The sequence below is a fragment of the Duganella sp. AC917 genome (assembly GCF_979258245.1).
In genome coordinates this window covers 3,835,183-3,892,853 of the sequence record NZ_OZ409848.1, presented here as the reverse complement: position 1 = coordinate 3,892,853, position 57,671 = coordinate 3,835,183, and the positions used below count along the sequence as shown (strand labels likewise).

Genomic DNA, 57,671 nt, shown 5'->3' with positions numbered 1-57,671 from the left:
CCACCGCGCCCAGCGAATCGATCACGTGGGCTTTGATTTCCAGCAGGCCCAGCTCGAAGACCTGGAACAGGCCGACCGGGCCGGCGCCAATGATGACGGCATCGGCTTCGATGACGCCTGGAGGGGTGACAGTGCTATTCATTCGTATATTCCTGTGATTTCAATGGTGGTTGGGCGAACACAAGGCTGTGCGGCGCTCGACGTTGGCGCCTGCGGATGACCTGCCCGGTGCTGCCCGGCCAGACAAACTCGTCTTAGCGTACCAGCAGGTGCAGTTTTTCTTTAACGTCCTTGAACTCGTCGGCTTCGGCCAGCGGCGCGATGGTCTTGGTGATCGAAGGCCAGTGGCGCGCGAGATCGACGTTAAGCTTGATGAATTGTTGTTGGTCGCCGGGGACGTCTTCCTCGGCGAAAATGGCGTTGACCGGGCATTCGGCCACGCACACGGCGCAGTCGATGCACTCGTCCGGATCGATGGCGAGGAAGTTCGGGCCTTGGCGGAAACAATCTACCGGGCAAACATCGACGCAGTCCGTATAACGGCAGCTGATGCAAGATTCGGTGACAACGTGGGTCATAACAGTCCTATCAATGTTGGTGTGCAGCGGCGTCGGCGGCGGTGGGATGGCCCGGCTAACCTCAGCAAAGCACTGTATTTTAAGGTAATTCGCTATTTCTCACAAATTGCGCTTATATACAATACATATAAGCAAATGCGTGACCGCCTTGCGCACTAGCGTGCGGCCGGGCCAACTGGCATCATGTCGGCTTTGTGGATTTATTGAGGAAGCCGCATGGCGGACATTAACATCGTTCAGGAACACAACCTTGCGCCGGAGCAGGCCCGCGCGGCGGCGCAGCAGGTGGCCGACAAATTGGCCGAACAATTCGATCTGGAATGCCGTTGGGACGGCAACGTGTTGCGTTTCGAGCGCAGCGGCGTCGACGGTACCTTGACCCTGGAGCCGACGCAGGCGCGCCTGCAGATCGCCCTCGGTTTCCTGTACAGCGCGTTTTCGTCGCAGATCGAAAGCAAGGTGGCGGACAAGATGCGCGCGGTGTTCGCGCCGGTTTGAACGCAAAAAAGCCCCGTCCGGGGCTTTTTTTGACGCTGAAGGGAATCGGCGCTTATTTCAGGTCTTCGATCAGGTCGATGTACTGCTGCTTGGCCTCGTCGGCGCTGGTGCCCTTGAGCGCGTCCCAGGCGTCGAACTTGGCGCGGCCGACCATGTCGGTGAAGCCCGGACGCTCGCCGGTGGCGTCGCCCACGGACGCCTGCTTGAACAGCGCGTAGATCTTCAGCAAGGTCATGTTGTCGGGACGTTCGGGCAGGTTCTTCGAATCCGCCTGGGCTTGTTCAAATTGCTCTTGTAAGCTCATTTACATCTCCTTGGTATGGTGGCTGGTCCCTGATGGGCAGGCGCCATCATAACCGTAGCGACACCGAAAGCGGCTAGAGGGCATCCTCAAAAACGCATCCCCAAAAATGCATCCCCGAAAACCGCCGCCCCAAAACAGAACGGCGGCCATGGCAGGTCGGGGACCTGGCCATGCGCCGCCGTTTCCGGTGCCCTCGCGGGCACGAACACAGCCTGCTATACGACGATTACTTCTTCTTGGTCGGGTTGACAGCCGACTTCAGGGTGGCGCCAGCCGAGAATTTCGGGGTCTTCGACGCGGCGATCTTGATCGCTTCGCCGGTGGCAGGGTTGCGGCCTTTGCGTGCGGCGCGTTTGGCGACGGAGAAGGTGCCGAAGCCGGTGATGCCGACCGTGTCGCCTTTTTTCAGACGCTCAGTCACGATGGCGATCAGCGTGTTCACCGCACCGTTGGCGGCAGCAGTAGACATCTCCGTGCGTTTCGCAAATTCTGCAATCAATTCGCCTTTTTTCATTACTACCTCCTTGGTTATTAGAGCGCGCAGATTAGCATAAATATTGTCAAATGTAATGGTTTCTCTACGAAGTAGGCCTTACAGTAGTTGCCGTGCCACGGCAGAGCCTAATAAAACCCTTATGTATAAAGGGCTTACGCGATCCTGACAGAACCGCATCCCATGAAAAAAAGGTTTATGATGGTGCGACCAAGGACGGGAACATGAGCTTTTCGGACGAGACATTAATAGCCTACACAGTCGGCGAACTGGACGACGCGACCCGTCACGCCGTCGAAGATGCGATGCGGCGCGACAGCAGCATCGCCCGCCGCGTGGCACGGCTGCGCGCCGCGCGCGGCGGCGTGTTCGCCGAGCAGTCGCCGTCGACCGGGGCCGTGCGCTCGCAAGCGAAGGTGGTGCAGCTGGCGGCGGTGCGGGCGCAGCGCGTGGCCACGCAGCAGGCCGCGCGCAAGGCGGTCAGGCGGCATCTGGGCTGGCGCGAGTGGAGCGCGCTGGGCGCGGTACTGGTGGCGGGACTGGCGTTCGGCAAGTTTGGCCTGGCGCAATGGCAGCCTGCCTGGCTGGCCGATCCGGACAAGGCGCCGACCACGGTCGTCAGCCGCAACGGCATGCTGGTGGCGCAGGGCCGGCTCGACGCCGTCTTGAGCCAGCAGATGGGCGGCGCGGCGCCGTCCGAGGGCGACGTGCGCGTCGGACTGAGTTTTCTGTCGAACGAGGGCGGCTATTGCCGCACCTTCACGGTGGTGGGACTGAGCCAGGATCTGGTGGGGGTGGCCTGCCGCGCCAGCGCGGAGTGGCGGATACCGGTGATGGTGCAGAACGTGCGGCCGTCGGCGCGCATGGGCGCGAACCGGATGGCCGGCACGGAGATGCCGACGGCGGTGCTGGAGGCGATCGACCAGCGCATCGTCGGCGGCATGCTCGATACGCGCGCGGAGCTCGAGGCCCTGCGGCGTAATTGGCAGCGTTGAACGCTTGGACTGGCTTAAACGCCCAGCAGTTCGACGTCGAAAATCAGGGTCGCGTTTGGCGGGATCACGCCGCCGGCGCCGCGCGAGCCGTAGCCCAGTTCCGCTGGAATGATCAACTGGCGCGCGCCGCCGATCTTCATGCCTTGCACGCCTTCATCCCAACCGCGGATGACCATGCCGGCGCCCAGTGCGAATTCGAACGGGTCGTTGCGGTCTTTGCTCGAGTCGAATTTAGCACCCTTGGTGCCGTCGTCGTTGCGCAGCCAGCCGGTGTAATGGACGGTGACGTTCTGGCCGGCTTTGGCTTCTTCGCCTTCGCCAACGGTCAGTTCGATGTACTGCAGGCCCGATTCGGTCGTGATGGTGGTCATGGTGATTCCTTCTATATTGGTTGAACGCAGCCGGCAATTGTAGCAGCCCGCTGTGGTTCAGCCGCCGCGCTTCATTACGGATAGGAATAATTGTCCGCTTTTATCTTGTCGCCGCTCAGTTTGCACGTAAAATAAACGTTTAGTCCTTCTAAGCGATTTCTTCATGCTCCGCAGTGTCCGCCGTCTGGTTTTCTCCTGTGTTTGCGCCGCGATTGCCGTCGGCAGCGCGCAGGCCAATGTTGTCGTTGTGCTCAACTCGCGTGATGCTACCGTGCAGTTGCTGGACCAGGACAGCTACAAGGATTTGTCCACCTTCCCGGTCGGGAAGGAGCCGCACCACCTGATGGCGACGCCGGACAACAAGTCGCTGATCGTCGCCAGCTCGGTCGGCAACGAACTGATCTTCCTCGATCCGAAAAGCGGCCAGATCCAGCGCACCGTCAAGGACATCCTCGATCCGTACCAGATCGGCTTTTCGCCGGACCAGAAATGGTTCATCTCGGCCTCGCTGCGACTGGACCGCGTCGACCTGTACCGCTACGACGGGGCTAACATGACGCTGGCCAAGCGCATCCCGCTGGCCAAGCTGCCCAGCCACATGGCCTTCAACGCGGCCAGCACCATGGCCTTCATCACGCAGCAGGGCAGCGACCAGGTCAGCGCCATCGACCTGACCACGCAGACCGTCAAGTGGACGCTGCCGGTCGGTAAGCTGCCGGCCGGTATCGCGATGACGCCGGACGACAAGTATCTGCTGGTGGGCATCATGGGCAGCGACTACGTCGAAGTGATCGACTGGAAGGCGCAGAAAACCGTCAAGCGCATCAAGACCGGGCAGGGCGCGCACAACTTCCGTTCGGCCGGCGACGGCCGTTACACCTATGTGTCGAACCGTGTTTCCAATTCGATCAACATCATTGATCAGAAGACATTGGAAAACGTCGGCCAGATCAACGTGCCCGGCGGCCCGGACTGCATGGAAGTGACAGCCGACGGCAAGACCATGTGGGTCACGCTGCGCTGGATTAAAAAAGTCGCGGTGATCGACCTGGCCACGCGCAAGCTGGTCAAGACGATACCGGTGGGGCGCTCGCCGCACGGCGTGTTCTTCATCAACTCCGCCCAGCGCTGATGAAACGACCCGCCGTCCTGGCCATGCTGGCGGCGTTGGTGGCGGTGCCGGCGTTCGCTGCCGCGCCCGCCGCCGCTACCGCCGCTTGCAAGGGCACCATCTACCTGACCTTCGACACCGGCAGCCAGTCGCAAGCCGAGCTGATCGCCGATACCCTCAAGCGCCACAACATCAAGGCCACCTTCTTCCTCGCCAACGAGAAAACCGTGCGCGGCGACTATTCGCTCGATCCGTCATGGTCGGCGTACTGGAAGGCGCGCGTGGCCGAGGGCCATGCGATCGGCTCGCATACCTTCGATCACGACGTGCTGGTCAAGGATGACGGCGCCGGCTTCCGCGTCAAGCCCGGCTTCGGCGCTTCCGCCGGTAAAATCCGCACGCTGACGCCGGCTCAATATTGCGAGGAAATCAAGCGCGTCGACCAGCGCTTCGTCGAGCTGACCGGCACCCATCTCGATCCGATCTGGCGCGCGCCGGCCGGGCGCACCTCGCCCGGCACCCTGGCGGCGGCCAAGGCCTGCGGCTACGCGCACGTCGGCTGGGCGCCGGCCGGCTTCTCCGGCGATGAGCTGTCAAGCGCGGCTTACCCGAATGCGGTATTGTTGCGGAAGTCGCTCAGCGCATTGCGCGACGGCGATATCTTTGTCGCGCACATGGGCATCTGGTCGCGCAAGGAGCCGTGGGCGCCGGCCAACCTGGAGCCGTTGATCGGCGGCCTGGAGCAAAAAGGCTTTTGCTTCGCCACGTTGCGCGAGCACCCTGAATACAAATCGTCTTTCAAGCCGCATCTTTCAAGTCGCACCATTAAATGATCCAACTATTTTCAGACTGGCTGGGCCTGGCCCAGGGCTGGTTGTTCGAGACGGTGATACAGCCGTTGGTGTTCCAGCTCGGGTTTGGCGAATTCATCGAGGAAGCCTTCGAGGGCACCGAGTGGCTGCTGATCGGCGTGCTGGAGCTGACCTTGCTGTTCCTGGTGCTGCGCCCGCTCGAGGCGATGATCCCGGTGCACAAGTTCAACGATCCGCGCGCCCGCTGGAACGACTTCATCTACACGGTGCTGCACCGGATCGGCCTGTTCCCGATACTGATCTTCTTCACGCTCGACCCGCTGCTCGATAGCGTGGCCGGCGTGCTGCGCTTCGATAACTTCCAGCCTTTCAATCTGGAGTCGCTGTTGCCGGGCATTAGTCCGCTGGGCGCCTTCCTGGTGTATTTCGTCGTGCTCGATTTCTTCGACTACTGGTATCACCGCGCTTCGCACCACTTCAACTGGTGGTGGGCGCTGCACGGCCTGCACCACAGCCAGCAGAACATGAATTTGTGGAGCGACAACCGCAACCACCTGCTCGACGACCTGCTGCGCGATATTTATATGGGCGTGCTGGCGCTGGGCATCGGCGTCGAACCGTCGCAATACGTGATGCTGGTGTCGGTGTCGCGCATCCTGCAAAGCCTGCAGCACGCCAACGTGCGCATCCACTTCGGCAAGGTCGGCGAGTGGCTGCTGGTGTCGCCGCGCTATCACCGCATGCACCACGCGATCGGCGTCGGCCACGAGTCGCACGGCCAGGGCACCCTGGGCGGCTGCAATTTCGCCGTGCTGCTGCCGATCTGGGACATCATCTTCCGCACCGCGAACTTCACGCCGCAATTCGTCGCCACCGGCATCCGCGACCAGTTGCCGCAGGCCGAAGCAGGCGGCGCCGTCAAGCCGGGCCGCGAATACGGCCGGGGCTTCTTCTCGCAGCACTGGCTGGCGCTGAAACGCATGGTCGAATACGCACGCAAGGACACCGTCTGATGGCGGGCCGGTTTCCTGCCGTGATCCGGGCCTGGGGCCGCGCCTTCGCCTCGCAATGGCACGGCAAGTTGCTGTTGATGAGCCTGGCCCCGTTCCTGCTGGCGGTCGGCGTGTGGGCGCTGCTGCTGTATCTGGGCCTGCAGCCGCTGATCGATTTCGTCCATGCGACGTTCTCGCAATATGGCGTGTTCAGCTACAGCGGTAGCTTCCTGAGCTCGCTCGGTCTTGGCGCTTTGAAAACAGTCGTTGTGCCGTTGATAGCGATGCTGCTGTTGCTGCCGCTGATGATACTGACGGCGCTGATCTTCATCGGCGTCATCGCCATGCCGGTGATCCTGCGACACATCGGCGCGCGCAATTATCCGCAGCTGGAGCAGCGCAGCGGCGGCAGCGTGCTGGGCAGCGTCGGCGTGGCGCTGGGCGGCATGGCCGCCTTCATCGGCCTGTGGCTGCTGACGTTGCCGCTGTACGTGTTTCCGCCGCTGGCCGTGTTCGTGCAGGCGCTGCTGTGGGGCTGGCTGACCAGCCGCATGATGGTCTACGACGTGCTGGCCGACTACGCCAGCGCCGACGAGCGCCGCCAGCTGCTGGCCGAGCACCGCTGGCCGCTGATCGCCATCGGCGTGGTGTCCGGCGCGGCCGGGGCGCTGCCGGGCGCGATTTGGCTGGGCGGCGTGATGGCGGTGGTATTCTTCCCCTTCCTGGCAGCCGCGTCGATCTGGCTGTATGTGCTGGTGTTTATCTTCACCGCCTTGTGGTTCGCTTATTATTGCCTCGAAGCGCTGGCGCGCATGCGCGCCGCCGAGGCCATGAAGGCCGAGCCGCCGGCGGCGGAATTTTAAGAAAACGGAAACTCATCATGGCGATCGGACTCATCATCATCGGCGACGAAATCCTGTCCGGCAGGCGCGTCGACCAGCATTTCCCGAAAGTGGTGCAAATGCTGGCCGCGCGCGGCCTGCAGCTGGCGTGGGCGGAAATCCTGGCCGACGACCCGGACCGCATCACGGCCACGCTCAAGCGCACCTTCGCCAGCGACGACATTGTATTTTGCTGCGGCGGCATCGGCGCCACGCCGGACGACCACACCCGGCTGGCCGCCGCCAACGCGCTGGGCCTGCCGCTGGTACTGCACGAGCAGGGCAAGCTCAACATCCAGCAGCGCATCGTGCAGATGGGGCAGGAGGCAGGCCAGCCGGTCGACCTGAACTCGGCCGAGAACCTGCACCGCCTGAAGATGGCCGAGTTCGCACAAGGCGCGGCGCTGATTCCGAACCCGTACAACAACATCGCCGGCTTCTCGCTGCACAAGCATTACTTCGTACCCGGCTTCCCGGTGATGGCGTGGCCGATGATCGAGTGGGTGCTCGACCACCATTACGCCGACCTGTTCAACCGCGAGCCGCACCTGGAGCAGTCGGTGCTGGTGTACGAGACGGCCGAATCGGCGCTGACGCCGCTGATGGTGGAAATCGAGTCGCGCTACCCGCGCGTGAAAGTGTTCAGCCTGCCAAGCGTGGGCGACGCCAACACCCGCCGCCATATCGAGCTCGGCGTCAAAGGCGAGCCGGCGCAGACGCTCACCGCGTTCGAGCACCTGTGCGCGGAACTCAAGCGGCTCGACGTGGAATTCAACAATATTTAGTGCGCCCGGGTATCGGGTGATGTCGCCCCGCTATCGCTCGATAGCGCTTCGACATCGCCCGGGCAACGCGGCCTTGTCACGGAGTTGTCACTTAGCGGTCGCAGGCATTGACGGCGTTACTCCATAGGGGAGAAACGCCGTTGTTTTTTTGCGAAAAATAAACTACGGTTGCAAATTATTGTGCGTCATCATCGGTCGCTGCCGTGCCGATGTGGTGCAATGGTGGCTAGTAGGTTTTACTGAAACAGCTGACCGGTTTGAATCATATGTTAAGCAATCGTCGTTTCCGCCGGCCCCTCGTTCGCGCCGCGCGCAAGTTGCGCGCAGGCGCCGCAGCACTAGGCTATCGTCGCACCCGGCACCTTCATGTCGTGCCGCCCCTTAACTCCGAAGAAAGCGAGGCGCACTTGGCGCAAGCGCAGATGGACGCGCCGCCGCCGGGCGAGCCCACCAAGAGCAAGCGTTCGCGCAACGCCTTGATCGTGGTGATGCTGGTCGGCGTGTCGTTCGCCGTGTGGTGGGGCGCGCACGAAAGCCGCACCTCCACCATGCAGGCCCGTATCTTCACCGATCTGGCCGGCAAGATGACGTACAAGGTGGAGCCTGGGCCGAGCAATTCGATCCGCTTCCCGCACGACAGCCCGTACGACGAGCGGCTCGGCTACGCCAGCCTGCCCGACTACCTGGCCAAGCTGCGCACGCGCGAGTATCAAGTCAGCGCGCAGGCCCGCATTTCGCCGAAGATGGCGGAACTGGCCGACATGGGCATCTTCGCCACGTACCACGAGAAGACCAAGACCGGCCTGACGATCTACGACTGCCGCGCGCAGGAGCTGTTCGCGGCCAGCTATCCGGAACGCATCTACAACAAGTTCGAACAGGCGCCGATGGCGCTGATCTACAGCCTGCTGTACATCGAGAACCGCGAACTGCTCGATAACAAATACCCGAAACGCAACCCGGCCGTCGAATGGGACCGCCTGGGCAAGGCCGTCATCGAGAAAAGCGTCAACGCGGTGGCCGGCGGCCATCGCGCGGCCGGCGGCAGCACCCTGGCCACGCAGATCGAGAAATACCGCCACTCGCCCGAGGGCCGCACCGGCTCGATGAAGGACAAATTGCAGCAGATGGTCTCGGCCAGCCTGCGCTCGTATCAGGACGGGCCGGACACGACCAAGGCGCGCCGCCGCATCGTCATCGACTACCTGAACACGGTGCCGCTGTCGGCCAAGCCAGGCTATGGCGAGGTCAACGGCATCGGCGACGGCATGTGGGTGTGGTACGGCCGCGATTTCGCCGACGTCAACCGCCGCCTCAGCGGCAATCTCGACAATCCCGATGCCGAGACCGCGCTGATGTACAAGGAAGCGCTGAGCCTGATGATCGCGCAGCGCCGTCCGAGTTACTACCTGGGCGATGGCGCCGACGACCTCGAAGTGCTGGCCGACAGCCACCTGCGCGTGCTGGCGCAGGAGGGCATCATCACGGCGGCGCTGCGCGACGTCGCGCTCAAGCAGCCGCTGCATCCGTTCAAGGGCAACGGCCTGCAGGCGGCGCCGGAGATGACCTTTGTCACGCGCAAAGCGTCCAACGCGATCCGCAACCACCTGGCCAACCTGCTGGGCGACAACCGCATGTACAACCTCGACCGCCTGGACCTGAACGTGGTCAGCACGCTCGACGCGCAGGCGCAGATGGCGGTGACGCAGGTGCTGCGCGACCTGCGCGACCCCGAGCGCGCGGCCGCCGCCGGCCTGACCGGCAAGGGCATGCTGGGCAACGGCGATCCGGCCAACGTGGTGTACAGCTTCACACTGCTGGAAAAGGGCGTCGACAACAACATGCTGCGCCTGCAGACCGACAACTACGACCAGCCGCTCGACATCAACGAAGGCGCCAAGCTCGACCTTGGTTCGACCGCCAAGTTGCGCACGCTGGTGACCTACCTGGACATCATCGACCAGCTCAACAAGAAGTACAAAAGCATGAACGTCGAAACGCTGACGATGATCCCGGTCGATCCGCAGGACAAGCTGTCGCTGTGGGCGGTCGAGTACCTGAAGGCGCATCCGGTCGGCAGCGCCGAGCGCGAGCTGACGCCGATGCTGAACGCGGCCATGGAACGCAAGTACTCGGGCAATCCAGGCGAGGGCTTCTTCACCGGCGGCGGCCTGCATTACTTCGGCAACTTCTCCAAGGAAGACAACGGCAAGATCCTGACCGTGACCGAGGCGCTGCGCCATTCGACCAACCTGGTGTTCGTGCGCCTGATGCGCGACGTCGCCAAGTTCTACATGTTCCAGACGCCGGGCTCGTCGGCCTCGCTGCTGGCAGACGCCGACGATCCGCGCCGCGCCGTCTACCTGGCCCGTTTCGCCGACAAGGAAGGCAAGGAGTTCCTGAACCGCTTCTACGCCAAGTACAAGGGCAAGCCGGCGGCCGATCTGGACAAGATCCTGCTGGCCAACATCCGCAGCACGCCGACCCGTCTGGCCGTGATCCACCGCACCGTGTATCCGGCCGCCAGCATCAAGCAGTTCGGCGACTTCCTGCACGAGTACCTGCCGTCGCAGAACGAGGTGTCGGACGAGCGCGTCGAAAAGCTGTACGACCAGTACGCGATCGACAAATGGTCGCTGCCGGACCGCGGCTACCTGGCCAGCATCCACCCGCTGGAGCTGTGGATGGCCGCGTACATGCGCGTGCATCCGAAGGCGACTTTGTCGGAGATGACGGCGGCCAGCGAGAAGGAGCGCCAGGAAGTCTATTCGTGGCTGTTCAAGACGCACCGCAAGCATGCGCAGGACCGCCGCATCGCCGGCCTGATCGAGGTCGAAGGCTTCATGGAGATCCACAAGCAGTGGAAGAAGATGGGCTATCCGTTCGAATCGCTGGTGCCGTCGTATGCGACGACCTTGGGCGCGTCGGCCGACCGTCCGGCGGCGCTGGCCGAGATGATGGGGATTATCGTCAACGGCGGCGTGCGCAAGACCAGCCAGCGCATCTCGTCGCTGCACTTCGCCAAGGGCACGCCGTATGAGACCGTGGTGAGCAAGGCCAAGCCGACCACCAACGAACAGGTGCTGTCGCCGGAAGTGGCGCGCGTGGTCGCCGACGCGATCCGTGGCGTGGTGTCGGACGGTACCGCCAAGCGGGCGCGCATGGCGTTCGTGCAGTCGGACGGCACGGTGCTGCCGGTCGGCGGCAAGACCGGTACCGGCGACCAGCGCTTCGACGTGTATGGCGGCGGTGGACGGTTGATCGAATCGCGCTATGTGAACCGGTCGGCGACGTTCGTGTTCAATATCGGCGAGCGCTTCTTCGGCAGCATGACGGCGTATGTGCACGGGCCGGAATCGAAGAATTACGATTTCACCAGCGCGTTGCCGGTGCAGTTGCTGGTGGTGCTGGCGCCGAGCTTGATGCCGCTGATCGAGCCGCATCCGGTGGCCAAGCCGGGCGCGGTGCCGCCGCCGGTGGTGGTGAAAACCGGCGGGGCGCCGGCCAACGCTGCAACGGTCGCAACGGCCACAACGGCCGCGCCGCTGCGGGCCTGCGGCGGTTAGTCAATCAGGGGAACACGTGTATGCCACGTGTTTCCCTTGCATAATTGCTCATTTGTTGGCATGGTACTAGCCCATGAAACCAATGCGCCATCACATGTCCAAAATCCTCAAGTTCACGCAGTTCTCGGTGCGGGACTTGTTTGTCGCCTCGGCACCCACCATCGCGCTGATCGTCGGCGTCTGCCTGCTGGCCTACTGGCTGGTCGATCCGGCGCCGCCGCGCAGCGTGCGCCTGGCCACCGGCCAGGAAAACAGCGCCTACGAAGAGTTCGGCAAGAAGTACGCCGCCGCGCTGGCCAAGCATGGCGTCAAGGTCACGCTGGTGCCGTCGGCCGGTTCCGGCGAAAACCTGCGCCGCCTGCGCGCCGGCGAAGTCGATATCGCCTTTGTCCAAAGCGGCTCCACCAACGAGGAAGTGGCCGAGCGCGAAGGCCTGTCGTCGCTGGGCAGCCTGTTCGTCGAGCCGCTGTGGCTGTTCCTGCGCGAGACCAAGGGCCAGCCGCCGATCACCCAGCTGAGCCAATTAAAAGGCAAGAAAATCAACTTCGGCCCCAAAGGCGCCGGCGCGCCGCGCCTGTTCCGCCAGGTGCTGTCGCTGAACGGCCTGGAGAAGGAGGACGTCGAACGCTTCTCGCTGGCCAACACGCCCGCCACGGTCGAACTGCTCGAAGGCCGCATCGACGGCCTGGTGTTCACGTCGGCGCCGGAAGCGCCGCTGATCCAGATGCTGCTGCAAACGCCGGGCATCAAGCTGTTCAACTTTAGCCAGGCCGAGGCGTACGCGCGCAAGCTGCCGTTCCTCACGCACGTGGTGCTGCCCCAAGGTATCGTCGATCTGGGGCGCGACATCCCCCGGGAGAATTACAACCTCATCGCGCCGACCGCCACGCTGGTGGCGCGCGACGATCTGCATCCGGCGCTGGTCGATTTGTTTGTGCAGGCGGCCAGCGGCATCCACAACGGCGCCGGCTGGTTCCAGCAACAGGGACAGTTCCCGTCGGCAAAATACACCGAGATTCCGGTCGACGCCGAGGCGGCCAAGTTCTACAAGAACGGTCCGCCGCTGCTGCAGCGCTACATGACGTTTTGGCTGGCCAATTTCTTCGACCGCATGTGGGTGGTGGTGCTGGCGCTGAGCGCCCTGGTTATTCCGTTGTCGCGGATTATCCCGCCGCTGTACGTGTGGCGCATCCGCTCGCGCGTATATCGCTGGTATGGCCAGCTGCGCACGGTGGAGCAGCAGGTGGAAAGCGCGCCGGAGGCCTCGCGGATGCAGGTGTACGAGGCGCAGCTCAAGCGGCTCGACGAGATCGAGGAACTGGTCAACCAGATCTCGATTCCGCTGTCGTTCGCCGACGGCTTGTACGGCTTGCGCAGCCACATTCAGTTCGTGCGCAAGCGGATACAGTTTCTGATGGAGGAGGGCGCGCCGTCGGCCGCCCAGGCGGTGCCGGTCTGATGCCGGCGCCGAATCCTCAGGCGCCGAATCTTCAGGCGCCGGTCCACGGCAGACCGGCCTTGCACCAGCCGCCGATATTCTTGCGGTGGCTGTGCTCGTCCTTGTCGCCCTCGAAGCCTTCGAGGATGTCGTAGCAGTGCTGATAGCCGTGTTCCGTCGCCAATTTGGCCGCACCACGCGAGCGCACGCCGGAGCGGCACAGGAACAACAACACCTGATCCTTGCGCGCCACCGAGTTCAATTGTTCGATGAATTCATGGTTGGCGATGCCGCCCGGATAAACGCTCCACTGTACCGCACCATGTTGGGCTTCCGGAATGGCCACCCGGCCGACCCAGTCGCGCTCGGCGTTGGTGCGCACATCGACCAGCTTGACGGCGTTGTCGGCGCTGATCAGTTCGTACGCCTCCTCGGGCGTGACGGCCCCCGCATACGGCCAGTCCTTGCTGCGCCCACGGGCCACGGCCAGGATCTCGTCTATTTTGCTCATGGGATGTCCCTCCAAATAAGATTGAGTTTATTATAGGCGTCCTGTGTACGTCGGAGACAATGGCGCACCAAAGCCGTGCAATTTTCCGTGGAAAAACGAATATGCACGATGATGGTGCGGTTTGGGCAGTTTGCACCAAGTTGGTGCCGCACTAATCCGGTGTAAATCGTCGCATTTTGGTGCTCCTCCCCGTTTTAGTCTCTTTTGTCGGGGAGTTCCAAGACGCTATGAACATATCGTTATGAGTTTCAGGCTGGCATAGATACTGCTTATAGAGAGCGCACCAGTTACACACATTCCTTTAGGAGATACGCATGGCAATGACAGCCGCAGAAGTCTTGAAAATGGTCCAGGAAAACGAAGTCAAATTCGTTGATTTCCGTTTCGCCGATACCCGTGGTAAAGAACAGCACGTCACCGTGCCTGTGTCGCACTTCGACATCGACAAGTTCGAATCGGGTCACGCGTTCGACGGTTCCTCGATCGCCGGCTGGAAGGGTATTGAAGCATCCGACATGATTTTGCTGCCTGATCCAAACACCGCGAACATCGATCCGTTCATGGAAGAGACCACGCTGTTCATGCAGTGCGACGTCATCGAGCCTGCCGACGGCAAGGGCTACGACCGCGACCCGCGCTCGATCGCCAAGCGCGCCGAAGCCTACCTGAAATCGTCGGGCATGGGCGACACCGCCTACTTCGGCCCGGAGCCGGAATTCTTTATCTTCGACAGCGTGCGCTGGAAGATCGACATGTCGGGCTGCTTCGTCAAGATCGACTCCGACGAAGCGTCGTGGACCACCGGCGAGAAACTCGAAGGCGGCAACAGCGGCCATCGTCCAACCGTCAAGGGCGGCTACTTCCCGGTGCCTCCGGTCGACAGCTTCCAGGACATGCGTTCGGAAATGTGCCTGATCCTCGAATCGCTGGGCATCCCGGTCGAAGTGCACCACCATGAAGTGGCCGGCGCCGGCCAGAACGAAATCGGCACCAAGTTCTCGACCCTGGTCGAGCGCGCCGACTGGACCCAGAACCTGAAATACGTGGTCTGGAACGTGGCCCACAGCTATGGCAAAACCGCCACCTTCATGCCGAAACCTATCGTTGGCGACAACGGTTCGGGCATGCACGTGCACCAGTCGATCTGGAAAGACGGCGTCAACCTGTTCGCCGGCGACGGCTATGCCGGCCTGTCGGACACCGCGCTGTACTACATCGGCGGCATCATCAAGCACGCCAAGGCGCTGAACGCGATCACCAATCCGGGCACCAACTCGTACAAGCGTCTGGTGCCAGGCTTCGAAGCGCCGGTCAAACTGGCTTACTCGGCCAAGAACCGTTCGGCGTCGATCCGTATCCCGCACGTGGCCAATCCAAAAGGCCGTCGTATCGAAACCCGTTTCCCGGATCCACTGGCAAACGTGTACCTGTGCTTCGCCGCGCTGCTGATGGCCGGTCTGGACGGTATCGCCAACAAGATCCATCCGGGCGAAGCCGCATCGAAAGACCTGTACCACCTGCCGCCGGAAGAAGACGCACTGATCCCGACCGTGTGCTCGTCGCTGGAAGAAGCGCTCGACAACCTGAACAAAGACCGCGAGTTCCTGACCCGTGGCGGCGTGTTCAGCGATTCGATGATCGATGCCTACATCGAACTGAAAATGCAGGACGTCCAGCGCATGCGCATGACGACCCACCCTGCCGAGTTCGACATGTACTACTCGCTGTAATTGCAACGCATCGGCATGCCGATGCTTGTAGTGAAGCAAAAAACGCGGGGGGAGCCATGGCTTTCCCCGCGTTTTTGTTTGGATGTTGTATATTCAGGATGGAGCTTTCCACCCATGGATGACGAATGACACTGAGTTTCAAACGAGGCGGTTTCGCCAAGGTTGGCGCGGCGGTTGCGCTGACGCTGGTTGCGGATGGCGCCGCGCGGGCGCAGGGCGTGATCTACAAATGCACGCCGCCCAACGGCAGTACCGAGTACACCGATGTTTATCGCGGCAATTATTGCAAGGCGATGGATTTGCCGGGGCTGGCGATACCGGCGCCGCCCAAGCGCCAAGCGCCGGCGCGCGCGGCCGGCGCTGCGGCCACGCCTGCCCCGGCCACGCCGGCCGCGACGCCGGGCGACTTTCCCCGCGTCGACGGCGCCGAGCAACGCGCGCGCGACGCCGACCGCCGCGCGATACTGGAAGACGAGCTGAAAAACGAAACGCTGAAGCTGGCGGCGTTGCGCGCCGAGTTCAACGGCGGCGAGCCGGAGCGGCGCGGCGACGAACGCAACTACGCCAAGTACCAGGAACGGGTGGCCGCGATGCGCGACAGCATCAGCCGCTCGGAAAAGAATGTCGATGCGTTAAAACGCGAGATCGCCAACATCCGATGAAGACGAGTTTAAATTGAGCCGCTATGAGCCTTGTAAGTAATATCGCCGCCCGCGCCGCGGCCGCCATGAACCGTCCACCGGCGCTGGCCGGCCTCGAGCTGCTGGCCTCGGCCGTGGTGCTGCTCGACGCCGAGGGGCACATCGCCTACGCCAACGCGGCCGCCGAGAACTTGCTGGAAAGCTCGCTCAAGGCGCTGTCGCGCCAGAAGCTGACCGCGCAGTTCCTCAATCCGGACGAGCTCGATCACATCTGCGCCCAGGCGCGCGAGCACAAGTTCTCCGACCTGCGCCAGGATCTGACCCTGGAGCGGGCCGGGCGCGACCCGCTGCACGTGCACAGCATCGTCTCGGCGCTCGACGATCCGGTCGACCACATCCTGATCGAGTTGCGCGAGCACCTGCAGCACCTCAAGCTCGACCGCGAGGAGCGCATCCTCGACCAGAGCCAGGTCAACAAGGAACTGATCCGCAACCTGGCGCACGAGATCAAGAATCCGCTGGGCGGCATCCGTGGCGCCGCGCAACTGCTGGAAATGGAGCTGCCGGCGCTGCACGCGGTGCAGCTGCGCGAATACACGCAGGTGATCATCAAGGAGGCCGACCGCCTGCAAACCCTGGTCGACCGCCTGCTGGCGCCGCACCGCCGCCCGCACATCGTCGGCGACGTCAACATCCACGAGGTGCTCGAGCGCGTGCGCAGCCTGATGCTGGCCGAGTTCCCGTCCGGCCTGACCATTTTGCGCGATTACGACGCCTCCATCCCCGAGTTCCGGGGCGACAAGGAGCAGCTGATCCAGACCGTGCTCAACATCGCCCACAACGCCGCGCAAGCGCTCGCTTCACAAATCGAAGCGGGCGACGCGCAGATCATTTTGAAGACCCGCGTGGCGCGTCAGATGACCCTGGCCAAGGTCCGCTACGGGCTGGCATTAGACTTGCATATCATTGACAATGGACCGGGCATCGCACCCCAGATCCGCGACCGTATCTTCTACCCGCTGGTGTCGGGGCGGGAGGGCGGCAGCGGCCTCGGCTTGACCTTGGCGCAGACCTTCGTGCAGCAGCACATGGGCGTGATCGAGTGCGAGAGCCGGCCTGGATATACGGATTTCCGCATCCTGCTGCCGTTGCCATAAGCCGAGGCAAGCAGGGGCGGGTGCCGAGTCCCTTGATTGACGATCCATATTGCGGGATAACACAAACACATGAAGCCAATCTGGATAGTAGACGACGACGAATCGATCCGCTGGGTACTGGAAAAAGCGCTGGCGCGGGAAAACCTGGCCACCAAGAGTTTTGCCAACGCGCGCGACGCCATCGCCGCGCTGGAGTTCGAGACGCCGCAGGTGCTGGTGTCCGACATCCGCATGCCGGGCGACTCCGGCCTCGACCTGCTGCAGCTGGTCAAGTCGCGCTTCCCCGGGCTGCCGGTCATCATCATCACCGCCTTCTCGGACCTGGACTCGGCCGTCGCCGCGTTCCAGGGCGGCGCCTTCGAATACCTGGCCAAGCCGTTCGACATCGACAAGGCCGTCGAACTGATACGCCGCGCGCTCGACGAGAGCCTGCGCGAGACCAGCGTCGAATCGGGGCCGTCGGAGACGCCTGAGATCCTCGGCCAGGCGCCGGCGATGCAGGAAGTGTTCCGCGCCATCGGCCGCCTGTCGCAGTCGAACGTGACGGTGCTGATCACCGGCGAATCGGGCTCGGGCAAGGAGCTGGTGGCGCGCGCGCTGCACAAGCACAGCCCGCGCGCGCAGCAGCCGTTCATCGCGCTTAACACGGCGGCGATTCCCAAGGATTTGCTGGAATCCGAGCTGTTCGGCCACGAGCGCGGCGCCTTTACCGGCGCGCAGACGACGCGGCGCGGCCGTTTCGAGCAGGCCGAGAACGGCACCTTGTTCCTCGACGAGATCGGCGACATGCCGTTCGACCTGCAAACGCGCTTGCTGCGGGTGCTGTCGGACGGGCATTTTTACCGGGTCGGCGGCCATCAACCGATCAAGGCCAACGTGCGCGTGATCACCGCCACGCACCAGAATCTGGAGCAGCGGGTGCGTGAAGGCTTGTTCCGCGAGGATTTGTACCACCGCCTGAACGTCATCCGCCTGCGCCTGCCCAGTTTGAGGGAGCGGCGCGAGGACATCCCTATTTTGGTGCGCCACTTCCTGGTGCAGAGCGCCAAGCAGCTGGGCGTGGAAGCCAAGCGCATGAGCGACGCCACGGTGCAGTTCATCAGCAGCCTGGACTTGCCGGGCAATGTGCGCCAGCTGGAAAACCTGTGCAACTGGATCACGGTGATGGCGCCGGGGCAAACGGTCGAAGTCAAGGATTTGCCGCTGGAGCTGACGCAGGAGCAGGCCGGCGGTGGCGCGGCCGGCCTGGGCACCGGGGCCGGGGGCGGCTTGTCGGCGCCGTCGGAAAGCTACGGCGCGATCCAGCACCACGGCACGGTGGTGGCGGTGGCCGCGCCGGATGCCGGCGGCATGAACGGCGCGGCTGGTTCGCCGGACGCCTGGCTGGGCCTGCTGGAGACGCAGGCCGCCTCCATGCTCAGCGGCGGACAGCAGGAGGTGATGGCGGTGCTGGGTCGGCAATTCGAGTCGGCGCTGATCCGCACCGCGCTCAAGCACACACACGGCCGCAAGAACGACGCGGCGGTCCGTCTGGGCATCGGCCGCAACACCATCACGCGCAAAATCGCCGAGCTCGGCATTGACGGCGCGAAGGACGATTAACAACGTCGGGGTCAAGTCTGTCATTCGGACACTAGCTCAACCGTATCGGCGGATTACGGCCGACTTCGTGTCCAAATGACAGACTTGACCCCGGTGGGTACTTGCACTTTAAGGTAAGCTCTTGGCTGACGAAGCCAGGAGCTTTTTTTTTATGGAAACCGTATGTTGATTAATTGTGTGGCCTATCAGGACGGCCAAAAGCTGGATGACATCCCGGTCGAGGAGATCAGCGATTACATGGAGCGGCCGGAGACGTTTGTCTGGGTCGCGCTGCGCGACGCCGAGCCGGACGAATTGAAGACGATGCAGCACGAGTTCGGCCTGCACGAACTGGCCGTCGAAGACGCCAGCCGCGGCCATCAGCGCCCGAAGATCGAGGAATACGGCGATTCGCTGTTCGTGGTGGTCAAGACCATCGAATGCCGCGACGGCGACGTGGCCATCGGCGAGGTCGATATGTTCGTCGGCCAGAACTACATCCTGTCCTCGCGCGACGCCGAGAGCCAGCAGGGCTTCCTGGGCGTGCGCGCGCGCGCCGAGAAGGAGCCGCACATGCTGCGCCTGGGCCCGGCGTTCGTGCTGTACGCGCTGATGGACGCGGTGGTCGACCGCTATTTCCCGGTGCTCGACATGCTGGAGACGGAACTGGAAAAAATCGAGGAGCTGATCTTCAGCAGCGGCAAGCAGCGCGACAACATCGAACGCTTGTACGAGCTCAAGAGCAAGGTCACCACGGTGCGCCACGTGGTCGCGCCGCTGATGGAGGCGGTTGGCCGCTTGCACGGCGGGCGCGTGCCGTCGATGTGCATGGACACCCAGGAGTACTTCCGCGACGTGCATGACCACTTGCACCGCATTACCGCCTCGCTCGAGTCGATCCGCGACACCATCGGCACCGCGATCCAGGTCAACCTGTCGATGACGGCCATCGAGGAGAGCGAAGTGAACAAGCGGCTGGCGGCGTGGGCGGCGATCTTTGCCATCGTCACCGCGTTTGCCGGCTTGTGGGGCATGAATTTCAAGTACATGCCCGAGCTGGAGTGGAAGTACGGCTATCCGATGGCGTTGTCGATCATGGTGCTGGTGTGCCTGGGACTGTACCGGCGCTTCAAGCGCTCCGGCTGGCTGTAGCCGGCGATCGCCCGGCCAGGCGCCAGGGACGAAAAAAAACCACCTTGCGTCGCATGCGGCGCAAGGTGGTTTTTGTTTTACGACTTCAGATTAGAAGTTGTAGGTGGCGCGCAGATACACGGTGCGGCCCGTTGGATCCGTGTAGCGTGGATCGTAACCAGCCTGGAAGGCGGTGGTCTGGTACGACAGTGGCGGATCGCGGTCGAACAGGTTGCGCACGCCGGCGGTCAGGGTCAGACCCTTGATCGCTTCCCACGAGCCGTAGCCGTCGAAGGTGGTGTACGACGCAACGCGGTTCTCGGCGTCCTGGTCCAGGTAACCCGACTTGTAGTGCGCCGACACGCCGGCGCCGAACTTGCCTTGGCTCCAGTTCACGTTGACGGTGTTCTGCCAGCGGAAGATCGGACCGTTACCCGAGAATACGCCAACGTTCTGGTGCATTTCGTCGCCGACGAAGTTCTGGTACTCGTACTTGTGCACCCAGGTGCCGTTGTACGCGAAGTTGAACAGGCCGAAGTCCTTGGTGCGCAGCTTGTAGGCCGCCGACAGGTCGACACCGTTGGTGTTCATGTCGCCCAGATTCTGCGTACGCAGGTCCAGGTAGCCGCAGGTGATCGGGTTAGGGCACTGCGAACCGTCAACCGCCAGGTCGCCCGACGGATTACGCTTGTAGTACGGAGCGAAAGTGACAGGGTCGCTCAGCACGTCGTAGTCCTGCAGGTTGCTGATTTGCTGGGTCAGGCGGATCGACCAGTAGTCGGCCGACAACGTCAGGTTGGCGGCAGGCTCCCACACCAGACCGACGGTGCCGTTCTTCGAACGCTCAGGGTTCAGGTTCTTGTTACCACCGTTGAGCACCTGGAACTGCTGGCCGCAGTTGGCCGCTGCCGACTTGCCAGCGATCGGGTTGCCGCCTGGGCAGTTGACCGGATCGTCCAGACTGTTGGCGGCGTTGGTGTACGAGTTCGCAGCGTTGATCTCATACAGCGACGGCGCGCGGAAGCCCTTCGAGTACGAACCGCGCAGCAGCAGCGAGGTCAGCGGACGGTAGACGAACGAGAACTTCGGATTGGTGGTGTGGCCGAAATCGCTGTATTTGTCGTAACGGAAGGCTGCGGTCAGGTCCAGGTTCTTCAGCACCGGCACGTTCAGCTCGGAGTAGAAGGCCGAAACGCTGCGCTTGCCCTGGTTCAGGGTCAGTGGATCGATGCCGGTGGAAGCGATCACTTTTTCCGCGAACTCGGTGTTGGCCGCGCTACGGAATTCCTGGTGTTCATACTGGGCGCCAACGGCCAGGCCAGCCTGGTGGCCGGTGTTGAGCCAGTCGCCGACTTCGCGGCTCAGCTTGATGTCCGCGCCCTTGCTGATGCCTTGCGCATTCATGATGTTGCCGCTCAGCGCTGCAGCGTTCAGCAGTGCCGTGCCGGCCGCGCTCTGGTCGCCGAAGACGTTGACTACGCCGTCGAGCACGCCTTGCGAGATCATGCCGCCGTCGCTGTAGCCGTACAGGTTTTCCTTGACCTTGTTCTTGTTGTACGACAGTGCGGTCTCGTAATCCCAGCCGGCGACGACGCCTTTCAGGTTCACGACCAGGCGTTCCTGGCGATTGATGTTTTCATCGGCGCGCGAGCCGTTCGGCAGATCGCGCCAGCGCGCGTGAACGAAACCTGGCTGTACGCCCGGGGTGATCGAACCGCCGGTGTCCATGAAGGTCGGGTCGAGGGTCAGCGCGTTCGGGACGGTGCCGTTGCCAGGGTAGTATGGGTTCGGGGTGCCGTCAGGACGGTTGCGGTTGATGTACAGGCCGCCGTATGGCACTGGCGCGATCGCGCTTTGCACCGTGCTCTGGGTGGTCAGATACTCCACGCCCAGTTCATGGTTGTCGTTGAGCTTGAAGGTACCGCGAATCAGGCCGGTGGTGCGCTCGCTCTTCGGCACGTAGTCGACGAACGACGAGGTCGTCATCTGGCACGAGCCGCCGTTGCCGGGAACCAGGTTCGGGCTGCTGGTGCAATCCGGACCGGCAGGGTTGGCGCTGGCGCCGCCCTGGTAGTAGTTGGCCGGGCTGGTCGATGCCGACAGGCCGCCGGCGTAGCGGCGGTTGTAGTCGCGCTGGGTGCCGCCGATGCGGTTTTGCGACTGGTGGTCGACCATCGCGAAGATGTTGAAGCGATCCTGCTCGAGGTCGCCGAAACCGTAGCCGATGTTGGCGCTGCGGCCGGTGCCGCCGTCTTTGCGCGGGCTGTCCACGCCGACGGTGGCGGTGCCGCCTTGCCAGTCTTTTTTGGTGATGAAGTTGATCACGCCGCCGACCGCGTCCGAGCCGTACAGCGACGAGGCGCCGTCGCGCAGCACTTCGACGCGCTCGAGCGCGGCGAACGGGATCATGTTCAGATCGGGCGCCGAGCTGTCGAAGGCGTTGTTGGCCAGGCGGCGGCCGTTCAACAGGATCAGGGTCTTGTTCGCGCCCACGCCGCGCAGGTCGGCGAACGAGGCGCCACCGGTGCCGGCACCGACCACCTGGCTGGTGCCGGTGCTCGACTGCGACACGCTCAGATTGGCCAGTACCTGTTCGACGGTGGTGATACCTTCTTTTTTCAGGTCGGCCATCTTTACGACGGTCACGGGAACGGCGGTCTCAGCGTCGATACGCTTGATAGCCGAACCGGTAATTTCCACGCGCTGGATCGGCGCGTCGGGTGCTTGTTGAGCGATTGCCGGTTGTGCCAGCACGAACGCGGCACCGCCGGCAAACATCAGCCGCAGCGAACGCGAAATAACGGTTTCCATCATCATTGCTTCAACTCCTAAGAGATCTTATTGCTTCTTTATCATTAAACGGCACGGGCTGAATAATCCATGGGTAAATTATTCAGGGTTGCCATCAGACCACCCGAAGGGCGCAGGGTCAATTGTCCCTCTGTAACAAGTTTGACATAAACAACACTTCCTACGGTTTTTGCATCAAAAAGAGCGTTTTTTACACAAAAACACAAAGTTTTTAGAAAGTTATCGCATTTTTGTGCTAGAGCTCGGCTAAGGCATCAGCCGCGTTCATCTGGGCGAATGACGGTACAATCGACAGCCTGTCCACCAGGGGGATGCGATGAGTAAAGAGGAGCTGCCCGAGGCCTTGCCCGAAGCCTTGGCCGAGGCCACCTTGCGCGCCATCACGGCGTCGACCTCGCGCGCGCGCGGCGACGAGTTCCTGCGCCTGATGGTGCGCGAGCTGGCGCTGGCGCTCGATGTGCGCTACGTCATCGCCGGACGCCTGATCGCCATGGCCGACGGCCACGAGGGCATCCGCACGCTGGCGCTGTGGGGCGGCGACGACTTCCTGCCGCCGATCGAATACAGCCTGCGCCACACGCCCTGCCAGGATGTGACCGACCAGAGCATTTGTTTCCACGCCTGCGGCATCCAGGCCGGCTATCCCGACGACACTTTGCTGGTCGACATGCAGGCCGAGAGCTATATCGGCATCCCGATGATCGATGCCGAAGGCGCGACCCTGGGCATCCTGTCGGCCATCGACACCCGCCCCATCGCCGAGGACAAGCGCCTGCTGGCGCTGTCGCTGCTGTCGATCTTCGCCACCCGCTGCGCGGCCGAGCTGCAGCACCAGGAGCGCGAGCGCCTGCTCGAGCAGACGGTGCGCCAGCGCAGCGAGGCCTTGCTGGCGGCCCAGGCGATCCTGGTCGAGCAGGAAAAGATGGCGGCGCTGGGCGCGCTGGTGGCCGGCGTCGCGCACGAGGTCAACACGCCGATCGGCGTGGCGGTGACGGCGTCGTCGAGCCTGAGCTGCTACGCCGAGGAGCTGGTCAAGTGCGTCAGCGGCGGCCGGGTCAGCCGCTCGGAGCTGATCGCCACGGCGCAGCGGCTGAGCGAGGCGGCCCTGCTGGTCGAGCGCAACCTGGCGCGCGCGGCCGATTTGATCGGCAGTTTCAAGCAACTGGCGGTCGACCAGGGCAGCACCCACGTGGTGGAAATGGGCTTGCGCGACCACGCGCTCAGCGTGGTGTCGGCGCACGGCCCCGAATTGCGCAAGGTCGGCATCGAGGTCGTCGTCGAGATCGCCGCCGACCTGCGGGTGCGGATCGACGCCGGGCGCTGGTCGCAAGTGCTGTCGAACCTGCTGATGAACGCGGCCAAGCACGGCTATCCGAACGGCGGCCCGGGTAAGATCGTGCTCAGCGGGCGCGGCGCGCTGGAGGACGGCGCGCGCTGGTTGCTGGTGGAGTTCGCCGACGACGGTATCGGCCTGACGGCGGACGTGCGCGAACGCTTGTTCGAGCCGTTCTTCACCACCAAGCGCGGGCAGGGCGGCTCCGGCCTGGGCATGCACATCGTCTACACCATCGTGCACCAGATGGGCGGGCAGGTGGCGGTGTCGCCGGACACGCCGGGCTGCCGCATCCACATCCGCCTGCCGGTCGGCGTGTAGGCCGGCCTGGACCTTAGTCCTGGTGGTTGTCGGCGGCCATCGACAAGGCCACCGCTTCGGCGACCTTGATGCCGTCGACGCCGGCCGACAGGATGCCGCCCGCGTAGCCGGCGCCTTCGCCGGCCGGGAACAGGCCGCGCGTGTTCAGGCTCTGCAAGGTGTCGTCGCGGCGCTTGATGCGGATCGGCGACGAGGTGCGCGTCTCGAGCCCGGTGAGCACGGCGTCGTGCTTGAAGTAGCCGCGCACCTGCTTGTCGAACGCCGGAAACGCCTCGCGCAGCGCCGTGACGGCGAACTCGGGCAGGATTTGCGCCAGGTCGGTCAGGTGCACGCCCGGCTTGTACGACGGCACCACCGCGCCGAACTCGGTCGAGGCGCGGCCGGCGACAAAGTCGCCCATCAACTGGCCCGGCGCGTTGTAGGTGCCGCCACCCAATTCAAAAGCTTTTTCCTCGAGCCTGCGCTGGAACTCGATGCCGGCCAGCGGGTGGCCCGGATAGTCGACCTCCGGCGAGATGCTCACCACGATGGCGCTGTTGGCGTTGCGCTCGTTGCGCGAGTACTGGCTCATGCCGTTGGTGACCACGCGTCCCGGTTCGGACGCGGCCGCCACCACGGTGCCGCCCGGGCACATGCAGAAGCTGTAGACGGCGCGGCCGTTGGAGGCGTGGTGCACCAGCTTGTAGTCGGCCGCGCCCAGGATCGGGTGGCCGGCGTTGGGGCCGAAGCGGCAGGTATCGATCAGCGACTGCGGGTGCTCGACCCGGAAGCCGATCGAGAACGGCTTGGCCTCGATATACACGCCGCGTTCATACAGCATCTCGAAGGTGTCGCGGGCGCTGTGGCCGATCGCCAGCACCACGTGGTTGGTGACGATCTTTTCGCCGCTCTCCAGGGTCAGGCCGCGCACCTGGCCGCCGCTGGCCAGCTGTTCGATCTCGATGTCGACCACCTTGTTGCCGAAGCGGTATTCGCCGCCCATGGCCTCGATGTTGGCGCGCATCTGCTCGACCATCTTGACCAGGCGGAAGGTGCCGATGTGCGGCTTGCTGACGTAGATGATTTCCTCCGGCGCGCCGGCCTTGACGAACTCGGTGAGGACCTTGCGGCCGTAGTGTTTCGGGTCCTTGATCTGGCTGTAGAGCTTGCCGTCCGAAAAGGTGCCCGCGCCGCCTTCGCCGAACTGGACGTTCGACTCGGGGTTCAGTTCGCGCTTGCGCCAGAAGCCGAAGGTGTCGACGGTGCGTTCGCGCACCTGCTTGCCGCGTTCGAGGATGATGGGCCGCAAGCCCATCTGCGCCAGGATCAGCGCGGCGAACAGGCCGCACGGTCCGGTGCCGATGACCACCGGGCGCGGGTTCTTGTCGTGGCCGGCCAGCTGCTCGCCGGCGGCGACGTATTTATACGCGGTGTCCGGCGACGGCATCAAGTGGGCGTCGTGCTTGAGGCGCTTGAGCAGCGCCGCCTCGTCGCGCACCGCGACGTCGAGCGAGTAGATCAGCACGATCGCGGTTTTCTTGCGCGCGTCGTAGCTGCGTTTGAATACGGTGAAGCCGAGCAGGTCGTCGGCGGGGATGTCGAGGCGGGCCAGAATGGCGGCCGGCAGTTCGTCCTCGGTGTGGTTCAGAGGGAGCTTGACTTCATTTAAACGCAGCATGATCGATTCCTGAGAGGGCGCTGTCTAGGCGCCATGGCCGTCGGGCCGCATGCGCGGGCCGCCGGCCCGGGCCCGGCCCGTCAAAGGCCGTATTTTACCAATATTGCCGGACGGCCGCACCTGGCGCCGCCGGCGCGGCTTTTGAAATACGGTCCATCGGCCCTGCGAGAAATATAAATCGCCTGGACGGCATTTATAGAATATTAAGTTCAGCAGGCGGCCCGGCTGCGGCGCGCCGTCACGACGCGTGACGCTGGCATCGATTAATCCGTTTTAGGCAAAGAGTTTGGCCGCTTAATATCGTCTTATTCTCGAGCCTGGTTTTAGAGCGGATATTTTTATCAGTTTTTATTCTACGGTTATTAATGCCATCGGCGGCGCCGGGGCGGGCTGCACAGGTGCTCAGGTACAAGAATTCTTGCCCAATGACACCGCCACAGATCTTTCCTGGCTAGAAATTATTGCAGAATGGAAATGGTTTGTGCGCCGGCAACTGATGTGTTTGTTGTTAAAAGACGACTTGCACCAGATTGGGTCGCCTCCGCGTTTTATATGGCTCAAGGAAGAGTTCGCCTAACGGCGCGTAGCGGCCGGTGGCCGCATCCTACTTTCGCGACGTCTGCGGTGCCATGTTTTCAATGTTCTTTGTTCTGCGTATGTAGCGGCGGACGTTGATTTTCTGCGGTTGCTGCTTGACGACAGCCGGTTTTGATGCAAATCCCTCAAGCAACGTTACTTCCGAGCAGAAAGCGGGACCGTGTTGTCTTTTTGTTGTTTTTTCGCTTCAGTATTGTTGCCATAACCTCATCGGAAAATGCTGAAAGAGAAACATTTCTCCCGATTCCGGTGCAGATTGTTGTCAAGACGAGACATGCGTTAAAAGTATCAAATAGACAATTTCCGTGTGGTGCTAGCGGCGCACAAAGCCGTGCCCCAAATTGGTGCGCGATGAATTGCGGCCCGCCTCGGCGGCCGGACCAGCCGCGAGGTTTATTGACAATGGTCGAGCTGCTATGTTTTTATGAATGGCGGCAAGGTCCTGGATTATTTCACCCATGATCCGTTCCCGGACTTTGCCAACGGCAGCGAAAAGATTTTGAAAGAGCAGGGCAGCATTCGGGCGGTTTTATCCAGACTCCCGATGTTTACAAAAGAAAGGGTCGTTTTACTCGTCGTTCAAAAGATGCAGTGATACGTCTAATAAACAAAACCAAGGGAATTGAATATAATGATCAAGGAAACAGTACTGTCTCGCTCGATCCGCGTGATGTTCGTCAGCGGCCTCGCGCTGGGGATGCATGCCGCCACCGCGCAGGAAGCGGCGCCAGACGCGATGCAAAAGGTCGAAGTGACCGGTTCGCGCATCCCTACCCTGAACACCGACGGCGTGAGCCCGATGGTCGTGCTGGGCGCCAAGGACATTAAGCTCGACGGCGTGCGCAACGTCGAGAGCCTGCTCAACAACCTGCCGCAGGTGTTCGCTTCGCAATCGGGTAACGTCGTCAACGGCGCCACCGGTACCGCGACCGTGAACTTGCGCGGCTTGGGCGACAACCGCACGCTGGTGCTGGTCGACGGCCGCCGCATGCCGGCTGGCTCACCAGGTACCTCTGCTGCCGACTTGAATCAAATTCCTACCGCGCTGATCAAGCGCGTCGAAGTGATGACCGGCGGCGCCGGCGCCGTCTACGGCGCGGACGCCGTGGCCGGTGTGGTCAACTTCATCATGATCGACAACTTCGAAGGCGTGCAGGTCGAGTTGAACGGCAGTGGCTACAACCACCAGCAGAACAACCCGCGCGGTGTAGCCGACATTGTTGCCGGTCGTGCCGCGACCAACCCGAGCCAGTTTGCCGTGCCAGGCAACAAGAGCTTCGATGGCCGCTCCAAGGATGCTTCGCTGCTGATCGGCGGTAACTTCGCCGACGGCAAAGGTAACGCCACCTTGTTCTTCAGCTACAAGAAAGACGACGCGCTGCTGCAGTCCGAGCGTGATTTCACGTCGTGCTCGCTGTCCTCGTCGGCCGCCGGTTTCTCCTGCGGCGGCTCGAGCACCAACGCTACCGGCCGCCTCACCAACACCAAGACCGGTTCCGTCTACACCACTACCGCCTCCGGCGATCCACGCCCGTACAACACCGCGTTGGACGCCTACAACTTCGGTCCAATCAATCACCTGCAGCGTCCGGACGAGCGTTATGGCGTAGCCGCCTCGGCACGCTACGACGTGACCGACAAGCTGCGTGTGTACAGCAACTTCGCCTTCCATGACGACAAGAGCGACGCACAGATCGCGCCTGGCGGTCTGTTCGGCAACGTCTACAACATCAAGTACGACAATCCGTTCCTGACCCCGGCCATGCGCAATGCGATGAGCCTGTTCGCGCCTGGCGATACGACCGACGTCGTCATCCAGCGCCGCAACGTCGAAGGCGGCGGCCGCAATGCCCTGTTCACCAATACCTCGTACCGCATGCTGTTCGGCGCCAAAGGTGAAATCGGCAAGTGGTCCTACGATGTCTACGCGCAAACGTCGAAAGTGCGTTTTGCCGGCAGCTCGGACAACTACTTCTCGAAAGAGCGCGGCGCCAAGGCGCTTGACGTGGTCAACGTCGGCGGCGTGGCCACCTGCGCGGCCACCGTTGCCGGCACCGATCCAGGTTGCGTGCCATACAATCCGTGGGCAGTCGGCGGCGTGACGCCGGAGATGCTGAAGTACATCCAGATCCCTGGCCAGCAGTTCGGTTATACCAAACAGCAAGTCCAGAGTGGTACCATCGGTGCCGACCTGGGCGACTACGGCCTGCGCGTGCCGACCTCGAAAAACGGTATCGGTGTCTCGTTCGGCGTCGAACGCCGCGTCGAGGAGATCGAACTGAACCCGGACGGTCCTTCGCAGAACTTCGACCTCGACGGCGCCGGTGGTCCGGTCACGCCGGTCAAGGGCCGCTATGTGGTCAAGGATATCTTCGGCGAGGTGCGCCTGCCGCTGCTGGAAGACCGCTCGTTCGCCAAGAAGCTCGAGACCAACCTATCGTTCCGTCACACCGATATCGACACTGGCGTGACCGCCAACACCTACGGTCTGGGCCTGTTGTGGCAGCCGGTGGACATGATCTCGGTACGTGCCTCGCATCAGAAAGCTGTGCGCGCGCCGAACATCAATGAGCTGTTCTCGCCTGCCGGTAACAACCTGTACGATAACGATGCCGACCCATGCGCAGGTGCGACGCCTACGGCAACGCTGGCCCAGTGCGCCCGCACCGGCGTCACCGCTGCGCAGTACGGCAACATCCAGGACAGCCCTGCCGGTCAATACAACTACCTGGCTGGCGGCAATCCAGCACTGAAGCCTGAAACCTCGAAGTCGAACACCCTCGGCCTGGTCATCGCTCCGCTGCGCAACCTGACCGTCACCGTGGACTACTTCGACATCAAGGTCAACGACACGATCAGCAACGTCAGCCCATCGACGACGCTGTCGAAGTGCCTGGATTCGGGCAACCCGACCTTCTGCTCGCAGATCACCCGCGATCGCTTGGGCACCCTGTGGCTGCTGCCGGAAGCATCGATCGTTGGCACCAACACCAACATCGGTAGTCTGCATACCCGCGGCCTTGATCTGGGCTTCAGCTACGACGAAAAGGTCGGTTCCTACGGCCGCATGGGCGTGGTCATGAACGGCACCTACCTGAAAAACTTCGAAGTTGAAGAATTGCCAGGCGACGGTTCCTTCGATTGCGCAGGCCTGTATAACGGCGCCGGCAAATGCGGCCAGGCACGTCCGAAATGGCGTCACAAGCTGCGTCTGAACTGGAACACCCCATGGTCGACCGACCTGGCCGTCACGTGGCGTTACTTCAAGGCTGTCGATCTGGAAACCACCAGCGACAACCCACTGCTGAACGGCACCGCACGTCCGGTGGAAAGCACCCTGGGCGCGCGCAGCTACATCGACCTGGCCGGCACCTATGCGCTGACTAAGAAGATCACCCTGAGCGCTGGTATCAACAACCTGTTCGACAAGGATCCTCCGCTGACCTCGCTGGCCGGTACGGGCGTGGGTAACGGCAATACGTTCCCATCGATGTACGACGCGCTGGGTCGCAAGATCTTCCTGAACATGACCGCTCGTTTCTAATCGGCGCCATGTAACGCAAAAGGGCGGACCCTCGGGTCCGCCCTTTTTTTCGTCCCGGTCCGTTCAGAGGCCGAAGCCGCCTTGCTGCTGGCGGAAATCGTTGATGCCGCGCGTGAGCGCGGTGATCAGCCCACGCTCGGCCGGCGACAGGTGCGGATGCCAGATGTCGAAGATCAGCACCACGCGCAGCTGCTCGCTGTCGTTCCACGCCTCGTGCTCGATGGTGTCGTCGAACACCCACGCCTGGCCCGGTACCCACTGGCGCGTTTCGTTGGCGACGCGGAAACCGCAGCCCGGCGGAACGATCAGGGGCAGGTGCGTCACCAGGCGCGCGTTGCTGACGCCGACGTGGGCCGGAATGCGCGTCTTTGGTTTGAGCAGCGAGAACATGGCGCTGGGCGTGCGGCCGGGCTGGTCCGGCTGTGGCGCGCCGGCCAGCAGCGCCATCGTGCGTGGACATTTGTCGACGTGGCCAGGCACCGGCGCGCCGTCCTGCAGCAAGTGATAGGCGCTCCAGCGCGGCGAGTTGTTGAGCTCGGCGAACTGGTTGTGCGGCACGTCGTCGGCGTAGGTCAGGTAGGGTACGAAGTCCTGCTCGGCCGCCAGCACCTGCAGGAATTCGTCGCGGATGGCGTCGGTGCCGGCCTCGATCGCGTCGAGCCATGGAAAGTCGCCGCGTGGCAGGAAGGGTTGCGGCAGCAGTCCGGGGTAGTGGTACATCATCGACTGCGAGTCGTAGCGGCGCTTGCGCCCGACCATGATATCGATCGACTCGCGGAACCGGCCCAGGTCCTCGCCTGCGTGGCTCTGGTATTGCTGTTCGAGGAAGTTGTCGAGGAAACGGCCGAAGCCGGCCTGGTAATCGCCGAAGTATTTGAAGGCGTGCTCGACGGCCGTGCGCATGCCCGGTTCGAGTTGCGCCAGCGGCGGCGCCACCTGCGCCACCGCGCCGTACACCGAGGCCGACTGGTGGGTCCTTCCCTGACGCTCGAGCAACTGGGCGCGCAGCAGCAGCGCCACCATGTGCGACGGATCGGCCACCAGCGCGTTGTGGATCGCTGTTTCCTCGGCCGCCTCGTCCTTTTGCGCCTGGCATGCCAGCGCCAGATTGATCCAGCTTTGCGGATCGTCCTGGTCGGCGCGCACCAGCCGCTCGAAGGCGAGGCGGGCGGTGGCGTGGTCGCCGTGGCGGAAGGCACGCTTGCCGAGCGACGACAAGGCCAGCGGATGCGCCGGCGCCAGCTCCAGCAGGCGCGCCCACAAGCGCGCCGCGTCCTCATCCTTGCCGGCTTGGGTGGCCTGGATGGCGGCGGCCTCCAGGATCGCGATTTCGGGTTCGGCCATGGGTGATGTCTTTTCTGTTGTCGATGGACGCTGGCGGATGCCAGACGGAAAATTATAGCCCGCCGGTGGTGTCGCCAAGACAAAGAAAACGCAAAAAAACCCGCATGGCCGGGCGGCGCATGCGGGTTGTCGGGTTGCCGCCGGCGGCGGGCGGGCTTACTTCAGCCGCGCGGCAATCGCCGCCACGCGCGCACCGTAGGCCTTGGCGGTGTCGAGATCGCCTTGCGGGATTTCATCGACGCTGGCGTCCGACGGCGACTGCGCCATCGCGCCGAGCGAGCCGCCGATGTTGTTGAGGTCGGTGCGCTGGGCGGCCTTGGTGTTGGCCGGCAGCATGCCCAGGCTGACCCAGATGCCGCCGTGCTGCGAGGCCAGCGTGTTCAGGTAGACCAAGGTGTTTTGCTTGTCGCCGCTGAAGCTGGCGCTGTTGGTGAAACCGCCGAAGACCTTGTCTTTCCAGCCGCTGCCGAACCAGACCTTGGAGCTGGCGTCGGCGAATTTCTTGAACTGCCAGCTCGGGCCGCCCATATAGGTCGGCGTGCCGAAGATGATGGCGTCGGCCGCGTCCAGTTTTTCCCAGGCGCCGTCGGGCAGGTTGCCTTCGGCATCGAGCGCCAGCAATTCCCCACCGGCTCCCTCACTGACGTACTCGGCGACACGTTTGGTATGTCCATAACCGGAGTGATAGACAATGACGATTTTGCTCATGTGGTCTCTTCATTGAAAGTTAGTTGGAAGCCATAGAGTAGTCGAACGGGGACGTTTGGTAAATACTAACCCAAAGGTAGGGATGGCCCCTTACATGCCGCCCCAGATCGCGCTGAGCGCGCTCACGGCCGCCAGCGCCGCCGTCTCGGTGCGCAGGATGCGCGGACCCATCGACAGCGGCAGGGCGCCGTGGCGCAGCGCCAGATCCTCCTCCTGTTCGCTCAGGCCGCCCTCGGGGCCGATCACCAGCGTGACCGCCTGCGGCCCCTGGTGGCGCGCCCAGTCCGGCAGCGATTGCTGCGCGCGCGGCGTCAGGATGATGCGGCGGTGCATGTCCTGCTGGGTGATCCATTGCTTGTAGTCCTGTAGCGGCGCCAGCTGCGCCAGGCGATTGCGGCCGCTCTGCTCGGCCGCCGATTCGATGATGCCGCGCCAGTGGCCCATCTTTTTCTCCGCGCGCTCGGCCGACAGCCGCACCACGCAGCGCTGCGCCGCCAGCGGCTGGAAGCCCGACACGCCGAGCTCGATGGCCTTCTCGATAATCCAGTCCATCTTGGTCCCCTCCGGCAGCGCTTGCGCCAGCGTGATCGCGAAAGGCAACTCGACGTCGCGCGCATGGTGGGCCTTGATCTCGACGGTGGCGCTGCGGCGCTCGATCTGGGTCAGGGTCGCGCTGTATTCGCCGCCGTCGCCGTTGAACAGCGTGATCAACTCGCCCTGGGCCAGCCGCAGCACCTGGATGTGATGGGCCACGGTATCGGGCAATGTGAGCAGCTGGCCGACGGCCAGCGGCTGGGAAATGTGGAAGCGGGGCATGCGGAAATCCGGTCGGTAGGGAGCGACAATTTTAATCGCTGGGCTGCGCTCCCGGTGACTTACTTCTGGTTATAACTGGAAGTTACAAAGCCGGTCTGTTTTTGGTGCAGCCGAGCGCCTTGTTTGTGCAACAACCATGTCGAACACGAAAAATTGCACCAAGATAGGATTTGCTCGACCGGGAAAATTACGCGTTATCGCACTAATTCTGGAAAAATCCTTATGAGAAAATTCTATATGGTTATTCGCTAGTTTTGCTATATAAAAAATGTAACCGGCGCTTAACGCAAAGGGAATATGTGGCTCTATCGTAAAGCAATATTTTCCGACGATATAGCGATTCGTATCGAATCTGACTATTTTTTGCTCAGCTCGTTGTTTTATTGCATTACAAAAGTGTCCTTGTTGACAGTGTATTTCCGACCATGGTGTTATCAGTCCGGCAGGCAATGAAAATCCAGCGCCTGTGATTATTGGTACACACATCTCCATCAGAGAGAGAACGGGCAATCACGCCCATAAGGCAAATCTTCTAATCGGGAAAATACATGTTCAGGAAAACAGTCTTAGTGAATGCGCTGTCGCTCGCCTTCGGCACGGCGGCGTTGACCGTGGCGGTGGTGCAGCCGGCGATGGCGCAGTCGAATGCCTCGGGTAATATTTTCGGCCAGGTCGAATCGCCGTCCGGCGCATCCATCGTGGCCGAGAACAAGGAAACCGGCTTGAAGCGCACGGCGCAACCGGAAGCGGGCGGCCGCTACCAGTTCACGGCGCTGCCGGTGGGCCGCTACACGGTGCAGCTGGTGCGCGACGGCAAGGTGGTCAACAGCAACGACGTCGAGGTGACCATCGGCCAGGGCGTCAACGCCTCGTTCACCGGCGCCGTACAGTCGGTGCAGGTGACCGGCCGCCGCAGCCGCATCGATATTTCCAACACCAACAGCGGCGTCAACTTCACCGCCAGCGAGCTGGCCAAGCTGCCGATCACGCCGTCGGTGGCGTCGATCATCCAGCTGGCGCCCAACACCACGCGCGGCGACTCGCGCTACGGCGACGGCAACGCGCCGAGCTTCGGCGGTTCGGCGGCGTCGGAAAACGCTTTCTACATCAACGGTTTCCCGGTCACCAACGTGCTGTTCCAGGTCGGCACCTCCGAGCTGCCGTTCGGCGCCATTGGCGGCGCGCAAATCCTGACCGGCGGCTTCGGCGCCGAATTCGGCCGCTCGACCGGCGGTGTGATCAACATTTCGACCAAGAGCGGCACCAACCGCTGGGAGGCGGGCGGCAGCTACAGCATCGAGCCGAACTCGCTGCGGTCGACCGAGAAGAATATTTACTACGGCAACAACGGTCTGCCGACCGACGGCAAGCTGTACCGCTACAACCAGGACAACACCCGCGACAACACCATCGCCAACGTCTACGTCAGCGGCCCGATCATCAAGGACACGCTGTTCTTGTACGCCAACATCGAGCGCACCAAGACCGATATCGACAACAGCCGCGCCAACGCCGACAGCACCGCGCTCAACACCGGCTGGGAAGAGCGCCGCGACACCATCAACCGAGGCCTGGTCAAGATCGACTGGAACATCAACGACAACCACCGCCTCGAAGGCACCTACATCAACGACGATCCGAAGTCGGACCGCAGGTACTACACCTTCGACTACGCCAACCAGACGCACGGGTCCACGCAGACCGGCGGCGCGCACTACGAGAGCTACGGCCCGACGCCGGTGGCCGCGCGGGTCGGCGCCGAAATCAAGATCCTCAACTACACCGGCAACCTGTCCGACGACGTGACCCTGACGGCCATGGTCGGCAAGAGCCGCACCGAGCACGTGTACGATCCGGTCGGCTACAACCCGACCTTGTTCCAGGTGACGGCGCCGGCCATCGCGCGCATTCCGGGCTTTAGCTACAACAGCCCGCAAACGACCACCGGCAACATCCTGGCGCCGGGCGCCTTCGACGAGCAGAAGGTGATGAACCTGAACCTGCAATACAAGGTGGGCGATCACACGATCCGCGTCGGCGCCGACCAGAACAAGATCAGCTCGAAGGCCGGCAACAGCCGCGCCGGCGGCGGCACCTGGGTGTACGGCTTCGCCACCAACCCGAACTCGCCGATCAACTCGGCCATCCCGGCGCCGGCCACCAACGGCGGCTTCGGCAGCCAGGGCTACTATGTGAGCCGGGTGCTGTCGTCGGGCGTGTCGACGCCGTCGGTCGACCAGGACGCGCAATACATCGAGGACACCTGGCAGGCGACGTCCAAGATCATCATCAAGGCCGGCCTGCGCAACGAGCAGTTCACCAACTACAACGGCGACGGCCAGCCATATGTGTCGATGCGCCACCAACTGGCGCCTCGCTTCGGCGCCACCTGGGACGCGTTCGGCGATTCGTCGCTCAAGGTGTTCGCCAACGCCGGCCGCTACCACCTGCAAATGCCGACCAACGTCGCCGTGCGCGCGGCCGGCGCCTCGCTCAACACGTCCGAGTACTTCACCTATACCGGCATCGACCCGGCCACCGGCGCGCCGACCGGCCTGCGGCCGCTGGGCGCGCTGTACTCGGCCAACAACGAGTTCGGCCAGTCCAAGGATCCGCGCGGCGTGGCCGCCCAGAACATGGACTCGCTGTACCAGGACGAGCTGATCCTGGGCTTCGAGCGCGCCTATTCGCCGAGCCTGAACTTCGGCGCCAAGGTCACCTACCGCAAGCTCAAATCGACCATCGACGACTTCTGCGACCAGCGTCCGTTCAACAAGTACGCCACCGACCATGGCATCGAGAACAACTTCGTGTTCAATTGCGCGCTGTTCAATCCGGGCAAGGACAACGACTTCCTGGTCGACTATGCCGGCGACGGTTCGAAGCTGACGCCGGTGCACCTGACGGCGGCCGAGCTGGGTTATCCGGAAGTCAAGCGCAGCTACCAGGCGCTGGACCTGTTTGCCGAACACCCGCTGCGCAACGGCTGGTACGGCAAGATCAACTACACCTTGTCGCGCAACAAGGGCAACACCGAAGGCCAGACCCGTTCCGATTCCGGCCAGGCGGACGTCTCGACGACCGCGGTGTTCGACTATCCGGAGCTGTCGCTGAACTCCAACGGCCTGTTGCCGAACGACCGCAAGCACCAGATCAAGGCGTACGGCTTCTATCAGTTCAACGACCAGTTCAACGTCGGCGGCAACCTGCTGGTGGCCTCCGGCCGGCCGAAGAATTGCATCGGCAACTTGCCGCAGTCCTACTATGACGCCGGCAACGACGCCACCGGCTACGGTTCGGAGTTCTTCTTCTGCAACGGCCAGCCGGCGCCGCGCGGCAGCCGTGGCCGCATGCCATGGGACACGCGCCTGGACCTGAACGTGGCCTACACGCCGACGTTCCTGAAGGGGCTGGTGCTGCGCGCCGACGTCTTCAACGTGTTCGACCGCAAGATCGCGCAGAACCAGACCGAGTCGTACAACACCGGCCTGGGCCAGAACGCGCTGTATGGCAACGTGATCAGCTACACCGCGCCGCGCTCGGTCAAGCTGACCGCCGAGTACAGCTACAAGTTCTAACCCACTGCTTGTTGGCCTGATCATGCCGCCCGGTTTCCGACCGGGCGGCATTTGCCGTTTGGGCGTTGCAAATCCGCCAATTGTGGGCCGCAAGGGTGCGCTCTGGTAGAATACTGCGTTCAGCAGCACGGCAGTTGGCAGCTCCAGGATTCCAAACCTCCCGCACTTACTTACACCATGAACACTACGCTCCCGCACACCCAAATGGCTAACGCGATCCGCGCGCTGGCAATGGACGCCGTCCAGAAGGCCAATTCCGGCCACCCAGGCATGCCGATGGGCATGGCCGAGATCGCCGTTGCGCTGTGGAGTGGCCATTACAGCCATAACCCGGCCAATCCGAAGTGGGCGAACCGCGACCGCTTCCTGCTGTCGAACGGCCACGGTTCGATGCTGCACTACGCGCTGCTGCACCTGACCGGCTATGCGGTGACGATGGACGACATCAAATCGTTCCGCCAGATGCATTCGAAAACCCCGGGCCACCCGGAAGTGGACGTCACGCCGGGTGTGGAAACGACCACCGGCCCGCTGGGCCAGGGTCTGGCCAACGCGGTCGGCATGGCGCTGTCCGAGTATCTGCTGGCCAGTGAATTCAACAAGCCGGGCTACGAAGTCGTCAACCATTACACCTACGCCTTCCTGGGCGATGGTTGCCTGATGGAAGGCATCTCGCACGAGGTGTGCGCGCTGGCCGGCACCTTGGGCCTGAACAAGCTGATCGCGCTGTACGACGACAACGGCATCTCCATCGACGGCAAGGTCGAAGGCTGGTTCACCGACGACACCCCGGCCCGTTTCGAAGCCTACGGCTGGAACGTGATCCGCGCCGTCGACGGCCATGACGTCGCCGCCGTGTCGGCCGCGATCGCCGCCGCCAAGACCTCGGACAAGCCGACCCTGATCTGCTGCAAAACCATCATCGGCAAAGGTGCGCCTAATCTGCAGGGCGGCGACAAGGTCCACGGCGCCGCGCTGGGCGACAAGGAAATCGCCGCCGTGCGCGAACACCTGGTCTGGACCTCGGTGCCGTTCGAGATCCCGGCCGAGCTGTACACCGCGTGGGACGCGAAATCGTCGGGCGCCAAGGCTGAAGCCGACTGGGCCGCCGTGTTCGCCGAGTACACCACCAAGTTCCCGGCCGAAGCGGCCGAACTGACCCGCCGCATGAACGGCGACCTGCCGGCCGCCTTCGACGGCGCGCTGGCCGCCGCCATCGCCTCGTGCGTCGAGAAGAAAGAAAACATCGCCACCCGCAAGGCCAGCCAGAACGCCATCCAGGCGCTGGCGCCGGTGCTGCCGGAATTCCTGGGCGGCTCGGCCGACCTGACCAGCTCGAACCTGACCAACTGGAAGGAATCGATCCCGGTCCGTTCGGGCAAGCCGGGCAACCACATCAACTACGGCGTGCGCGAATTCGGCATGAGCGCCATCATGAACGGCATCACCCTGCACGGCGGCTTCATCCCGTTCGGCGCGACGTTCCTGACGTTCTCCGACTACAGCCGCAACGCGCTGCGCATGGCCGCGCTGATGAAGCTGCGTTCGATCTTCGTGTTCACCCACGATTCGATCGGCCTGGGCGAAGACGGCCCGACCCACCAGTCGGTCGAGCACATCTCGTCGATGCGCCTGATTCCTAACCTGGACAACTGGCGTCCTTGCGACACCGTCGAATCGGCGGTGGCGTGGGGCGAGGCGGTCAAGCGCAAGAACGGTCCGTCGACCCTGATCTTCTCGCGCCAGAACCTGCCGTACCAGGAGCGTACGCCGGAGCAGATCGCCGACGTCGCCCGTGGCGGCTACGTGCTGAGCGAAGCGGCCGACGCCAAAGTGACGCTGATCGCCACCGGTTCGGAAGTCGAGCTGGCCGTGGCCGCCGCCTCCGCGCTCAAGGCCGAGGGCATCGCCGCGCGCGTGGTGTCGATGCCGTCGACCGACGTGTTCGACCGCCAGGACGCCGCCTACAAGGCCGGCGTGCTGACCAAAGGCTTGCCGCGTGTCGCCATCGAAGCCGGCGTGACCGATTTCTGGTACAAATATGTCGGCCTGGAAGGCGCCGTGGTCGGCATCGATACCTTCGGCGAGTCGGCCCCGGCGGGCGTGCTGTTCAAGCATTTCGGCTTCACGGTGGAAAACGTCGTGGCGAAAGTCAAACTGGTCATTGCATAATCTATAATTGCTGACCGGACTACCTTATTTTTTTAATCAGGAGCATAGTATGACGATCAAAGTTGCAATCAACGGCTACGGCCGTATCGGCCGCAATGTATTGCGCGCTTTCTACGAAGGTGGCAAGAAGCAAGACATCCAGATCGTGGCGATCAACGACCTCGGCGATGCCAAGTCGAACGCCCACCTGACCCGCTACGACACCGCCCACGGCAAGTTCCCTGGCACCGTGGAAGTCGACGGCGACAACATGATCGTCAACGGCGACGTGATCCGCGTGTTCGCGCAGCGCAACCCGGCTGAAATCCCATGGGGCGACCTGGGCGTGGACGTGGTGCTCGAGTGCACCGGCTTCTTCACCACCAAAGAGAAGGCCTCGGCCCACCTCAAGGGCGGCGCCAAGAAAGTCATCATCTCGGCACCGGGCGGCAAGGACGTCGACGCCACCATCGTGTACGGCGTCAACCAGCACGTGCTGAAGTCGACCGACACCGTCATCTCGAACGCGTCGTGCACCACCAACTGCCTGGCCCCGCTGGTCAAGCCGCTCAACGACGCCATCGGCCTGGAAACCGGCCTGATGACCACCGTTCACGCCTACACCAACGACCAGGTGCTGTCGGACGTGATGCACGAAGACCTGCGCCGCGCCCGTTCGGCCACGATGAGCATGATCCCGACCAAGACCGGCGCCGCCGCCGCGGTCGGCCTGGTGCTGCCTGAGCTGAACGGCAAGCTGGACGGTTTCGCGATCCGCGTGCCGACCATCAACGTTTCGCTGGTCGACCTGTCGTTCATCGCCAAGCGCGACACGACGGTCGAAGAAGTCAACGCGCTGATGAAGGCCGCCTCCGAAGGCGCGCTCAAAGAAGTGCTGACCTACCAGACCGAGCCGCTGGTCTCGATCGACTTCAACCACAACCCGGCGTCGTCGAACTTCGACTCGACCCTGACCAAAGTGTCGGGCCGCCTGGTCAAGGTATCGTCGTGGTACGACAACGAGTGGGGCTTCTCGAACCGCATGCTCGACACCACCGTGGCGCTGATGACCGCGAAGTAATTCGTTTCATCCAATAAAAAGCCCTCCCGGTTCGCGCCGGGAGGGCTTTTTTTACGCCGGTGAGGCCGTAGCTTGCGCGCGCGCCCGTTTGGACACGCGCTTCGAACCGATGCTTTACAACGTCACGCGCAGGCCCAGGTAGTAGCGGCGGCCGATCGGATCGTAGACCGAGGCGTCGGTTTCGGTGCCGGTGCTGTTGCCGGGCAGGCCGCTGATGATGCGCGCGGGCTTGCGGTCGAAGGCGTTGTCCATGCCGAAGTAAACCTGGAACGCCTTCTTCACATCGTAGGTCACCTGGAAGTCGGTGGTCGTGTAGGAACCGATCTTCGGCGCGTCCTGCGGGTTTTCGAAGTTGATCAGGAACTGGTCGTCAAGCTTGGAGCGGCCGGTGTACGTGGTGGTGGTGCTAATGCCGACCGGCCCCCATTTGTACGCCAGACCCAGCACCGCCTTGTTGCGCGGCGACTCCAGTTCACCAGCCGACTCGTCCTTGTCGGCGCCCGGCAGCGGAACGTCCCACAGCGTTTTCAGGTAGGTGTACGAGGTTTGCACCGCCAGGCGGCCCGGACCGACGCGGTCGGCCCAGGAGACCGTCATGTCGATGCCTTCGGTACCTTTGCCGCCACTGTTGGACACGGCCGTGTCGCTGTAGCGGATCGAGCCGGCGTTGTAGGCGCCTTCGGCTGTCGGGCGGCGCGTGATGAAGCTGCAATAGCTCGTGTTGCCGCCGCCGTAGCACTGCGCCAGCGAATACTGGCGCGGCGTGCTGACGATCGCATCGGAAATATTGATCTTGAAGTAGTCGGCGGTGAACGTGAATTTGCTCAGCGCTGGAATCGAGCGCGGCGTGATCACCACGCCGACGGTGCTCGAGCGTCCCTTCTCGGCGCCCAGATCCGGATTGCCGCGGTTGTAGCCGCTGACGCCTTGCACGTCCGATTGCGACTGCGTGAAGACACCGCCGTTGGCCGCGATATTGGCGTTCACGCCAGGCGCGGCGCGGCAGGCGAGACTGGCCGGGTCGCTGCTGGTGGCCGTCACGCCGATACATGGGTCGACCAGGCCGCTTGGGAAGTCCTGGCTCGGCGGCGAGTACAGCTCGTTGATGTTCGGCGCGCGGGTCGACACGGCGCGGGTGCCGCGGAACTTGACGTCGGTCACCGGCGTCCATTCGAAGCCGGCGTTCCAGCTGTTGGTGCTGCCGACGGTCGAGTAATCGCCGTGGCGGAACGATCCGCGGAAATCGAGCGCCTTGGCGAACGGCTGATCCTTCAGCACCGGTACGCGGGTTTCCGCAAAGACCTCGCGGACGTTGTATTTTCCGTAGGTGGGCGGAATCGCGTTACCCGCGTTCAGGCCGGCCTGGGTCAGCGGGTCGGCCACGCTGCTCGATTCCTCGCTGCGCCATTCGAAGCCGGCCGCGATGCCGATCGCGCCCGCCGGCAGCGTATAGACGTCGCCGCTGACGTTGAGGCCGGCGATTTTCTGCGTGATGGCTGTTGCCAGCGATCCCGGCGCGGTGACGTAGCGCAGCGCTTCCGGGGTGATGGTGTTGAAGCCGAACACGTTGAGCGGCACGCAGCCTTGCGCGCGCGCCACCGGGTCGGCGCACATGACGCCGCCTTCGGGGTTGGGGATCGCTTCGAGCGCCGAGCGGGCCGTCAACGTATTGATCTGGCCGGTGGAGTTTTGCGACTCCGTGGTGTGGCCGTAGCTGACGAAGGCGTCGTAATTCCAGTCGTTCAGGAAGCTGCCTTTGAGGCCGGTGGCCAGGCGCAGCGTGCTGCGGTCGACGCTGCTGTGGCGCGGGCCGAATTCTGCCAGGCGGCGATTGAAGTTGTAGTCGCGCAGGCCGTCGCCGTCGGTGTCCTCGCTGCCTTCGAACAGGTTTTGCGGCACCAATGGGTTGCGCACCGCGACGCCGTTGATCAGCGACTCGGCCGGCACCTGGCCGCCGTTGTTCTTGTAGATGTCAGCCGACGCCATCGGATACGGCTCGATGTTTGTGGAAACCTTGGTCTGGGCATACGTGCCCTCGAAGAACGCGTTGGTTTTGTCGTTGATGGCCAGGTTGCCGTTGGTGGCGAACAGGAAGCGTTCGGTCGGGACGGCGATGGTGCGGTATTCGGAACGGTTGAAGCCGGTGGCGGCCAGTGTGGAAGTGCCGTTGGTCGACCATGGGATGACATTGCCGTTGCGGTCGTAGGTAAAGGTATTGCCGTTGGCCAGGAAGAAGCGGCCTTGCGGCGCGATGCCGGAGTAGAACGGCGACAACGGCGTAAACAGGTCGGCGGCGTTGCCGGTGCTGGCGCCGAGCGAAGTCTGGTCGATCGCCGAGCCCAGGCGCGGACGGTCTTTCGACATCACGGCGCCCTGTTTGGTGTAGCCGAAGTGCCCCATGATGTTGCTGGCGCCGTCGGCGCTGCTGGTGCCGAAGGTCAGCGCCAGTTTGCGTTTCTGATCGTCGTTTTTCTCCCACGCGCGGCCGGCCGAGCCGTCGACCACCAGGCCGTTGAAGTTGCGTTTGAGGATGATATTGACGACACCGGCAACGGCGTCCGAACCGTAGGTGGCCGAGGCGCCGCCGGTCAGCAGTTCGACCCGTTCAATGAAGTCGATCGGAATGGTGTTCAAGTCGACGGCGGTGTCGCCCGGCACGCCGGAAACGAAGCGGCGGCCATTGACCAGCACCAGCGTGCGGGAATCGCCCAGGTTGCGCAGGTTGACGGTGGACACGCCGCCGCCGGAGGTCAGGAAGTTGGAGTTGGTGCGGCTCAGCGATGGCGTACCCATGGTCGGGTTCTTCTGCATCAACTCCTGCAGGTTGACGGCGCCGGAGGCGGCAATGTCGGCCGCCGTCAGAATTTGCAGCGGCGATGGCGACTCGGCGTTCGGCGACGAAATGCGCGAACCGGTGATCTGCACGCGCTGAACCGGTTCGGATGCGGCTTCCTGCGCTTGGGCGCTGAGGGTGCCTAACGCCAGGCCGGTGACGCAGATCATGCGCACCGACCGGGCTAGTGTTCTCTCTTTCATCATTTGCAACTCCCTGGGGATTATGAGTGGTTGTCTAATTGTCGAAACATCATTTTTTCGATCAACCACTGTACTCAGTCGCCATTGGCACTGTAAATACAAACACTTTACAAAATCAAAAAACCAACAATATCAAAATGATAGTTACGCTGCACCGTTGTGGTGCAGCCACAAATCGTTGAACACGGTTGACTTTGGCAATCAATTCACAGCGAAACGCGCAACCCCACGTAGAAACGCCGGCCGATCGGGTCGTACGTTGAGGCGTCGGTTTCGGTGCCGGTCTGGTTGCCCGGCAGGCCGCTGATGATGGGTGGCGGGCTGGTGTTGAACAGGTTGTCGATGCCCAGGTAGAGCTGCACCGATTTCCGCACGTCATAGGTGAACTGGACATCGTTGTAGGTGCGCGAGCCGACGCCGACCGTGCCTGGCTCGATGCTCAGGCTCTTGAGGAACTGGTCGTCGAGCGACACCGGTCCGGTGTAGGTGGTGCTCAGGTTGGCGCCGTACGGCCCCCATTTGTAGGCCAGGTTCAGGGAGGCGCGGTTGCGCGGCGCGTTGACGTTGCTGGCCGTGACCTCGGCCACATCGTGGTTTTTCTCGGCATCCGGCGTGGCCTGCTGCCACAGCTTGCGCAGCCACGTGTGGGCCAGGCGCGCGCTCAGATTGCCCGGTCCCACGCGGCCGGTCCAGGAGGCGGTCAGGTCGATGCCCTCGGTGCCGAAGCCGCCGCTGTTGGTGGCGGCGATGTCGCTGTAGCGGATCGAACCGGCGCTGAGGTTGCCCACGGCGGCCGGACGGCGCGTGATGAAGGAGCAGAAGTTCGCGTTGTTCTGGTTGTAACACTGGTCCAGCGCATACTGGCGTTCGGTCGAGACGATGGCGTCGGCGATCTTGATCCGGAAGTAATCCAGCGTGATCACCGCCCGGCTCAGCAGCGGAATCGAACGCGGCGTGATGACCAGGCCGACCGTGGTCGAGCGGCCGGTTTCGGCGTCGAGGTTCGGATTGCCTCGGTTATAACCGCTGACGCCTTGCTGGTCTGCCTGATTTAACGTGAAGATGCCCCCATTTGCCGTCATATTGGCCGCAACACCCGGCGCGTTGCGGCAATTGACGGCCAGCGCGCTGGTGCCGCCGGAGGACACGCCCTCGCAGGGATCGACCAGTCCGGTGGGGAAATCCTGGCTGGGCGCCTGGTACAGCTCGTTGATATTGGGCGCCCGGGTCGATTGCGCCCGTGTCGCGCGCAGCTTGATGTCCGGCATCACCGTCCATTCGAGGCCCAGGTTCCAGCTGTTGGTGCCGCCGACAGTGGAATAGTCGCCGTGGCGGAACGTCGCCAGCGCGCTGAGGTCGCGCACCCACGGGCGGTCCTTCAGCAAGGGCACGCGGCCCTCGACAAACACCTCGCGCACGGTGTACTGGCCGAAGGTGGGCGGCGTGGCGTTGCCGGCGTTCAGGCCCGACTGCGTCAACGGATCGGGAATGGCGCTCGATTCCTCCGAGCGCCATTCGAAGCCGGCGGCGATGCCGATGCGGCCCGCCGGCAATCCCGGCACCTCGCCGGTGGCGGAGGCGCCGACCAGCCGCTGCGTGATGGTCGTCAGCAGCGAGCCGGGCGCGGTCACGTAGCGCAGCGCGTCCGGGGTGATGCTGTTGTAGCCGAACAGGTTGATCGGCACGCAGCCCTCCTGGCGGGCATTGACGTCGCGGCAGACCGGCGTGCCGTCGACGTCGGGCACCGCATCGAGCGCGTTGCGCAGGCTCATGACGTTGACTTGCCCGGTGGAGCTTTGGGCTTCCTTGGTTTTGCCGTAGGTCAAATAGGCCTCGTAGTTCCAGTCGCGCAACGTGCCCTTGAGGCCGGTGGACAGGCGGAAGGTGTCGCGGTCGACGTTGGACTGGCGCGGGCCGAATTCGGACAAGCGGCGGGTGAAGAAGTAGTCGGGCACGCCATCGCCGTCGGTGTCGCTGATGCGGTCGTACAAATACTGCGGCACCAGCGGGTTGCGGACCAGCGCGCCGTTGATCAGCGCGCCGGCGGGCACCTGGCCGCTGATTTTGTAGACATTATCCGAGCCCAGGCCGAATGGTTCGATGTTGCTGCTGGCGTTGGTCGAGGCGTAGGTGCCTTCGAAAAACGCGCCATGGTCGGCATTGAAGGCCCAGTTGCCGTTGGTGGCGAACAGATAGCGCTCGATGGGCACGGCGATCAGGCGGTACGCCGAACGGTTGTAACCGGTGGCGCCGGCGCCGGTGCCCGGCTCACCGTTTTGATTCCACGGGATAATATTGTTGTTTGCATCATAGGTGAAATCCTCGGCGTCGCCGAAGAAATGGCCTTGCGGCGCATAGCCGGAAAAGTTCGGCCGGCGCGGCACGAACGCGAGGTCGGGGCGTCCCTGGGTGATCGACGAGAACTGGTCGACGGCGGAACGCGGGCGATCGCGCGAAGAGACTTCGCCTTGTTTGGAATAGCCGAAATGGCCCATCAGGTTGCTCGCGCCGTCGGCGCTCGTGATACCGAAAGTTAATCCCAATTTCTTTCTGTAGTCATCGCCTTCCTGGCTTCGTCCCACCAGCGAGTCGAGCATCACGCCGTTAAAGTTTTTCTTCAATATAATATTTACCACGCCGGCAACGGCATCCGAACCATAGGTGGCGGACGCGCCGCCGGTTAATAATTCGACCCGCTCGATAAAATCCGTTGGAATAGTATTCAGATCAACCGCGGTGTCTCCGGGCACGCCCGAAACAAAACGCCGCCCATTAACCAATACCAAGGTACGGGAATCGCCGAGATTTCGTAGATTTACCGTGGTGACGCCAGCGCCGGATGTATTGAAGTTGGAATTGGTGCGGCTTACGGAGGGCGTTCCCATGGTCGGGTTTTTCTGAAGTAATTCTTGCAGATTTGTTGCGCCGGACGCCGCGATATCGGCCGAGCTTAATATTTGCAACGGCGATGGCGACTCGGCGGCGGGTGAGGCGATACGTGAGCCGGTAATCAGCACTTTCTGCACAGATTCAGCAGATTCCTGTGCATCGGCGGTTATTGTGCCGAATACCAAGCCGCTGGCGCAGATCATGCGGACCGAGCGGGCGAGCAATCTTTCTCTAGTCATATCCGACTCCTTTTTTGTTTATTAACGGGATGTCACCGTTTGATAGACAGAAGAGGTGGCCGAAGAGTTCCCAGACGTCCCACGCTTGTTTTTGGCTTTTACATGCCAGGTTCTGGCATGAAACCCCGGGATTTTGCGCATGGGAACAAAAAAAGGGCGAAAAAAAGCCGGGAAACATCCCGGCGGCGGTACAAAAGGTAGAGCGGATAACAGCTTTATTTGTAAATGCCGGAACCCACGAACATATCGTCGACTTTCTCCACATAACCGGACTTCGATTCCACCGCCTTGGTCACGGGATTCGGCCATTTAAAATCAACCCAGCCGCTGCCCTTGGTCTTAGCCAGATCAACCATTTCCTTGATCATTGGCTTGCCTTCATTATCTTTCAGGCCAATTAGAGGTTTGCCGACCATTTTAGGATTATTCCCATGGGCCAAAGCCACGCCGTTCAAATCATAAGCATAGACATATAAGTCGCGGTCGTGAAAGGTGGTATTGGCCGGATCGGATATGGCTGCAAAGGCCTTTTCCTTGCCGTCCGATTTAATCAGCGCGACCGCGCGTTTGACCATGGCGACCGCCTCTTCCTTGCTTCCCTTGTCGGCCGCGATAGCTGTGGTGGACATCGCCAGCAGGCTGAATGCGACGGCACTTAATAATGTTTTCATGTCAATTCTCCAGGTTAAGTGAGACAGCTGCCGGGCGCCAGGGTCACGTCGCGCTCTCATTATTCAGCCTGTACATGGTACTTCACTTATTCCGGAGTCCCGTTGTTAGTCGGCAACGTTCTCTTCAAAGATCAATTTCCAAAGCGCTAACACGTGGGGCACATGGTCGGCCATCAGCGCCGGGTCGATCCTGGCCATGTCCTGGCCCTGCAGACGCAGCTGGTGCTGCAGCTTGCGTAACTGCCGGTAGGCATCGCCGACCTTGGCGGCCAGCGCCGCCGGGATCAAATCGAGCTCGCCGAACATCTTGAGCAGCGTGATATTGCCGATATTGATCGTCAGTTGGGGGTAGGTCGAGGCGTAGCGCAGCACCAGGTACTGCACCATGAACTCGATATCGATCATGCCGCCCGGATCGTTTTTCAGGTCGAACAATTGGCTGTGGTTGGGCTTGGCGTCCACCATCCGCTTGCGCATGGCCACCACTTCGCGCCGCAGCGGGCCGTCGGCCGGACGCGCCTTGCGCAGCACAGCCTCGCGGATCTGCTCGAAGCGTTCACCGATGGCGGCGTCGCCGGCGCAAAAGCGCGCGCGCGTCAGCGCCTGGTGCTCCCAGACCCAGGCAGCCGTGTTCTGGTACTTCTCGAACGAGCCCACGCTCGACACCATCATGCCGCTGGCGCCGTCCGGACGCAGCGCGGTGTCGATGTCAAACAGCATCCCGGCCGGGGTTTGCGATGTCATCCAGGTAATAAAACGCTGCGCCAGCTTGGCATACTGGGCCGGGGCGTCCTGGTCGGTGTCGTCATACAGGAAGATCACGTCGAGGTCGGAGACGTAGCCGAGCTCCTTGCCGCCCAGCTTGCCATAGGCGATCACGGCAAATTGCGGCACGTCGCGGTGGCGGGTGGCGATGGTCTGCCAGATCGCCTTGATGGCGGCATCGACGATCTTGTCGGCCAGCGCCGACAGGTGGTCGGCCAGCTTTTCGACCGTCAGGTCGCTGGCCAGATCCTGCGCCAGCAGGTGGAACAGCTGGGCGTGGTGGATCTCGCGCAGGATGTCCATCTGGCGCTCTGTGTCGCCGGGGGCGGCGGCCAGCTGCCGCGCGAGGTCCTGCGCCAGGCCCTCCGGGTCGAACACGGCGTTGCGCACGCGGTCGTCGAGCAGTTCGTCGAGCAAGATCGGATGCAAACTGAGGAATTGCGCGGCCCAGCCGCTCGCATGCACCATGCGGATCACGCGCGCCAGCGTGTGCGGGTATTCGGTCAGCAGCGACAGATAGGCCGAGCGGCGCGCCACCGCTTCGAAGAAGTCGAGCAGGCGGCCCAGGGTGGCCAGCTGGTTGCCGCCGCGCGATTCGGCCGAGCATTCGATAATCAGCGGCAGCGCCGCGTTGACGAGCGCAAGCAGCCGGTTGCGACTGGCTTCCGGCAGCGATTGCAGGCGCGGCGCCTGCCAGGTGGCGATCAGGCGCTTGGTCGCCACCTCGGGAGCGTCGAAGCCGAGTTCGGCGAAGCGCGCGATCATGGCGTCGCGGTTGTCTGGATCGGCGCATTCGTTGCTCGACTGCGGATTGATGTCGTTGTCGCTGCCGCTGGTCTTGTCCGAGAACATCTCGTCAAACTGCCCGGCGACGAACTGGCGGTGGGCCTCCAGCTGACTCAGCAAGGTGGCCGCGTCGGGCAGGCCCATCATCTGCGCCACCAGCGACTGGTCGGCGTCGTTGGCCGGCAGGGTGTGGGTTTGGGCGTCGTCCAGGTATTGCAGCCGGTGTTCCAGATTGCGCAGGAAGGTGTAGGAAGCCAGCAGTTGGTAGACGATAGCGTGGCTTAGCAAGCCTTTCTCGGCGATGATGCGCAAGGTGGTGCGGGTCGACCGGTCGCGCAGCGCGGCGTCGCGGCCGCCGCGTATCAACTGGAACACTTGCGCCAGAAACTCGATTTCGCGGATGCCGCCCCGGCCCAGTTTGACGTTGTTGCTGCGGTCCGGGTGCAGCCGCTCCTGGCGGTTGACCTCGGCGCGGATTTGCGCGTGCATGTTACGGATGGCGTCGATGACGCCGAAGTCCAGATAGCGGCGGAAAACGAACGGGCGGGCGATGCCCTCGAGCGCTGCGATATCTTCCTCCGAGCCGGTCACGGCACGCGCCTTGACCCAGGCGTAACGTTCCCATTCGCGGCCCTGGACGATCAAATATTGCTCCACCATGTTGAAGCTGGCGGCCAGCGGTCCCGAGCCGCCGTTCGGTCGCAGTGCCATATCGACGCGGAACGTGTAGCCATCTTCCGTGATCTCCGCGATGGCGGCGATCAGCTTCTTGCCCAGGCGGATGAAATACTCGTGGTTGGACAGGCTGCGCTGACCCGGCGCCACGATCACGGTGTCGCCATCCTCGGGATAGACGAAGATCAGGTCGATATCGGAGGAGACGTTGAGCTCGCGGCCGCCCTGTTTGCCCATCGCCAGCACAATCAACTCCTGCGGCAGGCCGGATTCGCGCCCGGTCGGGGTGCCGTGGAGGGTGGTCATTTCCACGGTCAGTTCGCGCAGATGGCGCTGGATGGCGAAGTCGGCGAACCGTGTCATGGTTTCCACCACCTCGGCCAGATCGGCCCGGCCCTCCAGATCCCGCCGTATCAGTCCGCAAACCAGCAGATTGCGCAGCCGGCGCATGGCGCGTTGCAACGGCAGCGGCGGGGCGCCCTCCGGTACGGCGGCGGCCTCCCGCGCCAGATACGCGTCCAAATCGATCTCCGCCAGGCACACCTGCGCGATGGCATCGGCTTTGGCCGCGCGGTCCGGCGCGGCGGCGAGCCAGCGTTGATAGAAGCGGGAAGCGGACGCTGTGACCAGCGGGGCGACAAGCGGGGAGACGGCGGAGTTGACGGCGGTGGCGTTCATTGGCGGCTATTTTCCCGATACGAATAAGTTGGCCTCCGCCGGACACGTAAAACCGGCGCAACAAGGGCTAACAGGCGCTATGTTAGCGGTGCGATGCGGTAGAATGCGCAGGCTGGGAAGCTTGAAAAAACCGAGTGTAGCGATTTTATTTGACGCATGGCCTGATTTATTAGCTTATTGATGCAAAAACAAGAAGAGGAGACCGTGACAGACGAGGGGCCGTTGGCCGCCCGCTGGCATCGGCTTCGTGCCGCCTACCGCTTCTGCAACCTGGCCACCCACCATGTGCTCGGGTTTTCGGTCAAGCTTGTGCTGCTGCTGTATTTCGCCTTCACCATCCTGTTCCTGGCGCTGCGCTACGCCGTGTTGCCCAATATCGACCATTACAAGGGCGATATCGAGCGCGCCGCCAGCCGCGCGGCCGGCAACCAGGTCACCATTTCCCGCATTTATGCGTCGTGGAACGGCTTGCGCCCCAGCCTGTACCTTGGCGACGTGGTCCTGCACGACAGTCAGGGCCGTCAGGCGCTGGCGCTGCCCGGCGTCTCGGCAACCTTGTCGTGGTGGAGCGTGCTGGCCGGCGGTCCCCGTTTCGACTCGCTGGTGCTGACGCGTCCCGATCTCGAACTGCGGCGCGAAGCCGACGGCCGCCTGTTCGCCGCCGGCGTGTATCTCGACCCCGACAAACCAAGCGACGGCAAGGCCGCCGACTGGTTGCTGTCGCAGCGCGAGATTGTTATCCGCGAAGGCCGCGTGCGCTGGACCGACAGGCAGCGCGCAGGCCAGCCGGCGCCGCTGGCGCTGGAGGGCGTCACCGTGGTGTTGCGCAACAAGTGGCTGCGGCACCAGTTGGCGCTCAAGGCCACGCCGCCGGCCGAGCTGGCCGCGCCGCTCGATGTGCGCGCCGACTTCACCCATCCCGCTTTCGGCAGCCGCGTGTCCAATGTGTCGATGTGGAAGGGCGAGCTGTACGCCGATATCCGCGACACCGACGTCGCCGCGTGGAAAGCCTGGATCGATTTCCCGTTCGTGCTCAACAGCGGCGGCGGCTCGCTGCGCACCTGGCTCAGTTTCGACCAGTCGCGGTTGACGGGCGTGACCGCCGATGTCGGTTTGCGCGACGTCTCGGCAGTGCTGGGCAAGGACTTGCCGCAGCTCGACCTGCGCGAGCTGACCGGCCGCATCGCCGCCCGCGAAGAAAGTCCGCCGCTGGCGGCCCCGGTCGCCAGGGGAGCGGCACGGCAAAAATTCGGCGAGCGCGGCCACAGCATCGAGCTGACCAATCTGACCTTGACCACCAGCGACGGCCTGGTGATGGCGCCGACCTCGCTGTCGGAAACCTATGTTGCCGCCACCGCGTCCAAGCCGCAAAAATTCCAGCTGCGGGCGCCGCAACTGGACCTGCGCACGGTGGCCGGCCTGGCCGAACGCCTGCCGCTGAGCGCCGGGCGGCGCAAGCTGCTGGCCGACGCCGCCCCGCGCGGCTTGTTGCGCAATGTCTCCGCCGAGTGGACCGGCGTCTTCCCGGCGGTGCAGTCGTACCGGTTTAAAGGCGACCTGGTCGGCGTGGGATTGCAGCCGCAGCCGCCACGCCCGGCGCAGCCCAAGGAGGGCAAGACGCCGGCCACCGCCGCCGTGCCCGGCATTCCCGGATTCGACAACCTGACCGGTTCGATCGACGCCACCGACAAGGGCGGCCGCTTCAATCTGGCTTCGCAGCGGTTGGTGTTGCAGATGCCGGACCAGTTCAGCGACGCGGCCATGCCGTTCGACAGCCTGGACCTGAAGGCGGGCTGGTCGTTCGAGCCGGATAATCAATTGCTGTTGCAGATCGACGAGATGGCTTTCCTGCAGCAGGGGCTGAGCGGCACTTTGCGCGGCACGCACACGATGCCGCTGGCCGGCAAGGGCTTGGGCAAGGCCGATCTGACCGGCACCTTGAACGGCTTCGAACTGAACCGCATCGACCGTTACCTGCCGATGCAAACGCCGCACGACTTGCGCGCCTGGCTGACCGGCGCGCTTGAAGGTGGCGTCGCCAGCGACGTCAGCGTGCGCCTGCGCGGCGAGCTGGCGCATTTCCCGTTCCACGGCGAGCACGCGTCGCACGGCGAGTTCCGCGTCGCCGGCAAGCTGACCGACGGCAAGCTCAACTATTCGCCGAATCATTACCTGCAAGAGGGCAAGGTCCTGGGCAAGGACGGCAAGCCGTTGCCGCTGTGGCCGCAGGCCGAGCACATCAAGGGTAGCTTCGTGTTCGACCGCGCCCGCATGGAAATCCATGGCGACACAGCCACCACCGGCGGCGCCGCGCTGACCAGGGTCAAGGCGGTGATTCCGGATCTGACGAACCACGATTCGATACTGGAAATCGACGGCAACGCCACCGCGCCGATGCAGGAATTCCTCAAATATGTCGCCAACAGCCCGGTATTGGGCTGGATCGCGCACTTCACCGAGGATACCCAGGCCAGCGGCAACGCCACCCTGGCGCTCAAGCTGCAGTTGCCGCTGTCGCACCTGATCGACGCCAAGGTGCAGGGGACGCTGCAACTGAATAACAACGACATCCAGCTGATGAACGATTTGCCGCCGGTGCAGGCGTCGCAGGGCAAGATCGAATTCAACGAGCACGGCGTCAACCTGAACCAGCTATCGGGCATGTTCCTGGACGGACCGATAGCCATCACCGGCGGCACCCAGCGCGACAACGCCATCGTCATCAAGCTGGGCGGCATGCTGACGGCCGACGGTTTCCGCAAGACCTATACGATGCCGGCCATGCAGCGCCTCGGCAGCCATTTCTCCGGCGCCACCCGCTACAACGGCACGGTGACGGTGCGCGACCACCAGTTGACGGTCGCAGTCGATTCCAGCCTGGCCGGGCTGGGACTGGACTTGCCGGCGCCGGTCAACAAGGCCGCGCCGGACGCGATGCCGCTGCGCTTCCTGCTGACCAGCGGACTGACGCCGGACGCCAACAACGCGCTGCACGACGAGATCCGCATCGCGCTGGGCACCAGCATCGTGGCGCGCTACCAGCGCCAGAAAATCGTCAAGACGCCATGGAAACTGGTGCGCGGCGGCATCGGCGTCAACACGCCGGCGCCGGAGCCCGACAGCGGCCTGGCGGTCAACATCAGCCTGCCCGCGCTCAACGTCGACTCGTGGCTGGACTTCGGCGCCAACGTGGCCGGCCAGCACGAGCCGGCCGGCGCCGACGCCGCAGCGACGGCCCCGGCCGCCGACGCCGCCGACTTCGCGCAGTACGTGGTGCCGGACACCATCGCCGCCCGCAGCATTGAACTCGTCATCGGCGACCGCAAGCTGGAGAACGTGGTCGTCGGCGTCAGCCGCCAGAAGACCGTGTGGCAGGCCAGCATCGATTCGACCCAGGCCAACGGCTACCTGACCTGGAGCGAACCGTCGACCGGCCACGGCCTGGGCAAGGTGACGGCGCGCCTGTCGTCGCTGGTGATCCCGGCGTCGGCGTCGAAAGAGGTGCAGGATCTGCTGTCGGACGGCAAGAGCGCGGCCGCGTCGATCCCCGCGCTGGATGTGGTGGTCGAGCGCCTGGAACTGTTCAACAAGCCGCTGGGACAGCTCGAGCTGCAGGCCAGCAACGCGCAACTGCCGAGCGAGAAGGCGCGCGAATGGCGCATCAACAAGCTGTCGCTGGCCAACGCCGACGGCGAACTGACCGGCACCGGCAAATGGGTCACGCGCGAGGGCGCGCACAACACCAGCCTCAATTTCAAGCTCGACATCGCCGACGCCGGCAAGTTGCTGGACCGCTTCGGCTTTGTCGGCACCGTCAAGAACGGCAAGGGGACGCTCAAAGGCGACATCGCCTGGAAGGGATTGCCGTACTCGCTGGACCTGCCGAGCCTGGAAGGCCAGATCACGATGAACGTGGAAAAAGGCCAGTTCCTCAAGCAGGACCCGGGCGCGGCCAAGCTGTTGGGCGTGCTGAGCCTGCAAGCCTTGCCGCGTCTGCTCAAGCTCGATTTCCACGACGTCTTCTCGGAAGGCCTGGCGTTCGACGGCATCACCGCCAACGCCAGCATTCACCAGGGCATCGCCCGCACCGATAATCTGAAAATGCACGGCGTGGCCGCCACGGTGTTGATGGACGGCAGCGCCGACATCGCCAACGAGACCGCCAACCTGCACGTGGTCGTCATCCCCGAGGTGAACCTGGGCACCGCGCCGCTGGTCTACGCGCTGGCCGTCAACCCGGTCATCGGCCTCGGCAGTTTCCTGGCGCAGCTGTTCCTGAGCGCGCCGGTGATGAAGGCGCTGACTTACCATATGCAGGTCACGGGGCCGTGGAAGGCGCCCGTGGTGACCAAGCTCGACGGGGCCAAGGCGGACCCGCCGCAGGCCAGGAACACGCATTAACTCGTACATCAACTCCACGATGGGAACAGCCATGACCAAGGTCGCCGCAGTACAAATGATTTCCTCGCCGTCCGTGACGGAGAACATCGCCACCGCGCGCCGCCTGGTGACGCAGGCCGCCGATCAGGGCGCCACGCTGGTGTTGCTGCCCGAGTACTGGGCCATCATGGGCCTGAGCGACAGCGACAAGGTGGCCGTGGCCGAGCCGCTCGGACAGGGGCCGATCCAGGACTTCATGTCCTCGCTGGCGCGCGAACTGGAGATCTGGCTGATCGGCGGCACCTTGCCGCTGGCGTCCGACGATCCGGAAAAAGTCGTCAACACCACCTTGGTCTACAACGCGCAGGGCGAGCACGTCGGCCGCTACGACAAGATCCACCTGTTCGGCTTCACCAAGGGTACGGAGTCGTACAACGAATCGAAAACCATCGTGCCGGGCAAGAACGTCGGCGTGATCGAGGCGCCGTTCGGCAAGGTCGGCATGTCGGTCTGCTACGACCTGCGCTTCCCCGAACTGTACCGCGCGATGGGCCCGGTCTCGTTGATTGTCGTGCCGGCCGCGTTCACCTACACCACCGGCCAGGCGCACTGGGAAATCCTGCTGCGCGCGCGCGCCATCGAGAACCAGTGCTATGTGCTGGCGGCGGCGCAAGGCGGCACCCATCCGAACGGCCGCCGCACCTGGGGCCACAGCATGCTGATCGATCCGTGGGGCGCGATCAAGGACGTGCTGGCCGAGGGCGAAGGCGTGGTCGGCGGCGACATCGACCCGCTGTTCATCGAGGGCGTTCGCCAGAGCCTGCCGGCGCTGAAGCACCGCACCATGTGACATCCAAGACAACTGCACAACAATCTCGAACCGGAGCACCATCATGAAGCCTTTTGAACCGAATCTGTCCACCCTGGCCGTCGCGCGCGATATCCTGCTGACGCCGTTCGGACTGGACGAGGCCAAGCTGCTCAAGACGCTGGGCGCGATGTTCACGCACAAGGTCGATTACGCCGACCTGTATTTTCAGTTCACCAAAAACGAGGGCTGGAGCCTGGAAGAGGGCATCGTCAAGACTGGCAGTTTTTCGATCGACCAGGGCGTCGGCGTGCGCGCGATTTCGGGCGACAAGACCGCCTTCGCCTACTCGGACGAAATTTCCGAAGCGGCGCTGATGGACGCGGCCACCGCGACCCGCACCATCGCGCGCGCCGGCGCCGGCAAAATCAAGGTGGCCGGCGCGATGAAACCGACCGGCGGCCGCTCGCTGTACATGCCGAACGATCCGCTCGCTTCGCTGGATGCGACCGCCAAGGTCAAGCTGCTCGAGCGCATCGAGAAAATGGCGCGTGCGAAAGATCCGCGCGTGGTGCAGGTCATGGCTGGCCTGGCCGGCGAATACGACGTGGTGCTGGTGGTGCGCAGCGACGGCGTGCTGGCGGCCGACATCCGTCCGCTGGTGCGCGTGTCGCTGACGGTCATCGTCGAGCAGAACGGCCGGCGCGAGATGGGTTCGTCCGGCGGCGGCGGCCGTTACGATTACGGTTACTTCAGCGATACCCTGCTGGACTTCTACGCCACCGAGGCGGTCAAGTCTGCCGTCGTCAACCTGGACGCGCGCCCGGCGCCGGCCGGTCCGATGACGGTCGTGCTGGGACCGGGCTGGCCCGGCATCCTGCTGCACGAGGCGATCGGCCACGGGCTTGAGGGTGACTTCAACCGCAAAGGTTCGTCGACCTTCTCCGGCCGCATCGGCGAACGCGTCGCGGCCAAGGGCGTAACGGTGGTTGACGACGGAACCTTGGCTGATCGCCGCGGTTCGCTGAACATCGACGACGAAGGCAATCCGACACAGTGCACGACCCTGATCGAGGACGGCATTCTGAAAGGCTACATCCAGGACACGATGAACGCGCGGCTGATGAAGATGCCGGTCACCGGCAACGCGCGCCGAGAATCGTTCGCACACCTGCCGATGCCGCGCATGACCAACACCTACATGCTGGGCGGCGACAAAGACCCGGATGAAATCCTGGCGTCCGTCAAGAACGGCTTGTACGCGGTCAATTTCGGCGGCGGCCAGGTCGACATCACCAACGGCAAGTTCGTGTTCTCGGCCAGCGAAGCGTACATGGTCGAGAACGGCAAGATCACGTATCCGGTCAAGGGCGCGACGTTGATCGGCAACGGTCCCGAGGTGTTGAACCGCGTCTCGATGATCGGCAACGACATGCGCCTCGACCCGGGCGTTGGCGTGTGCGGCAAGGAAGGCCAGAGCGTGCCGGTCGGCGTGGGGCAGCCGACCTTGCGCATCGATGGTGTGACGGTCGGCGGCACCGCGTAAATATTTAAACCGAACCCCGGCATCCGGGGTTCGGTTCAATCAACCGTTAAAACTTATACGTCGCCTTCACATAAAACGTGCGGCCCAAGGGATCGGTATAACGCGGATCGTAACCACTCTGGAACGTCGTCCCCTGGTTGGTATAGGGCGGATTGGTATCGAACAGATTCTTGATCCCCACCGTCAAATCCGTATTTTTGATCCCCGCATAACTGGCCGACAGCGAATACGTCGAATACGCGCGCACCTTGTGATAATAGGCGTCCGCCACATCGTTTTGATCGACATAGCCGCTCATATACTTGTTGGCGAAGCTCGCGCTCCACGGACCTTTCTTCCAGTTGATCGTGGCGTTGTGCTTCCAGCGGAACACCGGTGAATTCTCCGCATACACGCCGACGTTTTCAACATACGCGCCGCCCGGTTCGTTCTGATATTCATAGCTGTGCACCCAGGTGCCATCGACCACGAAGCTGAAGTCGCCGGCCGCCGTGCGCGGCAGTTTCCAGCGCAGGCTGGCGTCGATGCCCGACGTATGCACCTCGCCCAGATTGTCCAGCACCGCGTTCACGTACTGCAAGGTCTTGCCATCCGCCGAATACACGAAGTAGCTGGCGTACTTCTCGTAGTTGTCGAAGATGGTGGTTTCCGACACCGTGCCGATCTTGTCCTTGATCTTGATGTTGAAGTAGTCGAGCGACATGCTGACCGCGTTGGTCGGCTCGAACACCGCGCCGATGCTGAAGGTCTTGGATTTCTCCGGTTTCAGGCCGATGTTGCCGCCGCTGCGGATGTATTGCTGCTGGTTGCACGCCAGGTTCGGATTGGCGCCCGACACGGCCGTGCCACCCGGGCACAGCACCGGATCGTCATACGAATTGCTGGTGAAGGTGGACGTGGCCGGTCCATGCAGGTCGTACAAGGTCGGCGCGCGGAAGCCGGTGTTGTAGGAAGTGCGCAGCATCACCTGCTTGACCGGCTGCCAGCGCAGGCCGATCTTCGGATTGAAGCTGCCGCCGACGTCGTTGTAGTGGTCGTAGCGCGCGGCCATCGACAGTTCCACGTCCTTGGCCAGCGGCACGCTCAGCTCCGAGTACAGCGCGGCGATGTTGCGCTGGCCGGCCTGGTCCTGGGCGTCCGCGTAACCCGAGCTCGACGCCTGCGAAGCCAGCGCGGTGTTGACGTCGTAGGCGGCCTTGTCGTGACGGAACTCGGTGCCGATGGCGAAGCCCACCGCGCCCGCCGGCAAGCGGTAGATTTCCCGGCTGACCTTGGCGTCGACGCCGACGCTGGTCATCTTGGCCGACAAATATTCGCCGCGCAGCTGCGCCGCGTCGATGTAGGACTGGCCGGCGGCCGACTGCTCGCCGAACGGGTTGAGTGTGCCGTTGAGCACGCCGGCCTCCATCAGCGAGTCGTTGGTGTAGCCGCCGACGAAGGCGCTGCTGGCCTTGCTGATGGACCAGGTCAGGCCGACGTTGTAGTCCCAGCCGGCCACCAGGCCTTCCGAGCCCAGCACCAGGCGGTCGGAGATGCTGGTGTCGTAGCCCATGCGGTTGCCGGCCGCCACGGTGCGCCAGTTGACGCTGAGGTCCTCGCCGGTGAGGCCGGCGACGGCCGGCACGCCGGCGCTGCCGCCCGGGTAGTAGGGGCTGGCCGAGGTCATCGTCAGGCCGGTCAGC

39 protein-coding genes (2 of these 39 only partly in view) are annotated in these 57,671 nt (G+C 63.2%); 23 read left to right on the top strand and 16 right to left on the bottom strand.

Going from position 1 to position 57,671, the window contains the following annotated elements:
• Positions 1-142: the 5' portion of an NAD(P)/FAD-dependent oxidoreductase gene (locus tag ACZ0BA_RS16795; RefSeq protein ID WP_463452356.1), read on the bottom strand. It extends 923 nt beyond the left edge of the window; the window shows 142 of its 1,065 coding nt (coding positions 1-142); the start codon lies at positions 140-142; the stop codon falls past the left edge of the window.
• 112 nt (positions 143-254) lie between these two features.
• Positions 255-578, bottom strand: a complete 324-nt coding sequence (gene fdxA / locus ACZ0BA_RS16790; RefSeq protein ID WP_463452355.1) for a ferredoxin FdxA — start codon at positions 576-578, stop codon at positions 255-257.
• Between the two features lie 216 nt (positions 579-794).
• Between fdxA and ACZ0BA_RS16785 the strand changes: the two genes are divergently transcribed.
• A complete protein-coding gene (locus tag ACZ0BA_RS16785; RefSeq protein ID WP_463452354.1) occupies positions 795-1,076 on the top strand; it encodes a polyhydroxyalkanoic acid system family protein in 282 nt (93 codons plus the stop codon).
• Positions 1,077-1,128: 52 nt separating this feature from the next.
• Here the strand turns inward: ACZ0BA_RS16785 and ACZ0BA_RS16780 are convergent, their stop codons facing one another.
• Together ACZ0BA_RS16780 and ACZ0BA_RS16775 are read right to left on the bottom strand one after the other, a co-directional pair.
• Positions 1,129-1,380, bottom strand: coding sequence for an acyl-CoA-binding protein (locus tag ACZ0BA_RS16780; protein ID WP_463452353.1), 252 nt, complete (start codon positions 1,378-1,380; stop codon positions 1,129-1,131).
• Between the two features lie 226 nt (positions 1,381-1,606).
• A complete protein-coding gene (locus ACZ0BA_RS16775; RefSeq protein ID WP_463452352.1) occupies positions 1,607-1,894 on the bottom strand; it encodes an HU family DNA-binding protein in 288 nt (95 codons plus the stop codon).
• 203 nt (positions 1,895-2,097) lie between these two features.
• Here ACZ0BA_RS16775 and ACZ0BA_RS16770 point away from each other — a divergent pair, with 203 nt between their 5' ends.
• Entirely contained in the window at positions 2,098-2,868 is a 771-nt protein-coding gene (locus tag ACZ0BA_RS16770) for a hypothetical protein (protein WP_463452351.1), read from the top strand.
• A 14-nt stretch (positions 2,869-2,882) separates the two neighbouring features.
• On the opposite strand, the gene ACZ0BA_RS16765 is transcribed toward ACZ0BA_RS16770, so the two are convergent.
• The gene (locus tag ACZ0BA_RS16765) at positions 2,883-3,239 is read right to left on the bottom strand and encodes an FKBP-type peptidyl-prolyl cis-trans isomerase (RefSeq protein ID WP_463452350.1); all 357 of its coding nucleotides are present in this window, start codon (positions 3,237-3,239) and stop codon (positions 2,883-2,885) included.
• Positions 3,240-3,402: 163 nt separating this feature from the next.
• Between ACZ0BA_RS16765 and ACZ0BA_RS16760 the strand changes: the two genes are divergently transcribed.
• The 7 genes from ACZ0BA_RS16760 (at position 3,403) to ACZ0BA_RS16730 (ending at position 12,845) form a co-directional block, all read left to right on the top strand.
• Positions 3,403-4,371 carry a YVTN family beta-propeller repeat protein gene (locus tag ACZ0BA_RS16760; RefSeq protein WP_463452349.1) on the top strand — a complete coding sequence of 323 codons (969 nt, stop codon included), beginning with the start codon at positions 3,403-3,405 and terminating at the stop codon, positions 4,369-4,371.
• The gene (locus tag ACZ0BA_RS16755; protein ID WP_463452348.1) at positions 4,371-5,183 is read left to right on the top strand and encodes a polysaccharide deacetylase family protein; all 813 of its coding nucleotides are present in this window, start codon (positions 4,371-4,373) and stop codon (positions 5,181-5,183) included. Before ACZ0BA_RS16760 ends, ACZ0BA_RS16755 begins: the two co-directional genes overlap by 1 nt.
• Positions 5,180-6,175, top strand: coding sequence for a sterol desaturase family protein (locus ACZ0BA_RS16750; RefSeq protein ID WP_463452347.1), 996 nt, complete (start codon positions 5,180-5,182; stop codon positions 6,173-6,175). The genes ACZ0BA_RS16755 and ACZ0BA_RS16750 overlap by 4 nt, the downstream gene beginning before the upstream one ends.
• Positions 6,175-7,017, top strand: a complete 843-nt coding sequence (locus tag ACZ0BA_RS16745; protein ID WP_463452346.1) for an EI24 domain-containing protein — start codon at positions 6,175-6,177, stop codon at positions 7,015-7,017. The genes ACZ0BA_RS16750 and ACZ0BA_RS16745 overlap by 1 nt, the downstream gene beginning before the upstream one ends.
• 17 nt (positions 7,018-7,034) lie before the next feature.
• The gene (locus ACZ0BA_RS16740) at positions 7,035-7,820 is read left to right on the top strand and encodes a competence/damage-inducible protein A (RefSeq protein WP_463452345.1); all 786 of its coding nucleotides are present in this window, start codon (positions 7,035-7,037) and stop codon (positions 7,818-7,820) included.
• Between the two features lie 422 nt (positions 7,821-8,242).
• Entirely contained in the window at positions 8,243-11,386 is a 3,144-nt protein-coding gene (locus ACZ0BA_RS16735) for a transglycosylase domain-containing protein (protein WP_463454773.1), read from the top strand.
• Between the two features lie 94 nt (positions 11,387-11,480).
• The gene (locus ACZ0BA_RS16730; protein ID WP_463452344.1) at positions 11,481-12,845 is read left to right on the top strand and encodes a TAXI family TRAP transporter solute-binding subunit; all 1,365 of its coding nucleotides are present in this window, start codon (positions 11,481-11,483) and stop codon (positions 12,843-12,845) included.
• Between the two features lie 31 nt (positions 12,846-12,876).
• On the opposite strand, the gene ACZ0BA_RS16725 is transcribed toward ACZ0BA_RS16730, so the two are convergent.
• Positions 12,877-13,335, bottom strand: a complete 459-nt coding sequence (locus ACZ0BA_RS16725) for a rhodanese-like domain-containing protein (RefSeq protein WP_463452342.1) — start codon at positions 13,333-13,335, stop codon at positions 12,877-12,879.
• A 314-nt stretch (positions 13,336-13,649) separates the two neighbouring features.
• On the opposite strand from ACZ0BA_RS16725, the gene glnA reads away from it, so the two are divergent.
• The 5 genes from glnA to corA all read left to right on the top strand — a co-directional run bounded on the left by glnA (position 13,650) and on the right by corA (position 19,596).
• Positions 13,650-15,065 (top strand): type I glutamate--ammonia ligase, encoded by a 1,416-nt coding sequence (gene glnA / locus ACZ0BA_RS16720; protein WP_463452341.1) that lies wholly within the window; start codon positions 13,650-13,652, stop codon positions 15,063-15,065.
• Between the two features lie 125 nt (positions 15,066-15,190).
• Positions 15,191-15,727 (top strand): DUF4124 domain-containing protein, encoded by a 537-nt coding sequence (locus tag ACZ0BA_RS16715; RefSeq protein ID WP_463452340.1) that lies wholly within the window; start codon positions 15,191-15,193, stop codon positions 15,725-15,727.
• Positions 15,728-15,750: 23 nt separating this feature from the next.
• A complete protein-coding gene (glnL, locus tag ACZ0BA_RS16710) occupies positions 15,751-16,863 on the top strand; it encodes a nitrogen regulation protein NR(II) (protein ID WP_463452339.1) in 1,113 nt (370 codons plus the stop codon).
• A gap of 69 nt (positions 16,864-16,932) precedes the next feature.
• Positions 16,933-18,465: a nitrogen regulation protein NR(I) gene (gene ntrC / locus ACZ0BA_RS16705; protein WP_463452338.1), complete on the top strand. Its 1,533-nt coding sequence runs from the start codon at positions 16,933-16,935 to the stop codon at positions 18,463-18,465.
• Between the two features lie 162 nt (positions 18,466-18,627).
• Entirely contained in the window at positions 18,628-19,596 is a 969-nt protein-coding gene (gene corA / locus ACZ0BA_RS16700) for a magnesium/cobalt transporter CorA (RefSeq protein WP_463452337.1), read from the top strand.
• Positions 19,597-19,686: 90 nt separating this feature from the next.
• Here the strand turns inward: corA and ACZ0BA_RS16695 are convergent, their stop codons facing one another.
• On the bottom strand, positions 19,687-22,392 hold the full coding sequence (locus ACZ0BA_RS16695) for a TonB-dependent receptor (protein WP_463452336.1): 2,706 nt from the start codon (positions 22,390-22,392) through the stop codon (positions 19,687-19,689).
• 310 nt (positions 22,393-22,702) lie between these two features.
• Here ACZ0BA_RS16695 and ACZ0BA_RS16690 point away from each other — a divergent pair, with 310 nt between their 5' ends.
• Positions 22,703-24,040 (top strand): sensor histidine kinase, encoded by a 1,338-nt coding sequence (locus ACZ0BA_RS16690; RefSeq protein ID WP_463452335.1) that lies wholly within the window; start codon positions 22,703-22,705, stop codon positions 24,038-24,040.
• A gap of 13 nt (positions 24,041-24,053) precedes the next feature.
• Here ACZ0BA_RS16690 and ACZ0BA_RS16685 read toward each other — a convergent pair whose 3' ends face one another.
• Entirely contained in the window at positions 24,054-25,697 is a 1,644-nt protein-coding gene (locus ACZ0BA_RS16685; RefSeq protein ID WP_463452334.1) for an NAD(P)/FAD-dependent oxidoreductase, read from the bottom strand.
• A 1,021-nt stretch (positions 25,698-26,718) separates the two neighbouring features.
• Here ACZ0BA_RS16685 and ACZ0BA_RS16680 point away from each other — a divergent pair.
• Positions 26,719-26,889, top strand: a complete 171-nt coding sequence (locus tag ACZ0BA_RS16680; protein WP_463452333.1) for a hypothetical protein — start codon at positions 26,719-26,721, stop codon at positions 26,887-26,889.
• A 36-nt stretch (positions 26,890-26,925) separates the two neighbouring features.
• The gene (locus ACZ0BA_RS16675) at positions 26,926-29,838 is read left to right on the top strand and encodes a TonB-dependent receptor domain-containing protein (RefSeq protein ID WP_463452332.1); all 2,913 of its coding nucleotides are present in this window, start codon (positions 26,926-26,928) and stop codon (positions 29,836-29,838) included.
• A gap of 63 nt (positions 29,839-29,901) precedes the next feature.
• Here ACZ0BA_RS16675 and ACZ0BA_RS16670 read toward each other — a convergent pair whose 3' ends face one another.
• From ACZ0BA_RS16670 to ACZ0BA_RS16660, 3 genes are all read right to left on the bottom strand, one after another.
• The gene (locus tag ACZ0BA_RS16670) at positions 29,902-31,182 is read right to left on the bottom strand and encodes an aspartyl/asparaginyl beta-hydroxylase domain-containing protein (RefSeq protein WP_463452331.1); all 1,281 of its coding nucleotides are present in this window, start codon (positions 31,180-31,182) and stop codon (positions 29,902-29,904) included.
• Positions 31,183-31,338: 156 nt separating this feature from the next.
• On the bottom strand, positions 31,339-31,890 hold the full coding sequence (locus ACZ0BA_RS16665) for a flavodoxin family protein (protein WP_463452330.1): 552 nt from the start codon (positions 31,888-31,890) through the stop codon (positions 31,339-31,341).
• A gap of 90 nt (positions 31,891-31,980) precedes the next feature.
• Positions 31,981-32,706, bottom strand: a complete 726-nt coding sequence (locus tag ACZ0BA_RS16660; protein ID WP_463452329.1) for a 16S rRNA (uracil(1498)-N(3))-methyltransferase — start codon at positions 32,704-32,706, stop codon at positions 31,981-31,983.
• Positions 32,707-33,254: 548 nt separating this feature from the next.
• Between ACZ0BA_RS16660 and ACZ0BA_RS16655 the strand changes: the two genes are divergently transcribed.
• The 3 genes from ACZ0BA_RS16655 (at position 33,255) to gap (ending at position 39,516) form a co-directional block, all read left to right on the top strand.
• Positions 33,255-36,284, top strand: coding sequence for a TonB-dependent receptor (locus ACZ0BA_RS16655; protein WP_463452328.1), 3,030 nt, complete (start codon positions 33,255-33,257; stop codon positions 36,282-36,284).
• A 204-nt stretch (positions 36,285-36,488) separates the two neighbouring features.
• A complete protein-coding gene (tkt, locus tag ACZ0BA_RS16650) occupies positions 36,489-38,456 on the top strand; it encodes a transketolase (protein ID WP_463452326.1) in 1,968 nt (655 codons plus the stop codon).
• 49 nt (positions 38,457-38,505) lie between these two features.
• Entirely contained in the window at positions 38,506-39,516 is a 1,011-nt protein-coding gene (gene gap / locus ACZ0BA_RS16645) for a type I glyceraldehyde-3-phosphate dehydrogenase (protein WP_463452325.1), read from the top strand.
• A gap of 114 nt (positions 39,517-39,630) precedes the next feature.
• Here gap and ACZ0BA_RS16640 read toward each other — a convergent pair whose 3' ends face one another.
• From ACZ0BA_RS16640 to glnE, 4 genes are all read right to left on the bottom strand, one after another.
• Positions 39,631-42,555 (bottom strand): TonB-dependent receptor plug domain-containing protein, encoded by a 2,925-nt coding sequence (locus ACZ0BA_RS16640; protein ID WP_463452324.1) that lies wholly within the window; start codon positions 42,553-42,555, stop codon positions 39,631-39,633.
• A gap of 203 nt (positions 42,556-42,758) precedes the next feature.
• A complete protein-coding gene (locus tag ACZ0BA_RS16635; RefSeq protein WP_463454772.1) occupies positions 42,759-45,644 on the bottom strand; it encodes a TonB-dependent receptor domain-containing protein in 2,886 nt (961 codons plus the stop codon).
• Positions 45,645-45,895: 251 nt separating this feature from the next.
• Complete coding sequence (locus ACZ0BA_RS16630; protein ID WP_463452323.1) at positions 45,896-46,351, bottom strand: cache domain-containing protein; 456 nt, start codon at positions 46,349-46,351, stop codon at positions 45,896-45,898.
• A 105-nt stretch (positions 46,352-46,456) separates the two neighbouring features.
• Positions 46,457-49,255, bottom strand: coding sequence for a bifunctional [glutamate--ammonia ligase]-adenylyl-L-tyrosine phosphorylase/[glutamate--ammonia-ligase] adenylyltransferase (glnE, locus tag ACZ0BA_RS16625; protein ID WP_463452322.1), 2,799 nt, complete (start codon positions 49,253-49,255; stop codon positions 46,457-46,459).
• Positions 49,256-49,435: 180 nt separating this feature from the next.
• Between glnE and ACZ0BA_RS16620 the strand changes: the two genes are divergently transcribed.
• The 3 genes from ACZ0BA_RS16620 to tldD are packed head-to-tail and all read left to right on the top strand — an operon-like array spanning position 49,436 to position 55,989.
• A complete protein-coding gene (locus tag ACZ0BA_RS16620; RefSeq protein ID WP_463452321.1) occupies positions 49,436-53,656 on the top strand; it encodes a YhdP family protein in 4,221 nt (1,406 codons plus the stop codon).
• Between the two features lie 31 nt (positions 53,657-53,687).
• Positions 53,688-54,485: a carbon-nitrogen hydrolase family protein gene (locus ACZ0BA_RS16615; protein ID WP_463452320.1), complete on the top strand. Its 798-nt coding sequence runs from the start codon at positions 53,688-53,690 to the stop codon at positions 54,483-54,485.
• A gap of 43 nt (positions 54,486-54,528) precedes the next feature.
• The gene (gene tldD / locus ACZ0BA_RS16610; RefSeq protein ID WP_463452319.1) at positions 54,529-55,989 is read left to right on the top strand and encodes a metalloprotease TldD; all 1,461 of its coding nucleotides are present in this window, start codon (positions 54,529-54,531) and stop codon (positions 55,987-55,989) included.
• 46 nt (positions 55,990-56,035) lie between these two features.
• Here tldD and ACZ0BA_RS16605 read toward each other — a convergent pair whose 3' ends face one another.
• Positions 56,036-57,671: the 3' portion of a TonB-dependent receptor gene (locus ACZ0BA_RS16605; RefSeq protein WP_463452318.1), read on the bottom strand. Its footprint extends 1,031 nt past the window's final position; the window shows 1,636 of its 2,667 coding nt (coding positions 1,032-2,667); the start codon falls outside the window, past its right edge; it ends in the stop codon at positions 56,036-56,038.

Coding starts and splice junctions, on each gene's coding strand:
- ACZ0BA_RS16635 (WP_463454772.1), bottom strand. CDS start 45,644: ATGATCTGCGCCAGCGGCTTGGTATTCGGCACAATAACCGCCGATGCA.
- tldD (WP_463452319.1), top strand. CDS start 54,529: ATGAAGCCTTTTGAACCGAATCTGTCCACCCTGGCCGTCGCGCGCGAT.
- ACZ0BA_RS16735 (WP_463454773.1), top strand. CDS start 8,243: ATGGACGCGCCGCCGCCGGGCGAGCCCACCAAGAGCAAGCGTTCGCGC.
- ACZ0BA_RS16730 (WP_463452344.1), top strand. CDS start 11,481: ATGTCCAAAATCCTCAAGTTCACGCAGTTCTCGGTGCGGGACTTGTTT.
- ACZ0BA_RS16685 (WP_463452334.1), bottom strand. CDS start 25,697: ATGCTGCGTTTAAATGAAGTCAAGCTCCCTCTGAACCACACCGAGGAC.
- ACZ0BA_RS16630 (WP_463452323.1), bottom strand. CDS start 46,351: ATGAAAACATTATTAAGTGCCGTCGCATTCAGCCTGCTGGCGATGTCC.
- ACZ0BA_RS16770 (WP_463452351.1), top strand. CDS start 2,098: ATGAGCTTTTCGGACGAGACATTAATAGCCTACACAGTCGGCGAACTG.
- ACZ0BA_RS16640 (WP_463452324.1), bottom strand. CDS start 42,555: ATGATGAAAGAGAGAACACTAGCCCGGTCGGTGCGCATGATCTGCGTC.
- ACZ0BA_RS16725 (WP_463452342.1), bottom strand. CDS start 13,335: ATGAGCAAAATAGACGAGATCCTGGCCGTGGCCCGTGGGCGCAGCAAG.
- ACZ0BA_RS16740 (WP_463452345.1), top strand. CDS start 7,035: ATGGCGATCGGACTCATCATCATCGGCGACGAAATCCTGTCCGGCAGG.
- ACZ0BA_RS16660 (WP_463452329.1), bottom strand. CDS start 32,706: ATGCCCCGCTTCCACATTTCCCAGCCGCTGGCCGTCGGCCAGCTGCTC.
- ntrC (WP_463452338.1), top strand. CDS start 16,933: ATGAAGCCAATCTGGATAGTAGACGACGACGAATCGATCCGCTGGGTA.
- gap (WP_463452325.1), top strand. CDS start 38,506: ATGACGATCAAAGTTGCAATCAACGGCTACGGCCGTATCGGCCGCAAT.
- tkt (WP_463452326.1), top strand. CDS start 36,489: ATGGCTAACGCGATCCGCGCGCTGGCAATGGACGCCGTCCAGAAGGCC.
- ACZ0BA_RS16665 (WP_463452330.1), bottom strand. CDS start 31,890: ATGAGCAAAATCGTCATTGTCTATCACTCCGGTTATGGACATACCAAA.
- fdxA (WP_463452355.1), bottom strand. CDS start 578: ATGACCCACGTTGTCACCGAATCTTGCATCAGCTGCCGTTATACGGAC.
- ACZ0BA_RS16690 (WP_463452335.1), top strand. CDS start 22,703: ATGAGTAAAGAGGAGCTGCCCGAGGCCTTGCCCGAAGCCTTGGCCGAG.
- corA (WP_463452337.1), top strand. CDS start 18,628: ATGTTGATTAATTGTGTGGCCTATCAGGACGGCCAAAAGCTGGATGAC.
- ACZ0BA_RS16760 (WP_463452349.1), top strand. CDS start 3,403: ATGCTCCGCAGTGTCCGCCGTCTGGTTTTCTCCTGTGTTTGCGCCGCG.
- ACZ0BA_RS16775 (WP_463452352.1), bottom strand. CDS start 1,894: ATGAAAAAAGGCGAATTGATTGCAGAATTTGCGAAACGCACGGAGATG.
- ACZ0BA_RS16750 (WP_463452347.1), top strand. CDS start 5,180: ATGATCCAACTATTTTCAGACTGGCTGGGCCTGGCCCAGGGCTGGTTG.
- ACZ0BA_RS16655 (WP_463452328.1), top strand. CDS start 33,255: ATGTTCAGGAAAACAGTCTTAGTGAATGCGCTGTCGCTCGCCTTCGGC.
- ACZ0BA_RS16680 (WP_463452333.1), top strand. CDS start 26,719: ATGAATGGCGGCAAGGTCCTGGATTATTTCACCCATGATCCGTTCCCG.
- ACZ0BA_RS16765 (WP_463452350.1), bottom strand. CDS start 3,239: ATGACCACCATCACGACCGAATCGGGCCTGCAGTACATCGAACTGACC.
- glnL (WP_463452339.1), top strand. CDS start 15,751: ATGAGCCTTGTAAGTAATATCGCCGCCCGCGCCGCGGCCGCCATGAAC.
- ACZ0BA_RS16785 (WP_463452354.1), top strand. CDS start 795: ATGGCGGACATTAACATCGTTCAGGAACACAACCTTGCGCCGGAGCAG.
- ACZ0BA_RS16620 (WP_463452321.1), top strand. CDS start 49,436: ATGCAAAAACAAGAAGAGGAGACCGTGACAGACGAGGGGCCGTTGGCC.
- ACZ0BA_RS16755 (WP_463452348.1), top strand. CDS start 4,371: ATGAAACGACCCGCCGTCCTGGCCATGCTGGCGGCGTTGGTGGCGGTG.
- glnA (WP_463452341.1), top strand. CDS start 13,650: ATGGCAATGACAGCCGCAGAAGTCTTGAAAATGGTCCAGGAAAACGAA.
- ACZ0BA_RS16695 (WP_463452336.1), bottom strand. CDS start 22,392: ATGATGATGGAAACCGTTATTTCGCGTTCGCTGCGGCTGATGTTTGCC.
- ACZ0BA_RS16745 (WP_463452346.1), top strand. CDS start 6,175: ATGGCGGGCCGGTTTCCTGCCGTGATCCGGGCCTGGGGCCGCGCCTTC.
- ACZ0BA_RS16670 (WP_463452331.1), bottom strand. CDS start 31,182: ATGGCCGAACCCGAAATCGCGATCCTGGAGGCCGCCGCCATCCAGGCC.
- glnE (WP_463452322.1), bottom strand. CDS start 49,255: ATGAACGCCACCGCCGTCAACTCCGCCGTCTCCCCGCTTGTCGCCCCG.
- ACZ0BA_RS16675 (WP_463452332.1), top strand. CDS start 26,926: ATGATCAAGGAAACAGTACTGTCTCGCTCGATCCGCGTGATGTTCGTC.
- ACZ0BA_RS16715 (WP_463452340.1), top strand. CDS start 15,191: ATGACACTGAGTTTCAAACGAGGCGGTTTCGCCAAGGTTGGCGCGGCG.
- ACZ0BA_RS16615 (WP_463452320.1), top strand. CDS start 53,688: ATGACCAAGGTCGCCGCAGTACAAATGATTTCCTCGCCGTCCGTGACG.
- ACZ0BA_RS16780 (WP_463452353.1), bottom strand. CDS start 1,380: ATGAGCTTACAAGAGCAATTTGAACAAGCCCAGGCGGATTCGAAGAAC.